Genomic DNA, 55,673 nt, shown 5'->3' with positions numbered 1-55,673 from the left:
GAACAAAGCTCTGGACGTTCAGCAACTTGTCGCTCTCTGGCGCAAGGCCCGCGAGTTCGTCGCCTTCGATGGTGATGTAGTCGCCGCTGTCGAGGCGGTATCCCTTGACCTGATCCTCACGCTCCACCGGTTTGCCGGTCTCGCTGTCGACGAATTGTCGTTCCACGCGATGACCGGTCTTGCGGTTGACGATGTTGAAGGAGATACGATCGGAAGAAGAGACGGCGGTGTAAAGTCCCACGGCGCAGGTGAGATCCGCGACCTTCAGATGGCCTTTCCAGATTGCCCGTGCTGCCATGGCATCCCTCCACCGTCGCCCCGATGACAGGAGCCAGCCGAATCAACTGATCAGATCGGAAAAAGTTCCGCGAGATCACCATCATGGCGCTGGTTTTGCGGCGAGATGCAAAAAGGCCAGGGCGATAGGCGGAAGCGAAAGATGTGAAGCTACATTCCCCCGGTGTCGCAATTCTGCGACAGTTCCCGGACGACAAGGAGATATCCGTCTGGCAGTACGCTGTTGCAACGAATTGCAATAGCCCGTCCTTTACGTCAGACTGACCTAATATTTGGTGGGAGGAACCAATGCACGAACACTCTGCTCATGCGGAGCATGTCTACACGTGCACACAGCGGGATTCGGCTGCCGCGAGTTCTTCGATCGTTGCATCGTGGCGCCGTTGCATTGCCATGCACCAGCTCGCGCCCGAAGACGCGCGCGAACCACTTCGCCTGACCGAAAGCGAATTCAGGACCGCCAGGGCGGAATCCGAACAACTGATCGTCAACGCCTCCGACGAACTCGACCGACTGTTCACCACCGTCGGCAAGACGGGCTGCTGCCTGCTGCTCACCGACCGCAACGGCATCGCGCTCGAACGGCGCGGCGCAGCAGGCGACGACAAGCACTTCCACGAACTCGGACTGTGGACCGGCTCGATCTGGACCGAAGCGAGCATCGGCACCAACGGCATCGGCACCGCGATCGCGGACGAACGCGCCCTCTCGATTTTCCGCGATCAGCATTTCTTCTCTTCGAACATCAGCCTGAGCTGCACGACGGCACCGATCCGCGACCATCGCGGCCAGCTGGCGGCGGCGCTCGACATCTCGACCTGCCGCGACGACGTCAACGAAATGACACTGGCGATGCTGACCCAGATGGTCAGGGATGCCGCCATGCGCATCGAGATCAATCTCTTCCGCAGCGCCTTTGCCGGAGCACGTTTCCTGATGGTGCCGCAGGGTGGCCCGAACCCTGCTGCGGCCCTTCTCGCTGTCGATCGGCACGATCTGGTCCTGGGTGCCACAAGGGCAGCGCGCCTGGCACTGAAGCTTGATGACCGGCGCATTGCCGCCGGAATTCCCGCAGCCGACGCACTGCACGAGACCCGCCTTTCCGACGACGAGGATCTGATCGACGCCGAGCGCGCGGCTTTGCTTCGCGCCCTTTCGCGCGCTGGCGGCAACGTCTCTCAGGCCGCGGCTGCGCTCGGCATGAGCCGCGCAACGCTTCATCGGAAGATGAAACGCCTCAACCTTCACTGACGCCCGGATGGACCGCTGCCTGTCGCAGCCATGCGACAGTGTGCAGTGCGGTATGGGGCAGCGGGCCTGTTTCTCCGGGCAATAGACGCGCAGATTTCCTCTCACGGGTTCACGTCCGAACCTGGCTCATCTCAAGGGAGGATGACATGCTGCATCAGAAAATCGTCGAGTCTCCGTTCAAGCTGAAATACGGAAACTTCATCGGTGGCGAATGGCGCGAGCCGATCGAAGGCAAGTACTTCGACAACATCACCCCGGTCACCGGCGGCAAGCTCTGCGAGATTCCCCGCTCCACCGAAAAGGACATCAACGCCGCGCTTGATGCCGCCCATGCCGCCAAGGACAAGTGGGGGCGGACATCCGCCGCCGAGCGCTCCAACATCCTGATGAAGATCGCCCAGCGGATGGAAGACAAGCTCGAACTGCTGGCTCAGGCCGAGACCTGGGACAATGGCAAGCCGATCCGCGAAACCATGGCTGCCGATATTCCGCTCGCGATCGATCACTTCCGCTACTTCGCGTCCTGCATCCGTGCTCAGGAAGGCTCGATCGGCGAGATCGATCACGACACGGTCGCCTATCACTTCCATGAGCCGCTCGGCGTCGTCGGCCAGATCATCCCGTGGAATTTCCCGATCCTGATGGCCGCCTGGAAGCTTGCACCGGCGCTCGCAGCCGGCAACTGCGTCGTCATCAAGCCGGCCGAGCAGACCCCTGCCTCGCTGCTTGTCTGGGCAGAGCTCATCGGCGACCTTTTGCCGCCCGGCGTGCTCAACATCGTCAACGGCTTTGGCCTCGAAGCCGGCAAGCCTCTCGCCACCAGTCCGCGGATCGCCAAGATTGCCTTTACCGGCGAAACGACAACAGGACGGCTGATCATGCAGTATGCCAGCCAGAACCTGATCCCGGTAACGTTGGAACTCGGTGGCAAGTCGCCGAACATCTTCTTCGCCGACGTCATGGCCGAAGACGATGATTTCCTCGACAAGGCACTCGAAGGCTTTGCGATGTTCGCGCTGAACCAGGGCGAAGTCTGCACATGCCCCAGCCGCGCGCTCGTTCAGGAATCGATCTACGAGCGCTTCATGGAAAAGGCCGTCAAACGCGTCGAAGCCATCAAGCAGGGCAATCCGCTGGACAGCGCGACGATGATCGGCGCCCAGGCTTCCAATGAACAGCTCGAAAAGATCCTCGCCTACCTCAACATCGGCAAGCAGGAAGGCGCCGAAGTGCTGGCCGGCGGTTCGCGCAACGATCTGGGCGGCGAGCTCGCGGGCGGCTACTACGTCAAGCCGACGATCTTCAAGGGTCACAACAAGATGCGCATCTTCCAGGAGGAAATCTTCGGGCCGGTGGTCTCGGTGACGACCTTCAAGGACGAGAAGGAAGCGCTCGAAATCGCCAACGATACGCTCTACGGCCTTGGCGCCGGCGTATGGAGCCGCGATGCCAACCGTTGCTATCGCTTCGGCCGCGAAATCCAGGCCGGACGCGTCTGGACCAATTGCTACCACGCCTACCCCGCGCATGCGGCCTTCGGCGGCTACAAGCAATCGGGCATCGGCCGCGAGACGCACAAGATGATGCTCGACCATTACCAGCAGACCAAGAACATGCTGGTGAGCTACAGCCCGAAGGCGCTCGGCTTTTTCTGAGAGCCAAGCATCTAGGTCTTAAAACCGTCCCGCTCTCTCATCGGGAGAGCGGGCTACGCCTGGGAGGAGCGAAACATGGAGCAACTGGTCAACGGTGAACCGCGCGTGCTGGCAACGAACGCTGCGATCGACCTGATCGACGAAATCCGGCGCGACCACCCCGACATTCTGTTCCACCAGTCAGGCGGCTGTTGCGACGGCTCGTCGCCCATGTGCTACCCCGCCGACGACTTCATGGTCGGCGACAATGACGTAAAGCTCGGCGAGATCGCCGGCGTTCCCGTTTATATCAGCGCCAGTCAGTTCGAAGCGTGGAAACATACCCAACTCATCATCGATGTGGTCCCCGGCCGCGGCGGCATGTTCTCGCTCGACAACGGCCGTGAGAAGCGCTTTCTCACGCGCTCGCGCATGTTCGGCGGCGATGAGGCCTGCCCCATCCCCGCAACGGTGCGCTCGACGACTTGAAGTCCGATCAGTGCTTGCGCACCTTCCCCGTTGGAATCGCTGACGAGGTCACCGACACCGGATCGCTGGCAGGAAAGGAGTCTTCCAGTCCCTGGTCCAGCTGCTCTTCCATTTCCTCGACATCGCCCGACATCCGAGCGCTCAACAGCGGCTCTGCCGGCTTGTCGGTTGCCTTCGTCTCATCGAACGAAGCGAGTTCGCCCATCAGCGTCTTTGCGCGCTCGATTGCGTTATGGGAGGTCAGCGTTCTGTCGGAATCGTTGCGCAACTGCACCGACACGACTTCACCGCCCTGACCGACGAATTCGACGGTGAAACCCCGCTTTCCACCTTGTTCCGGAATGACTTGCGTACCGACGACATGCATTGGAATTCTCCTTTGGAACATCAGTCTCAAAACGACCGCGCGCCAACAAAGTTCCTGTCGCGCTGTTCCTCTGCACGGACAAAAAAATAGCCACCGCTGTTGACGGTGGCTGAAGTCATGAAGGTCAAAACCTCCAGAGGGGAACAGTTGCATCATCGGCCGGGAGGACTAGCCGACTGCATGAGCAACTGTCTGTAATATGAAGGTCGCAGCCTCTTGCTTCAACCAACTGATGGCTGAATTGCCGACCACATCGAAATCTAATTTCCACGACCTGCCGGAAACGCGCGATATTCTACCGCCGTACGGCCATCGCCGAGCACCGGTCTCAAATCTGGGGCTGACGCACCGGTCCTGTCGATTCCCGCAGGATAAGCTCGACTGGCCACAGCTCGTGGATCTCCAGCGGCGATCGTCCCGAGATGAGCTGCAAGACCAGATCCGCACATCGCGTTCCGGCCGCACGCATCGATGACCGGGTGGCCGAAAGCGAAGGCACCATGTTGTCGGCGGTCAGATAGGGAAAAACGTCGTCATGCGCGATCAGGGAAACATCCCGCCCGACCTGCAGCCCGAGCGAACGCACGGCACGATAAACCCCGAGCGCCGTCATCATCGAGCCGGCAACGAAGGCGGTCGGCGGATTCGGTTGCTCGAGAAACGAGCGGGCAAAGCGAAAACCGAGCTCGTCGGTAAAGTTACCGTTGGCCATCAGCTGCGGATCCGGCTCGATGCCATGGCTCTGGAGAGCACGGCGATAGCCGTTGTCGCGATGCAGCGCATAGGTCGCGCCCTGTCGCCCGTTGATCATGGCGATCCTGCGATGGCCGAGGTCGATCAGATGCGAAGTCGCCCGTCGCACCGCCCCCTCATTGTCGATGTCGAGCCAGGCATGGGGAACGTCGATATCCGACCGGCCGTGCACGAGAAACGGCATTCCAAGCTTGTGCAGCAGCGCGATGCGCTCGTCGTTCGGTCGCGGCGAGTGCACGATGATAGCGTCGACCCGCTGGCTTTCCACCAGTCGCCGATAGAGCTGCATCTCGTCATTGTGGTCGGGATCGGCCATCGGAATGACCAGGATGTCGGTATCTTCGGTCACAAGCCGTTCGGCCATACCGGCCATGAATTCGGCAAAGTGAAACTCGCCGGCCCGCCCCATCACCACGCCGATGGCGCCTGCCCGCCCGGTTTTCAGCCGAACCGCGTTCACATTCGGGCGATAGCCGAGCCGCACGGCCTCTTCCGCAACGCGGGCACGAGTGACCTCGCTTACTTCAGGATAGCCGCTCAAGGCACGGCTGACCGTCGTCGGAGACAGTCCCAATTGCTTTGCGAACTCTTTAAGCTTCATGCTCCGACACGTTCTTTCATCACCAGCTTTTTCAAGCATCTATACATCGAAACCGCTGATTTCCTTATGTCTTAACTCACCGCGACTGGAAACAGCCAAATCGATTTCAATTGCAAATATTCCCGAAATGGAGCGCCCGATTGAATCTCCACAGACGGAAATCATTGCATCTATTTGTTTTCAATAAACAATGATCGATTTTACGCAGCGCAGCATTCTCGCTAAAACTCGCCGCTTGACACGATATCACCCTTCTGACAATTTTTCGCAACCAAACCGTTTTCAATTTTAGATCGTTTGGTTCTTTTTGGGAGGAAGATTATGAAGTTTCGTCTTACGGCGGCCGTCATCGCAGCCGCACTCATTGGCACGGCATTGCCCTCGCTCGCCGCCAATATCAGCATTTCGGCAAGCTCGACCGGCAAGAACCTCGATCTGCTGCGCAAGCAGCTCGACGAATTCGAGAAGGCAACGGGCAACAAGGTCAGCATCGTGACCATGCCGTCCTCGTCGACCGAACAGTTTTCGCAGTACCGCCTCTGGCTCGCCGCCGGCAACAAGGACGTCGACGTCTATCAGACGGACGTTATCTGGGCGCCGCAGCTCGCCGAGCAGTTCGTCGACCTGAAGGACGCCGCCAAGGATGTCGTCGGCGACTTTTTCCCGTCGATCATCGCATCGCAGACCGTCAACGGCCGCCTCGTCGCGTTGCCGCTCTATACCGACGCCCCGGCGCTGTTCTACCGCAAGGACCTGCTCGACAAGTACGGCAAGCAGCCGCCGAAGACCTGGGATGAAATGGCGGCAACCGCCAAGGAGATCCAGGACAAGGAGCGCGCAGCCGGCCAAAAGGACCTCTGGGGCTACGTCTTCCAGGGCAACGCCTACGAAGGCCTGACCTGCAACGCGCTCGAATGGGTCAAATCATCCGGCGGCGGCCAGATCATCGAGACGGATGGTTCGATCTCCATCAACAACGAAAAAGCCGCTGCAGCGCTTGATCGCGCCAAGAGCTGGGTCGGCAGCATCTCGCCGAGCGGTGTCCTGGCCTACCAGGAAGAAGAATCCCGCGGCGTCTGGCAGACGGGCAACGCCGTCTTCATGCGCAACTGGCCCTATGCATACGCGCTCGGCAACGGTGCCGACAGCGCCGTCAAGGGCAAGTTCGACGTGACGACGCTTCCGGTTGCCAAGGAAGGCGACACGCCCTCGTCCACGCTCGGCGGCTGGAACCTCGCCGTCTCCAAGTACTCGCAGAACCCCGATGCCGCGATCGCACTCGCCAAGTTCCTGACCTCCAAGGAGAGCCAGAAGCAGCGCGCGATCGAACTCTCCAACCTGCCAACATTGACGGCGCTCTACGACGACAAGGACGTTGCTGCCGCACAGCCGTTCATGCCGAACTGGAAGCCGATCTTCCAGAACGCCGTTCCGCGTCCGTCTGCTTCGGCCAAGGTCAAGTACAACGAGGTCTCCTCGAAGTTCTGGACCGCCGTTCACAACACGCTCTCCGGCAGCGGCACTGCCGCGGAAAACCTCGAGCTTCTCGAAGCCGACCTGACCTCGCTCAAGGGCGACAACTGGTAATCGATCGAACCGGTAGCGGCGGGCTTTCCGCCGCTACCGTCCCCGAACGAGCCATCGTCAATCGTCTCAAGAAGCGGGTCGCTAATTCATGAGTGAAGTTGCAGTTTCTCAAAACGTGAGGTCCGGCGCACGTGCCAAGAGCGCCTCGTCGGATTTGCGCTCCGAGCGCGTCCGCTCCGCCTGGATGTTTCTGGCACCGACCCTGTTCATCCTCGCCGTCGTTGCGGGATGGCCCCTGTTCAGGACCATCTATTTCAGCTTCACCAATGCATCCCTGACGAGCCTCGGCGACGCGCAGTTCGTCGGGTTCAGCAACTATCTCTCCTGGATCACGCTGAAGAGCGGCCGCACGGTCTACAAGGGACTTCTCGCCGACCCCGCCTGGTGGGGCGCCGTATGGAATACGATGAAATTCACCGTACTTTCCGTGCTGATCGAAACAGCCCTGGGCCTCATCGTCGCCCTGGTCCTTAACGCGCAGTTCGTCGGCCGCGGCATCGTGCGCGCCGCCATTCTCATTCCGTGGGCGATCCCCACGATCGTCTCTGCCAAGATGTGGGCATGGATGCTCAACGACCAGTTCGGCATCCTCAATGATATCCTGCTCGGCGCGGGCCTGATCACCCAGAAGATCGCCTGGACCGCAAATCCCGACACGGCGATGATCGCGGTGCTGATCGTCGACGTCTGGAAGACAACGCCCTTCATGGCGCTGCTTATTCTTGCCGGCCTGCAGATGGTCCCGGCCGATATCTATGAAGCCGCCAAGATCGACGGCATCAACCCGATCAAGGTCTTCTGGCGCCTGACCCTGCCACTGGTGCGCCCCGCAATCATGGTTGCCGTGATCTTCCGCATGCTCGACGCCATGCGCATCTTCGACCTGATCTACGTGCTCACGCCGAACAATGCGCAGACCAAGACCATGTCGGTCATGGCGCGCGAAAACCTCTTCGACTTTGACAAGTTCGCCTATGGAGCAACAGCCTCGACGGTGCTCTTCCTGATCATCGCGACGATTACCGTGCTCTACATGTGGCTCGGTCGGGTCAAGCTTGGCGGGAGTGAACGCTGATGCTGCTTACCGCCACGAAGAACACCCTCTTCTACCTGCTCGTCGCCGTCATCGTCATCATCGCGGTATTCCCATTCTACTATGCGATCCTGACGAGCTTCAAAGCCGGTACCGCCCTTTTCGAGGTCAACTATTGGCCGACCTCGATCTCGCTCACCAACTACACCAACGTCCTGACGACAGGCAGCTTCATCCGCAGCCTCGGCAACTCCCTGCTCGTCGCCCTCCTCGTGGTCGCCGCCTCGCTGCTACTCGCCGTCACCGCATCCTATGCGCTTGCCCGCGTCAATTTCCGCGGCCGCGCGCTGCTGATGCTGACTATCCTGTCGGTCTCGATGTTCCCGCAGATCGCCGTGCTCGCCGGCCTGTTCGAACTGATCCGCTGGATCGGTATCTTCAACACGCCCTTCGCGCTGATCTTCTCCTACATGATCTTTACCCTACCCTTCACGGTCTGGGTTCTGACCACCTTCATGCGCGATCTGCCTATCGAAATCGAGGAAGCGGCGATCGTTGACGGCGCCTCGCCGTGGGTCATCATCACCCAGGTTTTCATGCCGCTGATGTGGCCGGCACTGGTCACCACAGGCCTGCTTGCCTTCATTACGGCCTGGAACGAATTCCTCTTCGCCCTAACATTTACCTCATCTGACGCTCAGCGAACGGTGCCGGTTGCCATCGCCCTGCTTTCGGGCGGCAGCCAGTTCGAAATCCCGTGGGGCAACATCATGGCAGCATCCGTCATCGTTACGGTCCCTGTCGTTGTCCTGGTCCTGATATTCCAGCGGCGCATCATTTCCGGTCTGACCGCCGGCGGCGTCAAAGGTTGAAGAAAGCACGATATGGCACAGATTCGACTCGACAATATCCGTAAAAGCTTCGGTGCGCTTGAAGTCATCAAGGGCGTCTCGCTCGATATCCGCAAGGGCGAGTTCATGGTCTTCGTCGGCCCGTCCGGCTGCGGCAAGTCCACGCTGCTGCGGCTGATCTCCGGGCTGGAAGATATCAGCTCGGGCACGCTTTCCTTCGATGGCGAGGCCGTCAACCGCTACGCACCATCGAAGCGCGGCATTGCGATGGTGTTCCAATCCTATGCGCTCTACCCGCATATGACCGTGTTCGAAAACATGGCCTTCGGGATGAAACTGTCAGGACGCACCAAGGAAGAGTGCAAGGCCCGCGTCGAGCAGGCGGCCGGCATGCTGCAGCTTTCGCCCTATCTTGAACGCCTGCCGCGCCAGCTGTCGGGCGGCCAGCGCCAGCGCGTCGCGATCGGCCGCGCCATCGTCCGCGATCCCAAGGTGTTCCTGTTCGACGAGCCTCTGTCGAACCTTGACGCGGCGCTGCGCGTCGCAACGCGTCTGGAGATCGCCAAGCTTCATCGCAGCATGCACGGCACGACGATGATCTACGTCACCCATGACCAGGTCGAGGCGATGACGCTGGCCGACCGCATCTGCGTGCTGCGGGATGGCGTCGTGGAGCAGGTCGGCACGCCGCTCGAACTCTACGAGACACCGAATTCCGTCTTCGTCGCCGGCTTCATCGGCTCGCCGAAAATGAACTTCCTGAGCGGCGAATTCTCCGCACCCTACAATGCCCACACCATCGGCGTGCGCGCCGAACACATGGAGATCGTTCAACAGGACGCCGCCTGGAGCGGCACCGTCATTCATTCCGAAATTCTCGGCTCGGACAGTTTCGTCTATCTCGACATCGGCACATCGGAGCCGCTCGTCGTTCGCGAGACCGGCGTATCGAGCCATCAACCCGGCCAGAAACTGGGCGTTGCCCCGGTTCAGGGCTCGGTCCACCGTTTCGACCAATCCGGACGCGCGCTCGAAAGAGTACCCCTCAAGGGCGCGGCCTGACATCTATCCAAAACCACAGGATCCGCCTCGCCTCCCATCGAGGTCGATCCACCATCCGCATGAAGGAGCAATCACTTGGCTATTCGCACCATTGTCTGGGGTGAAAACATCCACGAAACCACCAATGCCATCGTTCGGGGCATCTATCCCGAAGGCATGCACACCACCATCGCCAACGCGCTGAACACCGATCCGGCGATCCAGGCGACGACGGCCACGCTGCAGGAGCCCGAGCATGGCCTGACCGAAGCCCGCCTCGCCGAAACCGATGTCCTCACCTGGTGGGGCCACAAGGACCACGGCGCGGTCTCCGACGTCGTTGTCGAGCGTGTCGCCAAGCGCGTCTGGGAAGGCATGGGCCTGCTGGTCCTGCACTCCGGCCACTTCTCGAAGATCTTCAAGCGCCTGATGGGCACCCCCTGCGCGCTGAAGTGGCGCGAAGCCGGCGAGCGCGAGCGTCTGTGGACGATCAACCCGCGCCATCCGATCGCCGCCGGTCTCGATGAAAACTTCGTTCTCGAAAACGAGGAAATGTACGGCGAGCAGTTCTCCGTGCCAGAGCCGCTGGAAACGGTCTTCATCTCCTGGTTCCAGGGTGGCGAAGTCTTCCGTTCGGGCCTCACCTGGCGCCGCGGCGCCGGCAACATCTTCTACTTCCGCCCTGGCCACGAAACCTATCCGACCTATCATGATGCCAACGTCCAGAAGGTACTCATCAACGGCGTGAAATGGGCCTATAACCCGCAGGGCGATCTGAAGAGCATCACCGATGCCCCGAATGTGCCGGTCGAAAAGGCTCTCGAGCCGATCGTCGAACGCGGCCCACGACTGCATCAGGCCGGCGAAGCCGGTTACCGCTGAGGAGCACACACATGCGACTACTCGTTCTTGGCACGGGCTCGATGGCCAGAAACCAGGTTGCCAACTTCCTCGCCATCGATGGCGTGGAAGTTGTCGGCGCCGTCGATACCGATCCGGCGCGCCTCGCCGAATTTGCCGATCACTTCCATATCCAGAATCGCTTCCTCTCCCTCGAAGAAGCGATCGCATGGGGTGAATTCGACGCGGCGACGAATGTCACGCCGGATCGCATCCACCACGCGACCAGCCTAGCGCTGATCGCCGCCGGCAAGCATGTCTTCTGCGAAAAGCCGCTGGCGGAGCATTACGACCACGCGCTGGAGATGACGGAAGCCGCTGAAGCTGCCGGCGTCATCAACATGGTCAACCTCACCTATCGCAACGTCGCGCCCCTGCAGCGCGCCCGCGAGATGGTGTTGGCCGGTGAGCTCGGCACCATCAGACACGTTGAGGCCTCCTACCTGCAAAGCTGGCTGGTCTCGCGTGCCTGGGGTGACTGGCGCACGGAATCGCGCTGGCTGTGGCGCCTGTCGACCGGTCACGGTTCCAACGGCGTGCTCGGCGACGTCGGCATCCACATCCTCGACTTCGCCGCCTATGGCGCGGCGACCGATATCGACCACGTCTTTGCCCGCCTGAAGACCTTCAACAAGGCTCCCGGCGGTCAGATCGGCGAATATCTGCTGGATGCCAACGACAGCTTCACGATGTCGGTCGATTTCACCAACGGTGCGCTCGGCGTCATCCATGCGACCCGCTGGGCAACCGGCCACCTCAATGAGCTGAAGCTTCGCATCTATGGCGAAAAGGGCAGCCTCGAGGTCATCCATCGCCCGGATGGTTCCGAACTGCGCGGTTGCTTCGGCGAAGACATCGAGACCGCCACCTGGCGCGACATCGAGGTCCCGGCTGTGCTGACGAACTATCAGCGCTTTGCAGAAGCCGTCAGAACCGGAAAGCAGGACGACCCGACCTTCCGCCACGCCGCAAACCTGCAGAAGGTCCTAGACCTTGCGATCGTGTCGGAGAAGGAGCGGCGTGAACTCAACCTGCTCGCCGCCGAGGAGCAGGAAAGCGCTCCGGACAAGCGCATCCCACCGCTGACAGTGGTCGTCTGATCGTCGCTATCCCAGAAACACCAAAGGCCCGCTCGCGCGGGCCTTTGTCTTCACTGCGGAATGTCAGGCGAGCCGATCGGCCAGCAAGCCGATGGAAGCCGCATCGGCATTTGCAAACGCGAGCCGGAGAAAGCGCTCCTGCCCTTCCCCGAAATAGCTCCCGGGCAGGCAGACCACACCGGCCTCCTTCGCCAGCCGCTCGGCAACAGCCGCCGAAGTCAGCCCTTCAAACGGATGCCGGATGAAAGCGAAGTAGGCGCCGAGCGCGCCGATTTCCCAGCCCGGCAGTTGTGCCATCACCGCTCGCAGGGCATCCGCACGCCGCGCGATCTCCAGGCGGTTGCCGGCGCGCCAGTCAGCAAGGATCGGCATTGCCGCGGCAACAGCGACCTGCGCCGCCCGTGGTGCGCAGATCTGCATGTTATCCATCACCTTGGTGATCTCGGCGATGACGCCGACGCCAGCTGTAATCGCGCCGAGCCGGTGACCGGGAATGCAGAACGACTTCGAGAAGCTGTAGAGCAGAACGAGCGAGTCTTCCCAGCCGGGGATCGTCAGCAACGGATGCGGCGCGCCATATCCCTCCGGTAGAAAGTCCCGATACGTTTCATCGACGATGAGCCATGCGCCATATTTGCGGCAGAGGGTAAACAGCTCGTGCAGCAATGCCGGCGGGTAGATCGCTCCCGTCGGGTTGTTCGGCGTCACGATCGCGAGCACTTTCGCACCGCCGGCCAAGGCGCTCTCGGCCGACGATACCTTCGGCAGGAAGCCGTTCTCAGGATCGCATTCGACCAGCACCCGCTTGATGCCCAGCATCGAAAGCGTTGTCTCCTGGTTGAAATAGAAGGGATTGGTCAGGGCCACCGTGTCGCCCGACCCGGCAAGCGCAATCGCAGCGGCCATGAAGGCCTGATTGCAGCCCGCCGTGATGTGAACATGCCCGGCAGAGACAGGAGCGCCGTAGACCACCGACATGTTTTGCGCATAGGCCTCGCGCAAAACACCCTCGCCCTCGATCGGTCCGTAGCCGGTCGTCGTGGGTGACGCCGCTGCCTCACCAAGCAGCCGAAGCATTTCCGGATGTGCGGGATAGCCGGGCACCGCCTGCGAGAGGTCGACCAGCGGCCCCCTGCCGCCCTTGTACTCACGCGCCCAGGCCAGAACCGAAGGGATCGGCGGCGGCGACAGTCGGGAAACAAGCGGATTGGCTTCGGCAGGATGCATGAATGCTCTCTTGTGGACGCTGGATAATGCAGCCAGCAGTCCTGCACAAAATCGCAGGCGACGGCAACACGCATTCGCGCCATGCCCCGGCGCGTTCGGTCAGGAACCGCAGCAGGCCTTGAGCTTGGAGAGCTTCGGCACTTCGATATGCCTGTTGGCGGCAATGGAGATCACGCCGTCGGCCTTGAGCTTCGACATTTGCCGCGACACCGTCTCGATCGTCAGGCCCAGAAAGTCCGCGATGTCGGCGCGCGACAGCGGAAGGTCGAACCGGCGGCTCTCTCCCTTGGCCTCAGGGTCGAGGTGCGTGGCGATCAGCAGCAGGAAGCTGGCAACCTTCTCGGCAGCCGTCTTGCGGCCGAGCGTCACCATCCAGTCCCGCGCCTCGTCCAGTTCGCGCAAGGTTTGCGCCATCAACCGGTCGGCGAGCGATGGATTGGTCTTGACCATGCGCTCAAGCGTCGCCTTCGGAATGCGACAGAGATTGACGTCGGACGCAGCCTCCACCGAAACCGCGTTCTCATCGGCATTCAGCCGTCCGAGAAAATCAGGCGCAAACTGCAGGCCCACGATCTGCTGGCGACCGTCCTCGAGGGTTTTCGTCAGCTTCACGACGCCGCGGATCACCGTGGCGTAGGACTCGGCCGGCATCTTCTCGCCAGCCAGCTCTTCACCGGCATCGTAGTTGGTCAACCGCGTATGCGCCGACAGCGACACCAGCTCGCTTTCGCTGAGCGCGCCGCACATGCCCTTATGGCGAACCTCACAACTGAGACAACGTACTGGTATGTTTGAATTATGTATGTCTTTGCGCATCAAATCAGCTCCGCGCAGAGCATAGACTGCGACCATGCCTTGAGAACAGCTTTTTCTTGATCGAGATCAAAGTAGATATGACGGCGCCCGGCTATTCCTTCCCCAAAAGGAATTGCCATGAACGCCGACATCATCGCCCGCTACGCCGCCCCCGTTCCCCGTTACACCAGCTATCCGACAGCGCCGCACTTCCACGAAGGCATCGGTGAGGCCACCTACCGTCAATGGCTCGGCGAGCCCGCGCCCGGTCCCTTGTCCCTCTATTTTCATATCCCGTTCTGCGATCGCCTCTGTTTCTATTGTGGCTGCCATACCAAGCAGGTTCGCCGCTATGAACCGATCGCGGCTTACATGGATGCCTTGAACAAGGAGGTCGCGCTCGTCGCGGCCTGCCTGCCCGACCGTAGAAAGGTGGCAGCCATCCACTTCGGCGGCGGCTCGCCGACGATCGTGAGCCCGGGCGATCTTCAACAGATGCGGGACACTCTGGACCAGTATTTCGATATCCTGCCGGACTGCGAGATCAGCGTCGAAATTGACCCAACACACGTCGATGCCGAACGACTGAATGCATGGAAGTCATTCGGCATGACCCGTGCAAGTGTCGGCGTTCAGGATTTTGCCCCAGTTGTCCAGACCGCGATCAATCGCCCGCAGAGCTACGAGCAGACCAAGGCCGTCGTCGACACGCTGCGCGAACTCGGTGTCGGTTCGATCAATCTCGACATCGTCTACGGACTACCGCACCAGAATTGTCAGATGCTGCTGCAAACCATCGATCTCGCTTTATCCATGTCTCCTGACCGATTGGCGATGTTCGGCTATGCGCATGTGCCCTGGGCAAAGAAGCACCAGCAGATGATCGACACGGCCACGCTTGCGTCGCCGGTCGAGCGCTTTGAAATGGCCAGCATAGGCGCACGAGCGATCCTTGATGCGGGCTACACGCCCGTCGGTATCGATCACTTCGCCAAGCCGGACGACAGCATGGCGCAGAAGCTTTCCAGCGGCGCCCTGAGGCGGAACTTTCAAGGCTACACGACCGATGACGCGCAAACCCTGATCGGCTTCGGGGCATCCTCGATCGGCCGGCTTCAACAGGGCTACGTTCAGAATATTGTCGCAACCGGACAATACTGCCGTGCCGTCTCCGAAGGCGAGCTTCCCGTTGCGCGCGGCATCGCCCTGTCGGCAAACGACCGGGCGGCAGGGGCGGCGATCGAGAGCCTGATGTGCAGCTACGACGTTTCTCTGGCGGAGCTACGCAGCCGCTACGGGCGGGCAGCGGACGATGTCTGCAGCGACGCTGTGCGCGCGCATCTCCTCGACGAAGACGGCTTCACCAGCTTCGACGGTGACACCTTTACGGTCACGCCGGAAGGACGCCCGTTCGTTCGCGTAATTGCCTCGAAATTCGATCGATATCTGACACTTGGGCGCGCCAAACATTCACTGGCCGTTTGATCCAAATCAAGTAACGCGTCCTAAAATCTCCCTATCACTCATCGCGACACCAAATTGCCGCAGCGTCCCCTTTGCCGTTGCCGCGACCACCCACGCAGTTATAGTGATTTCAGAAATTTCTGAAATCACAGACATAACGGAAACCGAACATGAATCTTCCGCCGCTCGTTCAATCCTTTGTTCTGCACTTCGGGGAAATGGGGTCGCGGTGGGGCATCAACCGCACCGTCGGCCAGATATATGCACTGCTCTACGTATCGCCCTCGCCGCTTTGCGCCGAGGAGATTGCGGATGCCCTGGGCATCTCGCGGTCGAATGTCTCGATGAGCCTGAGGGAACTGCAGACGTGGAACCTCGTGCTGCTCAAGCACAAGCCGGACGACCGGCGCGATTTCTTCACCACGCCTGATGACGTGTGGCTGATCCTGCGTACGCTCGCCGAAGAGCGCAAGAAGCGCGAAGTCGATCCAACGCTGTCCGTACTCCGTGAAATCCTGATGCAAAGACCAGCCAGTGACGCCGAGCGACACGCACAGGAGCGCATGGGCGAAATGCACGCCCTCATCGAGCAACTAACGCATTGGTATGAAGACGTAAAACAACTTGAAACAGAGCGGCTTGCAACGTTACTCTCCCTGGGTGCGAAAGTGACGAAGCTGTTGGAGGCCAAGGACCGAGTCGTTTCGCTCGGCCGCAGCCGCCGGCCCAATCCTGCGAATAAGAGTTAGCGCCATGGGGAGTGCTTACTTCAACGCAAGTGAAAAGCAGGCTTCGGGCGGGCCGGGAAAATCCGTGCCGAGGCATCCGGGCCTCAAGAAGGCCGCCGTGATCCAGACGGTTGCGGCACTGTTGTGGATTCCGCAGGCGGCAGCCCTTTCCACCGCCATAGGCCATATTGCAAACGGCGCAGGCGTCCATGACGCTCTCTGGCCAGCCGCCATCATTGCCGTTCTCGGCATCTTGAAAAGCTGTCTCGACGCGGCTGGCGGCCGCCTCGCCTTCCGCGCCGCACGTGCCGAGTTGACGGCGCGGCGTGAGCGCGCGGTTGCCGCGCTCGCACGGCGCTCGCCGATCGACGGTACACGGCAGAGCTCCGGCGAAGCCGCAAGCATCATAGGTGAACAGGCCGAGCTGATCGTCCCTTACCTCTCGCGCTATCTGCCTGCTCGCTTCAAGGCAAGCGCAGTGCCCCTGGTCATACTCGCCTTCGTTTTCCCTCAGTCGTGGATCGCCGCCCTCGTGCTGTTGGTCGCCATGCCGCTTATCCCGGTCTTCATGGCGCTGATCGGCTGGCGCGCGCAGGCAGCGAGCGAGAAACAGCTCGCAGCAACCGGCGGCCTCAACGGCTTTCTGCTCGACCGGCTGCGCGGCCTGGCCACCATCCGTTCGTTGAATGCCGTCGACGTGACCGCGCTGAAGCTGCGAGCGGACGCCGAGTCCTTGAAAGACCGGACCATAGCCGTTCTGAAGATCGCATTCCTGTCGTCGGCGGTTCTCGAACTGTTTGCGGCACTCGGCGTGGCGATGGTCGCAGTCTATGTCGGCTTCTCCTTGCTCGGGCAAATCGGTTTTGGCGCATGGACACATGGCCTCGACCTCACCTCGGGCCTTTTCGTATTGCTGCTTGCACCCGCCTTTTTCGAACCAATGCGCGAGCTTTCGGCCGTGTGGCACGATCGCGCCTCGGGCGAAGCGGCAATCCGGGCACTGGAAAGCCTGGACGGCGACGGCCTGACCTTGGCGGAAACGCCCGACGTCTCGGCCCCATTCGAGACGCGCACCGGCGATATCCGACTGGAAACCGTGAGCTTTCGCTACGGCCCCGATGCTGAGAGGAGCATCGACGACATCGACCTGCACATCAGGGCCGGCGAGCATGTTGCTCTCCTCGGCGCCAGCGGTTCGGGCAAGTCGACCCTGCTCAGCCTGATCGCCGGTCTGGCGCCTTGTGAGGCTGGCCGAGTCCTCATCGACGGCCAGGATACCGGTCCCACCGCCCAGGAGACCATCGCCTGGATAGGCCAGAAGCCGCATATATTTGCCGGCACCATCACGCAGAACGTCTCGCTCGGAAGGCCAGGCGTGTCGCCCCGGCAGGCTGCCGAAGCGCTCGATTTTGCCAAGCTCGGCAAGCTCGCTGCCGCTTATCGGCGTCGGCAGCTGGGCGATGGCGGTGGCGGCCTCTCCGGCGGAGAGGCGTTGCGGCTTGCCATCGCGCGGGCTGCGAGCAAGCCCGATGCGCGCATCCTGCTGGCCGATGAACCGACCGCTCACCTGGACACCGAAACCGCCAACGATGTCATCGAAAGCCTGCTGGCGCTCGCCAAGGGCCGAACGCTCGTCGTCGCAACCCATGACCCGCGCCTGGCCGCGCGCATGGGCCGCACGATCATCATCGATGCCGAGCCTGCGCGGGAGGCCGCCGAATGAACGCCTCGCTTTCCAATCTCAAGCCCATCCTCGCACTGTTCTTCGCAGAGCGGCGGCGCAGCCTGCTTGTGGGTGCGGCCCTTTCCGCCACGACGGTGACCGCCGGCATCGCACTGCTGGGACTATCGGGCTGGTTCATCACAGCGACGGCGATCGCCGGGCTTTCGACCACAACCGCCGTCGTCTTCGATGTCTTCGCCCCATCGGCCGGGATCCGGCTGCTCGCGATCGGGCGTACGGCATCGCGCTACGGCGAGCGCCTGACCACGCACGACGCGACGCTCGGCGTACTGGCAGCACTTCGCGAACGACTGTTCCGTGGCTGGTCCGAGGCCCGCGCAGCGCAGGATCTGGTGCGTCGTCCGGCCCGCCTGCTCTTCCGGCTCACCGGCGACATCGACGCTTTGGATTCGCTTTACCTGCGCGTGCTGGTCCCCGCGGGTGTCGCGATCATCGCAGGCGTGGTGGCCAGTATCGCGCTCGGGCTGATGCATCCGCTTTTCGGATTGCTGGCAGGTCTGCTGCTGCTCACCGCCGGTCTCGGCCTTCCGCTTGCCGCCGGACGTCGGGCCGCGCGCCATGCGCGCCGCCGCGCCTACGGCATCGAGGCGATGCGTGTTCGCACGATCGATCTTGTCGCCGGCCAGACCGATCTGCTCATGGCCGGACGGCTTGATGCGCAGTGCGCCGCCGTTGCCGAGGCTGACCGATATGCCGCCAACGCCGACGAACGGCTCAACCGTATCGATGCCGGCGTCGTCTTCGGCTTCGGCCTGACCTCGACGATACTCCTGAGCGGCTCCCTTCTGGCCGTGGCGGCTCTAGCCGGCGCTGGTTCGATCACCGCCCCGACTGCGGCACTCGGCGTGCTGATCGCCTTTGCCGCCGTCGAGCCGTTTGGAGCGCTTCGCCGCGGCGCGATGGAGCTAGGCCGCACACTCCTTGCCGCCCGTCGCATTGCTCCCCGCCTTTCGACAACCGAGGCAACGCAGCGAAACAACCCGCCTGCCGGAGGACTGGCGTTCAGCATCTCCGCTGCCAGTGCAGGCTATGATACCGAAGCAACCGCGCTCGATACCGTCACGCTGGATTTGAAAGCTGGCGAAAAGCTCGCGCTGATCGGGACAAGTGGAGCTGGAAAATCGACGCTGCTTGCGCTTCTCGCAGCGGAAATGCAGGCCGATCGCGGAACCGTAGCAAGCCTCGAGGCAACGCTCCTGACGCAGCGAACCGAGCTTTTCCGCGACACCCTGCGTGGCAATCTCCAACTCGCCAAGCCCGATGCCGGGGATGACGAACTTCGCGAGGTACTCACCGCGGCCGGCCTGCTTGCCGATGTTTCGGCCCTTCCGCAAGGGTTGGACACACCACTCGGAGAAGGCGGAATCGGGCTTTCTGGCGGCCAATCACGCCGTCTGGCGCTTGCACGTCTGTTCCTGCGCGACACGCCCCTCTGGCTGCTGGACGAACCGACGGAGGGGCTGGATGGCCCGACCGCCCGCGACGTCATGCGTCGACTGGTGGAACGGGTTGGCGACCGCTCGCTGGTCATCGCAACTCACATCCGCCGCGAGGCCGAGATCGCCGACGCGATCGCCCTCGTCGATCATGGGCGCATCACAGAAGTTTCACGCCGTGGAGAGGCGGCGTTCGAAAAGGCTTTGAACCGGCTGAGGCCGGACTGAGCCAAACCGCATGACCGCCTGGCAATCCGGCCCGGCGGAAACTCTTCGTACCCTGTGGGGTCGTGGGAGAAAGATAATGGAACTAGACATAGTCGCGCTATCGCGCTTCCAATTTGCGCTCACTGCGCTCTATCACTTTTTGTTCGTGCCATTGACGCTTGGGCTATCCGTGCTGCTGGCGATCATGGAAACGGTCTACGTCATGACCGGTCGCCAGATCTGGCGACAGATGACGAAGTTCTGGGGCGTATTGTTCGGCATCAACTTTGCCATCGGCGTTGCCACCGGCATCGTCATGGAATTCCAGTTCGGCATGAACTGGAGCTACTACAGCTACTATGTCGGCGACATCTTCGGCGCGCCGCTGGCGATCGAGGGGCTGATGGCCTTCTTCCTCGAGGCGACGTTCGTGGGGCTGTTCTTCTTCGGATGGGACAAGCTCTCGAAGGTCGGTCACCTGGTGGCGACATGGTGCGTAGCACTGGGCTCCAACTTCTCGGCACTCTGGATCCTCATCGCCAACGGCTGGATGCAGAACCCCGTGGGCTCGGCGCTGAACCCACAGACGATGCGCATGGAGGTCACAAGCTTCTTCGACGTGGTCTTTAATCCTGTTGCCCAGGCGAAGTTCGTCCATACCGTTTCGGCCGGCTACGTCTGTGCCTCGATCTTCGTGCTCGGCGTTTCGGCCTGGTACCTCCTGAAGGGACGCCACATCGAGCTCGCCAAGCGGTCGATGACGGTTGCGGCGTCGTTCGGCCTTGCCTCGGCGCTTTCGGTCGTCGTCCTCGGTGACGAGAGCGGCTATCTCGCGACCGAAAACCAGAAGATGAAGCTCGCCGCCATCGAGGCCATGTGGAAGACGGAACCGGCGCCCGCAGCCTTCACCGCCTTCGGCTTCCCGGATCAGGAAGCGCGCGAAACCCACTTTGCCGTCCATATCCCGTGGGTCATGGGTCTGATCGGCACGCGCTCGCTGACGACGGAGATCCCCGGCATCGATAAGCTCGAACAGCAGGCCGAAGCCCGTATCCGCGACGGTATCAAGGCCTACGATGCGCTGATGCAGATCCGCGCAGCCGCAACGCCGGACGCGATCGCGCCTCAGCTCCGCAGCTCCTTCGAGGAACTGGGACACGAGCTTGGCTATGCCCTTCTCCTGAAGCGCTACGTCGATGATCCGCGCCAGGCGACCGACGCACAGATCACGCAGGCCGCGCGCGACACCATCCCGCACGTGCCAACGCTGTTCTGGTCGTTCCGCATCATGGTCGGGCTTGGCATGTTCTTCATCGTCCTGACGGCCACGTTCTTCTGGCTCTCGGCACGCCGGCACCTCGATAAATACCCGCTGCTGCTGACGATTGCCGTCTTCGCCATCCCGCTTCCCTGGATTGCCATCGAAGCAGGCTGGATCGTGGCAGAAATCGGCCGCCAGCCATGGGTGATCGAAGGTGTCCTGCCGACGGCAATGGCGGTGTCGAGCCTCGGTGCAAGCACCGTCCTGCTGACCATCATCGGCTTTGCTGCCCTCTACACGGCGCTGATCGTTGTCGAGATGACCTTGATGATCCGCGCCATTCAGAAGGGACCGGAACCGGACGACGAGCCGGAAGCCGAGCTCATTTCCGAAACCCTCGTTCCCGCTGCGGAGTGATCCACCATGATCCTGCACGAACTCATAGACTACGACATCCTGCGCATGATCTGGTGGCTGCTTCTCGGCGTCCTCCTGATCGCCTTTGCCGCCAGTGATGGCTTCGACCTTGGCGTCGGTACGCTGCTGCCTTTCGTCGCCAAGACGGATACCGAGCGGCGCATCGCCATCAATACGATCGGCCCGGTCTGGGAAGGAAACCAAGTCTGGCTGATCCTCGGCGGCGGCGCCATCTTCGCCGCATGGCCACCCCTCTACGCTGTGTCGTTCTCGGGCTTCTATCTGGCGATGTTCGCGATCCTGCTCGCCCTCATCTTGCGTCCGGTCGGCTTCAAGTACCGCTCCAAGCGCGAGAGCCCACGCTGGCGCAACAACTGGGACTGGGCCTTGTTCATCGGTGGTTTCGTACCGTCGCTGATCTTCGGCGTGGCAGTCGGCAACGTGCTGCAGGGCGTGCCGTTCCGGTTTGATCCGGCCGATATGCGCATCTTCTACGAAGGATCGTTCTTTGCCCTGCTGAACCCCTACGCCCTGCTCTGCGGGCTGTTGTCGGTGGCCATGCTCACCTTGCACGGCGCCGCCTGGCTGATCCTCAAGGCAACGGGTCCGGTTGCCGAACGGGCGAGAAGCTATGGCAGCCTGGCTGCGCTGGTCGTGCTTGCCCTCTTCGCGCTTGGCGGGGTCTTCCTGGCGATTGGGGTGCATGGGTACAGCATCACCAGCGAGATCAACCCGATCGGCCCGTCGAACCCGCTTCTGAAGACGGCCACCCACGACGGCTCGTGGCTCGCCAACTACAGTGCGCACCCGTGGACGCTGATTGCGCCAATCCTCGGCTTCGCCGGCGCGGCGGCAGCCTTCATAGCTCTGCGGGCGAGATGGGAAGTCGTGGCCCTGCTTTTCAGCAAGGTGTCGATCTTCGGCATCATTTCCACCGTCGGCCTCTCGATGTTCCCGTTCATCCTGCCGTCGTCGCTCGATCCGAAGTCGAGCCTGACGGTATGGGATGCATCATCGAGCCACTCGACCCTGTTCACCATGCTCGTGGTCGCGGTGATCTTCCTACCGATCATCTTCGCCTATACCGCCTGGGTCTACAAAGTGCTCTGGGGCAAGGTCGACGAACGAACTGTCAACGACAAGAGCGGCCACGCTTACTGAAGGAGAAAGACGATGTGGTATTTCGCATGGATCCTTGGCTTGCCGCTCGCGGCCGCCTTCGCCGTCCTCAACGCCATGTGGTACGAACTGATGGACGATGAGGCCAAGAAGAAGAAGCAGTAGCACTGCGTTCTTTCCGTCGAGACATCGGATGCGCCCACACAGGGCGCATCCTTTTTTCTGCGTCCGACGAGAATATTCGCCTGTAGTATTCCCTTAGTACCCGCGCATTCTCCGGCTTTGCTACTCTTCCCGCGTTGGTTTCGGGAGGAAACAAATGCCAACTTCTAAAATTCTGATGATCACCGGTGATTTCACCGAGGACTATGAAACGATGGTGCCGTTCCAGACGCTGCTCGCCTGCGGCTATACGGTGCACGCCGTGTGCCCGGGCAAGAATGCCGGGGAAACCGTCGCAACGGCCATTCACGATTTCGAAGGCGACCAGACATACTCCGAAAAGCGCGGTCATAACTTCGCGTTGAATGCCACCTTCTCCAGCATTCGCGCTGAAGACTACGACGCTCTGGTCATCCCAGGCGGTCGCGCCCCGGAATACCTGCGTCTCAATCCTGAAGTCATCAAGGCCGTGCAGCACTTCTTCGAGGCAGGAAAGCCGGTGGCTGCAATCTGCCATGGCGCGCAGTTGCTCGCGGCGGCGGGCGTTCTCAAGGGACGCACCTGCTCGGCCTATCCTGCCTGCCGGCCCGAAGTCGAACTCGCGGGTGGCACCTACGCCGACATCGCGATCAGCGATGCCGTATCCGACGGCAACCTCGTCACGGCACCGGCCTGGCCGGCGCACCCCTCGTGGCTGCGACAGTTCATGGCTGTGCTAGACGCTGCAGCCCTGCTACAAACGAATGCCGCCTGAGGAGCGTGGCGACAGGAGGACGGGATGTGCGAACTGTTCATCAAGGCGGACGCCAGGCTCTGGGAGAGCACGACGCGTTCGCTTCGCATCGATGGCATGGTGACGAGCGTTCGCCTAGAGAATTTCTTCTGGTCAAAGCTTGAGGAAATTGCCCGGCGCGACCGCATGAATGTCACGCAGCTGATCACGCGCCTGCACCACGAGTCGATCGATGCAGGCCACGATCTCGGAAACTTCACTTCGTTTCTCAGAGTATGCTGCGCACGCTATCTCGATCTGCAGCTGACGGGGGATATCCCGACCGACGCCACCCAACCGATCGCCGGCCTCAACGCCCCGGCGATCCTCGGTCGCGAACGGCAGAAATATCATTGAACGGGATGGCGCCTAGTAGCTGGCCTGGACGAAAATCCTGGCCAGCACTTCCACGCCCGCCTGATCATCCGTATCGAAGCGCGAGGCGGTCGGGCTATCGAGATCGATGACCCCGAGGATCTTGCCCTCGTGATGGAGTGGCACAACCAACTCCGACCGCGAGGCCGCGTCGCAGGCGATGTGGCCGGGAAATTCGTGAACGTCTTCCACCAGGATCGAAACGCCCTTTTCGACGGCGGTTCCGCAGACACCGCGCCCGACGGCAATGCGCACGCACGCGGTTCGGCCCTGGAATGGTCCGAGTACCAGTTCATCCGGCGATTTCAGAAAATAGAAGCCGGCCCAGTTCAGATCCGGCATCGCCTCGAACATCAAGGCCGAGGTGTTCGCCGCATTGGCGATCACGTCACTTTCCCCCTGCAAAAGGCCCTGAAGCTGTTGGCTCAGTTCCCGATAGAACGCAATTTTGTCGCTGTGATCGATCTTTGCCGCCTGGAACATATCTGTCATCGCTCGTCTTGTTTCGGGATGGCTTCCATATAGTGGTCCAAGCATCCCTTGCCAATCGGAAGAGCCGCATTCTGGCACCGCTTCACTTGCGCTAAATTCACCGTGATTACGACCGCAACGACCTTGCCGGACGGCAATCCCACCATATCTATTTCTGGCGCGGTCACGAATTCCGAGGGCCGCTGCAAGCGGCCATGGAGCCTATAACTCCGGCTTGGCCTGGTAGGGCTGGCGACGGCAAAGGAAGTGCCCCTTCGGCGACGCCTGAGTGATTTTAAATGACGCGTCAAAGCACCGAACCGACAGGAGCGGCAACCATTGTTGCACCGCAGGGAGCAGCGACCGTCAAATATGACCATTCATTTTCAGATCGAGGCAAGGACAATGACACCGGAAGACAGACAGGCGGTTTTCAGCCACCGCCAGATCGCGGCCATCATCAAAGGGATCACACTCGAGGATGGTACGGATGCACCGATCACGGGAAAATCGCTCGGTGAGGCGATCCTCTTCGTCTCGGAGGAGGCCGCAACCAATGCGTCGAGCGCTCATGTGATCTATGGCGCCAACGAGTCGCTGAGCTATACCGACTGCCTGAGCGTCTATCGTGACTACGGAGCAGCACTGCGCCGCGGCACCAACTGACCGAGCGACCGAGGACACAGTGACAAAGCGAAGTGCCGGTTTGCTGATCTGCCGCCAGCACGAGGATCGCCGCGAGGTATTGCTCGTTCACCCCGGCGGCCCCTACTGGGCGAAGAAGGACGAGGGATGCTGGTCCATTCCCAAGGGCCTCGTGAACGAGGGTGAGGACGATCTTGCGGCTGCAAGACGTGAGACCAAAGAGGAGATCGGCGTCGATATCGATGGCTCGTTCACCGATCTCGGCTGTTTCAAACAACCGGGCGGCAAGATCGTGATCGCCTGGGCGGTTAGGGCGGACCTCGACGCGTCCTCAATCAGGAGCAACACCTTCTCCATCGAATGGCCGCCTCGCTCGGGAGCCATGCGAGAGTTTCCGGAGGTCGACCGGGCGGCATGGTTTACTCTGCCGGAAGCGGACGTGAAGCTTCTACCCGGCCAGCGCCCTATCCTGCTCGCATTCGCAGAGCGTTTCCCGGCATCATCGGCGGGCGGCTGACGGCTCAATTTCCCGCCTGAGCCACTGCCTGGCTTGCGATTGTGCATGGCAGCTATTCCCATTCAGCGCTCGCTTTGCGGAACAGACCGCGCCACGGTGATTCTGGCTCCCCTCAAAATGATTCTGGCCTCATGACAGCTATATCTTCGCCGGTGCGCGGTGTTCTCATTGCGTTTGCCGCCTACGCCGTGTTTGCGTTCAGCGACGCGTCGATCAAGATCCTGCACGGCAGCGTGCCCGCCTACGAGATCGCCTTCATCGGCGCCGTGTTCGGCATCGCGGCTCTCCCCTTCATCAAGGCCAGGGGTGATTCCTGGTTCGATGTCGTGAGAACGACGAACCGCCCGCTCTGGCTGCTGCGCTTTGTCTGTGGTGCTGTCGGCGCCATTGCCTCGATCATCACCTTTACCAAGCTGCCGATGGCTGAAGCCTTCTGCCTGCTGTTCCTGCTCCCCTCCTTCGTCACCATCCTGTCGGTCATCTTCCTGAAGGAAGATGTTCGCTGGCAGCGCTGGGCGGCGGTCGCCGTCGGTTTCGCCGGCGTTCTGGTGGTGTTGCGTCCCGGCTTTCGCGAACTGTCGATCGGCCATCTCGCGGCCGCCATCGGTGGGCTGGCTGCGGCCATCTCGATCGTCGTTCTGCGCAAGATGGGTCCGGCCGAAAAACGCCTCTCGCTCTATGGCGCAGCGCTCCTGGGCACGCTGATTGTCAGCGGCGTGCTGATGATCCCACAATTTGCGATGCCCACCCCGTACCAATGGCTGTTTATCGCCAGCTACGGTCTGCTTGGCGCCGCGGGCAACGTCCTGCTGATGACCGCCGCGCGCATCGCGCCCGCAAATCTTGTCGCGCCACCGCAATACAGCCAGATGCTCTGGGCGATCGCCTTCGGCTACCTGATCTTCGACGACGCGATCGATCTGCCGATGGCGGGCGGCATCCTGCTGATCATCTGCTCGGGACTGCTGACGCTGGCTCGCGAGCGCAAGCGTGGGACACCGCTGCCGAGGGCCGTTGTGTCCTCTGACAGCCAGGCCCCCCTTGCCACATCGATCGACGCTGACGAAGCACAGAGAAAAACGGCCTGATCGCATCTCGCTTGCTATCTTGCCTGAAACGAAAACACCCTGCCGCGCGGTAGCGCAGGCAGGGTGTTTCATTTCAAGCGATCTGAGATCGAAACTGGCGACTATCGGCGCCAGACCGGGCAGCCGCGAACATTGCCGAAGCTGATCTCGTCAGCACCGCGACGCGTCCAACCCTGGACGATCACGCGGCGGGGCGTGACATCGACGACGCGGGCACGGCGAAAGCCATAGTCGCGAGCGATATCTTCAGCCATGCGCGGATCACACCCACGCGGGCGACCGTAGCCGTAGCCTGGTGGCGGCGGTGGCGGTGGTGGACGATAGTAGCCGCGAGGCGGTGGCGGGCGACCGTCACCAATATAGACATCCACCTGAGCGGAGGCCGGTGCCACTGCCCCGGCAAATGTGCCGGCGGCGAGCACCAAGGCAAAGCCCGCCTTGGTCAGAAATTGCATCATCGAAGTCTCCATGTTCGCGCGACCTGGGCCGCAACGCATTCGATTCATTCTTATTGGTCGGAAGCAGTCTTCCGGATGTGCATGTTCATATGCGATTCGCACAAAGCAGCCCGAAAATGGCGTCGCTAAGGCGAAGCATGGGGACGACCGATCAGCGGCGAAGCAACGGGCACCCGCGAACGTTGGCGAAGGACATCTGCTCCCAAGCGCGATAGCTGCGACCGGACACGACGACCCGGCGAGGCGTGATGTTGGTTACCCGCGCATTGCGCAAGCCGGCCCAGCGTGCCTTCTGTACGGCCTGCACCGGAGAGCAGCCATGAACCGGGCGATACTGAATACCGATGACCGACGCGCGCTCCGGAGAGGCAGCGGCTGCCGTCGAAGCCGTGGAGGGAATGGAGGCAAGCGCGACAAGAGCCGCAAAGGTAACCCTGGCAAACAAATAACGCATGGTGGCACTTTCAAATCGGTTTCATCAATCTCCCTTGCGGGATTGTGTTGACCATAACCATCTGAAAATGAACGATCTTCGAACCGGCCATTCACCCCACGTTCAGCCGCTGAAATGCAGCACCACTTCGCGCCGATGTGGCTGATCCCGATGTTCGAACAGATAAATTCCCTGCCAGGTGCCAAGCACCATGCGCCCTGCGGAAACAGGAATACCGATCGAAACCTGGGTCAGCGCTGCCTTGATATGCGCCGGCATATCGTCGGGCCCCTCCATCGTATGGACGATCCAACGCATTGACGGGTCAGAGGACGGTGGCACAAGATGACGGAAAAATGCGTTGAGGTCTGTGCGAACATCAGGATCGGCATTTTCCTGGATCAGCAGCGAGCAGGAAGTGTGCCGAACAAAAACGGTCAGCAATCCTTCATCCGCGTCGAGCGAGCGAACGAATGAAGCCGCCGCGTCGGTGAACTCGTAAAGCCCCTGCCCGCGCGTCGATAGAGCGATCATTTTCTGCGGCATGACAAATACTCCGGCGGACCTTGCGTCCGACCGAAATGGCGCCCGAGGGCGCCTCGTGTCAATGCCGGCACGTCGCCTTCAGAGGCGCAGGAAGGGCGCGAAGCCACCGAAGATCATCCGCTTGCCATCGAAGATCGCCTTCCATTCATCCCCCTGCAGCCGCGGATCGGCCATAACCTTCGACATGATCTCGTCCCGTGCCGCGCGCGATTCGTAAACGATCCACGAGAAGACAACGATCTCGTCGTCCTTGGCCTGCACGGCGCGCGGAAAGGAGGTCACTTCGCCATAGGGAACATCGTCGGCAAGGCATTCGACATATTCCTTGGCGCCATAACCTTTCCAGATCGCCCCTGTTGTCGCCGAGAACGCCTTGTAGGCTTCGATATTCTGCTTTGGCACTGCGACGACGAAACCATCGACATACGACATGCTCTCACTCCCTTGTTTGTTGCATCCACGATCAAGGACGAACGACGTTGGGCGGATCCGACACCTCCCTTAAGAATAGGCGCCTCGCGAGAGGAGCAAGGTCGCGTGATCTTTCCGATTGGAAAAAGCGAGGATCAGCGTCGTTCCACCTCCCCTTCGTTCGTCCCAGACACAGATAGTGCGCAGGAGGACAAGCCAATGCAGAAAATCACCCCATGCCTCTGGTTCGACAGCCAGCTCGATGAAGCGATTGCCTTTTACACGGGAATATTCAGAAACGCCGGCGAGGCTCAGGTGAAGCGGGGCCGGACGGGCGGGCATTTGCTGCGACCTTCGAACTTGAGGGGCAGCGCTTCATGGGATTGAACGGCGGCCCGCAATTCAAGTTCACCGAAGCAATCTCTTTCTTCGTGCGCTGCGGTGATCAGGCCGAGGTCGATTATTACTGGGAACACCTGCTCGATGGCGGCAAGCCGCAGCAGTGCGGCTGGCTCAAGGATCGCTTCGGCGTATCATGGCAGATCATTCCCGACGCGCTCATGCGCTATCTGAATGATTCCGATGGCGAGAAGGCCATGCGGGTGCAGGCTGCCATGATGCAGATGGTCAAGATCGACATTTCAGCACTGGACAAAGCCTATGCGCGCTGAGATTCGCCGCAGCTAGGCATCCGCAGTCTGCATCGTCACCCGGAACGTCCGGAACTCATCGACGAGGAAATCGACAAGGGCCCGAACGGCCGTGGGCAGACCACGCGATGCGGTAAACACGAGATAGATGGTAGCCTGGGACATCTGGTAGTCCGGCAGCAGGTGCACGAGGCTTCCATCGCGAATGCCGTCAGCACAAATGTGATCCGGAAGCAGCCCCACCCCGACCCCCGATTCGATCGCGGCAAGAACCGCATGGACACTCCGGCAGCTCATGCGCGGTCTGTGCTCATGCCTGTGGAGCCCGCCATCGGGGCCCTTGAACTCCCAGATGTCGGCATCCCTCCACTCCGCCATCGCGCCGGTAAAGGAGACCGTCGGCACATCGGCCAGACACTCGATGCCGCCATTCAGCGGCAGTGTCTTCGCGAGTTCCTTGTTCGCCACCAGAATCAGATCCACTTTGCTCAGCACCCGCATCGTCAGCTCTGAATCGGTTTCATCGATCAGCTGCGCACGAATGGCGAGATCCATTCGCTCGTTGATGATATCGACCCGCTGGTCGGTTGCGATCACCTGTAGCTGGATCTTCGGATACATCAAAAGGAACCGCGGCAGCATAGTTCCGAAGGAACCTTCGAGCAGGCCCGTCGGCACACCGATACGGACAACGCCTTGCGGCTCGCCGTTTGCGTCGTTCATGGTCTTGGCGGCGCGCTCGGCCTCGCGAAGCATGTTTTCGCAATGGCGATAAAGCGAATGGCCGATATCCGTCACACGAAACCGATGCACCGTTCGTTCGATCAACCGGACGCCAAGCCGCTCTTCCAATGACGAGATATGCCGGCTGAGCTTGGATTTCGGCAGACCCAGAACGCGCCCCGCGGCAGAAAAACCGCCGTGGCGGACGACCGCTGCGAAATAGACGAAATCGTTCATGTCGGGGAAAATCTGTTCTGCGGCAGACACAGTACGTCTCTTTCAATAATGCAATTCAGGCTCCCGTCGCCCGAATACGCTTCTTGGCCAATAATGCCAAGAACCAAAGCGTCGTTCCAAATTTGGAACATTGCGTTCCAATCGACGCACTTCAATTTGCTGCGGTGCGGTACTATCTCGCGCCTGTAACCACGTCGGCATCGCTCCCCGCGATGTCGTTCAACCGCTCATGAGAGCATTCGCTACAGCTTCAGGATTTCGACGCGCCGCCAACAGCGACGCTCCCGTTGACGCGCGCCTAAGTCATTGAAATTGTTGCCTAAAAACCACAATTTAATTGAAATAAACTGTTTAAAGTTCGATTTCGTTCACTGCTCAATTGATAGATTTACTTTGGGATGAAATGAAAAGTCAGCGGTTCGCTGATCCGCGCGCCGAAAGGCAATTACCGGAACGGCCGCCATCATTTTTGTTTTATCGGCGGCAGTCCCTTCGAAAAGGAAATGGATTTCAAATGAACATACGGATGGTTATGTTGACCTCGGCCGCAGCTCTCGCGGCTCTGTCCTCCCCGGTCTTCGCTGCTGACGCAATCGTAGCAGCCGAGCCGGAACCGGTAGAATACGTCCGCGTCTGCGACGCGTACGGCACGGGCTATTTCTACATCCCCGGCACCGAAACCTGCCTCAAGATCGGCGGTTACCTGCGTTTCGAAGTCTATGGCGGCCCGGATCAGAAGGGTACCTCCGACTGGAACGCTCGTACTCGCGCCCAGGTACAGTTCACCGCCAAGAGCGATACGGAATACGGCCCGCTCACCGGCGTCATCGTTCTGCGTAACAACGGCGACAACACCTCGACCGAAACCACGCTGGATTCGGCTTACATCGACGTCGCCGGCATCCGCGCTGGTCTGTTCTACAGCTGGTGGGATGACGATCTGAGCGGCGAAACCGACGTTCTGTCCAGCCACCAGACGCTGCACAACTCGATCCGTTATCAGTACGAAAGCGGCGACTTCTACGCTGGCGTCAGCGTTGATGAGCTGGAAGACGGCTACTACAAGCCCGGCGAAAACGCGAACAACGTTGGCGTTGCTGTTGGTCTCGGCGGCAAGGCTGGCATCTTCTCCTACCAGTTGATCGGTTCCTACGACACCGACAACGAAGAAGGCGCCGTTCGTGGTATCGGCTACGTTGAAGTTGGTCCGGGCACCATCGGCCTCGCAGCTGCTTGGGCAAGCGGTCGCAACAGCTACTACGATCAGTCCGAATGGACCGTCGCTGCTGAATACGCCCTCAAGGCAACTGACAAGGTGACGATCACCCCGGCTGCTCAGTACTTCGGCAACTACGTAACCGACACAGACTCGGCTACCCCGACGTCCTTCAAGGGCCTGGGCGACGCTTGGGCAGTTGGCGTAACGGTCGACTACCAGATCGTTGACAACCTCTACGCAAAGGCAACCGTGAACTACACGGATCCGGATGACGCCAACGAAGTAACGTCGGGCTTCTTCCGTCTGCAGCGCGCGTTCTAATCTGAACTTCCGGTGCCCCGGCTTTGCCCGGGGCTCCTCCAGTATTGCGTTTTCTGATCCGATTGACCTCCGATCAGTTACGGGGAATGGTCCGGTTTCCCTGCCGGACCTTCCTTACCGCGCTCTCTAGGCCGGCAACTCTTCGATCGAATCCACGCGCTCCGGATAGAACGCGAAATGCGATTTGATCTCGCTGACGGCAGCGTAGGGATTTTCATAGGTCCAGATTGCATTCTCGGCGCGCGCTCCGCCCAAGGGGATGCTGTAGTACGATGCTTCGCCCTTGTAGGGGCAGTAGGTGTGATCGTGCGTTCTCTCGACGAGGCTGAGGTCCACATCCGAGCGCGGTATGTAGATGACCGGCGCGTATGTGGATTCCCTGAGCGTCAGCGTGTTGTGGCTATCTGCAATCACCTGTCCGCCGAGCTTGACGATCACGCGCGACGAATTGCGCGTGATCGTAATCGGATGATCAGGGCCGGGTATTTTCATCGACTGGACTGACATCGGCTACTCCTCTTTTCCCTCAGGAAGGATATAGGGGCAGCTCGAAGAAATTGCAGGAGCTGTCGGCGCTCCCGCAAAGGATCAGTCACCAGCGGTCGAGGCCGAGCAGCTTTCGTCCCAGCGGCGACAACTCAGCTGTCGTCGCGTTGTGTCTCTCCCATTCGCGCGGGTCGCCCGGGAAAGCGTCGCGCTTGGGATGATCGAGTTCACGCCACAGGCGAATACGTTCTTCCCGTTCCGCGACGTTGTCATATTCGGCCGGATGCATCGAGATGTACTGCGCCATGCGCACGCGATCGTCCGAATGGTTCGGACGCACCCCGTGTGCCAGCAGCGAGTTGAAGATCATCAGATCGCCGGGTTCCATGTCGATATTGACGACCGACAAGCCTGTCGTATCAGGATGCATCGGATCGCGATCGTCCGGCTGCGTCTTCACCCACTCCTCGAAATGCTCGAACAGCTCGGGCACGCACTGGAAGCCGCCAACATCGCCATCTTGCTTCTTCAGGCTGAGCACGCCCTGAACACCGATCGGCAAGGGGCGGATCGATGTATCGACGTCCCAATGGATAAAGCCGTTCGGATTGCCCTTGAGCTTTTTCGGAGGGTTGAGGTTTGCGCGGTCGATCGTGACCCAAAGATCCTCACGATCCCAGATGTCGACGAAGGCGCCGTAGACCCGCGGCTGCATGCGATTGTCCCACAAGGCCTGGTGATTATAGATCTCCAGCATCCCGGTGTTGTTCAGCTCCTTCATCTTGTGTTCGCGCCGCTGCGGCGCGTACCATGTAGACTGGTCGCTGGGCTCCTTCTCGTCAAAGCGCCAGAGCACCTCGGCAAGTCGCTCGACATTCTCCGCAGGCACCGCCTGCCGCACGATCACATAGCCCTTGGTAATCCAATGCTGCCAATCCGCTTCCGACAGCACTCGAAGCGGCATCGCCTTCTGGATGTCCTTCAGCTGCGTCGTGGTCGATGACGTCGGGTGAGCGTCGCGCTTCAATGCCTGTTGCATGTAGTCCCTCCATTTCCGCAATCCCTGTCTGATCAGGCGATGGATGAAGCGTAGCCGTCCGCGAGGAAGAATGTTGTGGCCATATGGCCGCGTCTGATACTATTCTGGCTTCCTGTAGGATTGAGATGCTGGATGAGACCCTATCTCGAAAAACTGACGCTCGAGCCGGACAGCTCGCTTAGCCGCCTGAACCGGAGGCTGGACGATGCGATCCCCTTCCAGTGGCATCATCATCCCGAATTCGAACTGACCTTGACGCTCAACTCTCGCGGCCAGCGCTTCATTGGCGACCATGTCGGCGAATATCACGACGGCGATCTCGTGCTGGTTGGCCCCAACCTGCCACACACCTGGTTTTCGCGTGAAAAGATCGAGGCCGGCGAACCGCACATCGCGCTCGTCATATGGTTTCATCCCGATTGGGCGCAGCAGATAGTGCACGATTTCATCGAGTTCCGTCCGCTTTCAACCATGCTTGCGCGCGCCAGTCGCGGACTGCAATTCACGCCGACGGCGGCCGCGGCGGTCCGCAGCATGTTCGAAAGTCTCTTTTCGTGCTCACCGGCTGAACGACTGCTGACACTGCTGACAGTTCTCAACCGTCTTTCGACCGATGCGTCACAGCCACTCGCAAGCACGCCTGCCCTGCAGGATGCTCCCGGCGAAAACCGGGACCGCATCGACCGCGTCCTGACGCATATTCACACGAATTACACGCGGTCGATCAAATTGCCTGAACTGGCCGACATCGCGGCCCTCAGCGTTTCCGGGCTGCACCGGTTATTCCTCAGGCATACAGGAAAGACAATCTCGGACTACGTCACGCATATCAGGATCGGCGATGCCTGCGCCCGTCTGTCGGGCACAGCGCAGCCAATCAGCTACATCGCCGATGTCATCGGATATGCTTCGCTGGCAAACTTTAACAGGCAGTTTCGCAGCCTCAAGGGCATGGCTCCGCGTGAATACCGCAACCTTTTCCGCACGCAATGACAACATCGGAACGGCACTGCCTAGTGGCTAGAAGATCAGTCTGAGGGAAGCCGCTGCCTAGTGCAGGGTTTCAGGCCGCACATCGCCTGCGAGGATCGCGGCCACATCTTCCAGAGCGGCAACCAGAACGTCCGTGAGTTCGTCGCCTTTGCTCTCGATCAGGGCCACCTTGGTCGCCTCATCCTGCAACTCGAAAAAACGCTCGATCTCGTACGACATTTCATTGTCCTCTTGTGCCGCTAACATCCGGCGATGGGACAAAGCTAAGCGGTCATGCTTGTGTCGAACTGGATCGGCGCGCCGCGGGCGTTTCCGTATCAGATCGACACAGCCAACCTAGCGCATTTAACGAAAGCTTCCAGAGCGTTAAGCAAAACTTCTGTGATTTCCATAACTTCAGTGGGATGACGTCACCTTTCAACGCTCGGATTGCCCGATCAATTCCGTAAGCCACGTGGCGAAAGCCGTCATGGCGGGCGTGACCGGGCGCGAGTGCAGGCGCGTCAGCCAGTAGCTGCCCATCGACACGCTGGTTTCAAACGGTTGTGCGATCGCACCCATCGCAAGATAGCGCTCGAACATCTTCGGCGGCGCGAGACCAACGCCCGCCCCCTGCTGAATGGCCTCCATCATTGCCAGCGATGTGTCGAAAACGATGCTGTTCTGCATCGGCCCGGGATTGGATACTCCGGCTGCCTCGAACCACTGCTTCCATTCGTCCGGCCGGTACGAGCGAAGCAGCACCTTCTCGAGCAGATCTGCCGGCTCCCTCAGATCACGGGCGATCTCGGGCGTGCACAGCACCGATAGCGGCGCCTCGAAAAGCCGCGTTGCCTCCGTCGCATGCCACGCACCGCTGCCGAATCGAATGGCAAGGTCGAGCCCTTCGGCCGCCAGATCGACGCGATTGTTGTTGGTGGAAAGCCGGAGGTCGACATAGGGGTAACGGTCCCGAAAAGCGGCCAGTCGAGGCAGGAGCCAACCGACGGCGAAGGTTCCGACCGCGCCCACCGCAAGCACCTCGCGAACATGGCCGTCGCGCAACCGTTCGACGGCGCCGGCCATCCGGTCGAAACTGTCGCGCAGCACCGGCAGAAGGCTATCACCCTCGGTCGTGATCATCAGCCCGCGCGGCAATCGCCGAAACAGCGTAACGCCCAACTGCGCCTCGAGACCGTTCACCTGATGGCTGACCGCCGCCTGCGTGACGTTGAGCTCGATCGCAGCCTTGGTGAAGCTGAGATGCCTGGCCGAGGCCTCGAAAGCCCGAAATGCGTTCAAGGGAAGATATGGCCGAACCATGGCGACGCCCCAGTTTTTCTAATGGCTAATCCCAATATTGATCCTTTGTCTATGGGTCAAACCGCTGGTAGCTCTTTCGTAGAAACGATAGATACAAAGGATATATTATGAAATTCGGCGCCGCCATCCTTGCTTTCGCAGCCACCGGACTTCTTGCGTCCGTGGCTCAGGCCAAAACAATTTGTACGGTCGTGGCGGATGCCAAGACAGGCAAAACGATCGTCCAGGAAGGCGACTGCACCGGTCGGGTGACACCGGCCTCCACCTTCAAGGTCGCGCTCAGCGTCATCGGTTATGACGCCGGCTTTCTCAAGGACGAGCACAACCCGACGCTTCCCTTCCGCAAGGGCGATGTCGATTGGGGCGGCGACAACTGGAAGCAGCCGACAGATGCAGTCCGCTGGCTCAAATACTCCGTCGTCTGGTTCTCGCAGCGCATAACGCACGCGCTCGGCGAAAAGACACTGCACGACTACGCGACCAAGCTGAACTACGGCAACGCCGACTTCTCCGGCGACGCCGGCAAGAACAACGGCCTCGACCGTGCGTGGATCGCCTCGTCGCTGAAGATATCGCCGCTGGAACAGATCGCGTTTCTGAGAAAGCTGGTGAACCGCGACCTTCCGGTCAGCGCCCACGCAATGGACATGACGCTGAAGGTGGTCGAGACCATGCCCGATCAAGGCGGCTGGACCGTTCAAGGCAAGACCGGAATGGCCTACCCGCGAAACCCGGACTACACCTTCGACGAACAGCATCCCTGGGGCTGGTATGTCGGCTGGGCGAAGAAGGGCGATCGCGCTGTCGTCTTCGCTCGCCTGATACAGGATGACAGAAAGCTCCAAGGCACGGCAGGCGTTCGCGCCCGCGATGCGCTTCTCTCCGAGCTGCCGTCCATGCTCTCAGGCGCAGGGAAATAACAGGTGGGCGTCGCCGGAGGCCACGACAGGCTTCCGGCGCGTCGCGATCAGAAATCGGGGAATCCTCGGCTCCGCCACTGCGACTTCGGGATCGCAGAGCCGACGTCATAGGCAAACGACACAACCTTCGTGCCTTCGGCATCGACCTCGCAGCGAAAGCTCACGTCATACCAGCGTGCACTGGCGCGGAAGGCACCGCGCTTGATTTCCAGCACCGTTCCCTGCGACAGCCGAGAGGAGGACGGAAGTAGCTCCGGCCGGTATCCCTGCGGCGAATGCTTGAGTTGCTCGCCCAGTTCAGTGCTGCAAAGCTGAGCGACGCGCGTGCCACGCGGCAGGCCATCGATCGCCGTCCTGGCCACCGCGCCGCCCGTGTCGTTCTGCGAGTAGAGCTTCTTCGCCTTGGTCAGCGGGTCGGCAGCCGGCTTGGCCGTGGCTGTGGGATCCGGTCTCGCGGCATCAGTGGGCTTGGCCTGCGTGATCTCGGTCGTCACCACCCCTGTCGCTTCGGCAGGCGGTCCGTTGTTCTCCTGGTGCGCATCGGCGACATCGACCTGCGGTAGGTTGATGTCGTCAGGCATGGGCTTGGCTGGCGGCGTGTCTCCGGCATCCGGCTTGCCCGCCGATACTGGATCGTCTGCAGGCTTTTCAGCGTCGGGTGCCGCAGCAGGCTTGCCGGTCTCGGTCGAGGCGTCGCCATCTTCAGCCTTTCTCTCCCCGCTCGCCTTGTCTCCGAATTCAAAGACGGGCCGCAACGGCTGGATCGGCTGCGGCTTGCCTTCCTGGCCCTTAGGCTGCTCGTCGGCCTTCGCCTGTTCGGCGGGATCGGGCTTTGGTGGCTCTTCCGCCTTCTTCTCCTCCGGCTTTGCTTCCGGCGGCTTTTCAGGTGGCTTCTGCTCTGGCGGTTTCTCTTCTGGCGGCTTGGGCGGTTCCGGCGGCTTCTCCTCGAGCGGCTTCGGTGGCGGCTCGGCCTTGGCCTCTTCCTTTGGTGGCTCCGGCGGTTTCTCCTCGGCCTTCTTTTCTTCCGGCTTCTGCTCGTCGGCGGGCTTTTGAGCCGCCGGCGGCTGCTCGGGCTTCTTCTCCTCGGGCTTCGGCTCGTCCGGCACCTTCAGCGCCGCCTGTTCTTCGGGCTTTTTCTCCTCCGGCTTCTTCTCCTCGGGGGGCGGCACGAGGTCGACGCTGACGGTTTCCTCTTCCGGCTTCGGAGTTGGGCGAGGTAGTTCCAGGAAGAAAATAGCGCCGACGAAAAGGTGCAACAACACGGAGGCGAAAACGCCCCAGCCGAACACTCCCCAGCGTCTGTCCAGAATCTTCGGCATGCCCACGTACGTTGATCAAAAACCAGCAGTCGATGTGGCCTTTTAAAAAGGCAGCATCAAGCCTTAAAAGCAGAAAAATGGCATGCCGGGCAAATTGCGGCGCCGGCCGGTTTGTTCGGCTATCCGAGCGAGCCTATGATTTCCCGATAGGCCGCTTCAGGAAACGCCTTCAGCGTCCGGGTACGGACATTGCCGGCCATGCCGAGCGAAAGACCGAAACGGGCGATGACCGCATCATCCGGTGCCTCGCAGATGGCAACGAGATCATGGTCGCCTAGCGTCAAGAAGAAATGTTGGAAGGAACCGCCCATGTCCCCGAGCAGCTTCTTGGCCGCGTCGAGGCGTTTGGCGGAATCGCGAACATTGCGAATGCCCTGATCGGTCCAATTGATGAGAACGATATATGTGGTCATTGCACACCTCCCGACGGAGGGTCTTGGTCCACGCAGGCTAATTGGCGACCTTCGCTCAAGCGCTGCGGTCGGTCCCTTCCCCCGTGGCCGGCATTGTACTCCTCTCGCCAAAGGGAGACAACGAAAGCAGCCGCGCACCAGTCGCCCGAACCAAAGAAAAAGCCGGGCACGAAGCCCGGCTTTTTCTAGTGATACGGTGTCGATCCTAGCTGTCCAGGAACGAGCGCAGCTTGCGACTGCGGCTCGGGTGCTTCAGCTTGCGCAGCGCCTTCGCCTCGATCTGACGGATACGTTCGCGGGTAACCGAGAACTGCTGGCCGACTTCCTCAAGCGTGTGGTCGGTGTTCATGCCGATGCCGAAGCGCATGCGCAGCACGCGCTCCTCGCGCGGCGTGAGCGATGCCAGAACACGCGTCGTCGTTTCGCGCAAGTTCGCCTGGATGGCGGCGTCGATCGGCAGAAGCGCATTCTTGTCCTCGATGAAATCGCCGAGATGCGAATCTTCTTCGTCACCAACGGGCGTTTCCAGCGAGATCGGCTCCTTGGCGATCTTCAGGACCTTGCGGACCTTTTCGAGCGGCATGGCGAGCTTTTCAGCCAGTTCTTCCGGCGTCGGCTCGCGGCCAATTTCGTGCAGCATCTGGCGCGAGGTACGAACGATCTTGTTGATCGTTTCGATCATGTGCACCGGAATACGGATCGTGCGCGCCTGGTCGGCGATCGAACGGGTGATCGCCTGACGGATCCACCACGTCGCATAGGTCGAGAACTTGTAACCACGACGGTATTCGAACTTGTCGACCGCCTTCATCAGGCCGATGTTGCCTTCCTGAATGAGGTCGAGGAACTGCAGACCGCGGTTCGTGTACTTCTTGGCGATGGAAATCACGAGGCGAAGGTTCGCTTCAACCATTTCCTTCTTGGCGATACGCGCCTCGCGCTCGCCCTTCTGCACCATCGACACGATACGACGGAATTCGGCGATCGAGATGCCGGTTTCCGTTGCGAGGTTCTGGATCTCCTGGCGGATGTCGCGGATCGTCGTGTTTTCGCTCTTGGCGAATTCCTTCCAGCCACGCGCAGCCAGATTGCCGATCGACTTCATCCAGTTCGGATCGAGCTCGGCGCCCTGATACTGCTCGAGGAAGCTGTCGCGCTTGACGCCATAGGATTCCGCCAGGCGCAGCAGGCGGCCTTCGTTCTGCATCAGTCGCTTGGAAATGTCGTAGAGCTGCTCGACGAGGGCGTCGACGCGGTTCTGGTTCAGCGACAGAGACTTGACGGCCTTGATGAGCTCATCCTTGAGTTCCTTGTAGCGGCGCTCCTGGGCGGATGACAGCGTGCCGGTGGCAGCGAGGCGCTGCTCGACCTGCTGGTCCTGCAGCTTGCGCAGCTTCTTGTAGGTCTCGGCGATGATGTCGAGCGTTTCCATGACCTGCGGACGCAGTTCCGCTTCCATGGCGGCCAGCGACAGGTTGGATTCGTCCTCGTCCTCTTCTTCCTCTTCCGGAGGCAGGCCCTCGCCGCCGACATTGGTGATGTCGTCGTCGCCGGAACGGGTGCGGCGCGTCTTTTCCTTTTCTTCGGCAGCCTTGCGGTCAGCCTCGATCTTCTCGGGGCTCTGGAACTGCGGGGCAGCCTTGGCTTCCGGACCGGAGTAGGTCGTTTCGAGATCGATGATCTCGCGCAGCAGCGTCGTGCCTTCGTTGAGTTCGTCGCGCCAGATGATGATCGCCTGGAACGTCAGCGGGCTCTCGCAGAGACCACCGATCATGGTCTCACGGCCAGCCTCGATGCGCTTCGCAATCGCGATTTCGCCTTCGCGCGACAGAAGTTCGACCGAGCCCATTTCGCGCAGGTACATGCGAACCGGGTCGTCGGTACGGTCAGTCGGCTCTTTTTTCTTGGCGGTCGCAAGTGCGGTACCGCCGGAAGGAGCAAGCTCACCGCCTTCGTTGTCGTCGTCGGAGCCGGAATCGTCGTCATCGCCGCCGCCGGCGTTGGCTTCTTCGGCTTCCTCGTCCTCGATGACATTGATGCCCATGTCGGACAGCATCGCCATCGTGTCTTCGATCTGCTCGGACGTCACTTCCTCGGACGGCAGGACGGCGTTGAGCTCGTCCATCGTCACATAGCCGCGCTTCTTCGCGGCCTTGATCATTTTCTTGACCGCGTCATCGGAAAGATCGAGAAGAGGGCCGTCGGTGCCGCCGTCGCGTTCGACTTCCGCTTCTTCGTTCTCTTTGACCTTCGTTGCCATTTATGTCGTCGCCTTCCTGACGCTATTCAAATCCGCCGCGGTGAACGGCCGTATTAGGAGCCAGCCCCGCAAGCGGCCGTCTCGAATCACATGCTCTCACCTAACGGGATGAGATTTAATGCCTGATTAACCACGATTGCCGGCGCCGGACGACAGAGCTTTGTTGTTACCAAATGTCCGGCCATGGTTGTGCGATCCGCCCTTGACCCAGTTCACCGCTTTGCAAGTCGAACGGTGATTCCCATAATTTTTGTTCTCGTCAAGCTTTTCCAGAAAAAAAGCCTCAGAAAACTCGGAAAATGCCTTATCCACAGGCTCCGCACCGCTCACGCGATTGCCATCCATAGATAGGATGTCACCAGGAGAAGACAAGAGCATCCGGGATTCTTGCAGGCAACGGCAAAAAGGCTCTTCGTCTCGACTTGACCAAAGTCAAGTCGTGCCAAGGCCCGACTACTGCAAACCTATCGCGACTGCCCATCATAGGGCGCGATCTCCAATGTCCCAAGATCAATCGCCGGAATGCAGCGCACATTGATCGACGCCATGGCATCACCATTCGGGAGAACACCTTCGCCGAACGGGGCAATACCGCAATTCCCACAGAACCGATGCTTGATGACATGGCTGTTGAATGTATAGGTCGACAGGTTTTCCTCAGGCGTTGTGAGCTTGAACTTGTCGCGCGCGACGAATGCCAGCAGGCCGCCGCGCCGGCGACAGAGCGAGCAGTTGCAGTCGATCACCTGCTTGAAATCCCCCTCGACCTCGAATGCGACATTGCCGCAATGGCAGCTTCCCTCATAGATCATTCTTGTCCCCTCCTCACGACCAATCCATCACGACCTTGCCGGAATTTCCCGACCGCATCGCCTCGAACCCTTCCCGGAAATCATCGATCCCGATGCGATGGGTAATGACAGGCGCCAGGTCCAGCCCACCCTGGACGAAGGCGATCATCTTGTACCAGGTCTCGAACATCTCGCGGCCATAGATGCCCTTCAGGTTGAGCATCTTGAAGATCACCTTGTTCCAGTCGATCTCGAAGCCGGCCGGCGCAATGCCGAGAATGGCGATCTTGCCGCCATTGTTCATCTTGTCGATCATGTCGCGGAAGGCGGGCGCGGCACCGGACATTTCAAGCCCGACATCAAAGCCCTCGGTCATGCCGATCGATTTCATCACGTCGGCAAGATTTTCCTTGGAGGCATCGACGACATGATCGATGCCGAGCTTGCGCGCGAGATCCAGCCGATGCGGATTGATATCGGTGATCACGACCTTGCGCGCACCAGACCGCTTGGCAACCATGGCGCCCATGATGCCGATCGGACCCGCACCGGTCACCAGCACATCCTCACCGACCAGATCGAAGGAAAGCGCCGTATGGACGGCGTTGCCGAACGGGTCGAAGATGGCGGCGACCTCATCGGGAATATCATCAGGGATCGGCACGACATTGGCTTCCGGAATGCAGACGAATTCACCGAAAGAACCCGGCCGATTGACGCCGACGCCCAGCGTATTGCGGCAGAGATGTCCGCGCCCGGCACGACAGTTGCGGCATTTGCCGCAGACGATGTGCCCCTCGCCGGACACACGCTCGCCGACATGATACTTGGTGACCGCAGAGCCGATTTCGGCGATGACACCGCAGAACTCATGGCCAACGACCATCGGCACCGGAATTGTCTTCTGCGCCCACTGGTCCCAATTCCAGATATGGACATCGGTGCCGCAGATCGCGGACTTCTTCACCTTGATCAGCACGTCGTTCGGGCCAACCTCCGGCACCGGCACCTGCTCCATCCAAAGCCCGACCTCCGGCTTTGCCTTGACCAGCGCCTTCATCATGTTCGACATGATCCTACTCTCCCAAACCCTTTAAATGACTCCGAGTTCGCGGCCAGCCTCCGCAAAGGCCGCGATTGCGCGCTCGACATCCGCGCGCGAATGCGCCGCCGACATCTGCGTGCGGATACGCGCCTGCCCCTTGGGCACGACAGGAAAGGAGAAGCCGATGACGTAAACGCCCTTCTTCAGCATCAGCGCCGCCATGTCCTGCGCCAGCTTGGCATCGCCAAGCATGACAGGAATGATCGGATGCCCCTCGCCCGCCAGTGTGAAGCCAAGCTTCGTCATCTCCGAGCGGAAAAGCTCGGCATTGGCCGACAGCCGAGCGCGCAGCGCATCGCCACCCTCGATGAGATCGAAGACCTTCAGCGATGCGGCCGCAATCACCGGCGCCAGCGTGTTTGAAAACAGATACGGGCGCGACCGCTGCCGCAGCCAGTCGACGACTTCCGCCTTGGCGGACGTATAGCCGCCGGAAGCACCGCCCAGCGCCTTGCCGAGCGTGCCGGTTATGATGTCGATCCGACCTTCGACGCCGCAGTGTTCGGCCGACCCGCGCCCATGCTTGCCGACGAAGCCGACCGCGTGGCTATCGTCCACCATGACCATGGCGCCATATTTCTCGGCGAGGTCGCAAACGCCCTGGAGATTGGCGATGATCCCGTCCATCGAAAACACGCCATCGGTGGCGATGAGCTTGAAGCGGCTGCCCTCGGCCTTCTTCAACCCCTCCTCGAGCGCCGCCATATCATTGTTGGCATAGCGGAAGCGCTTGGCCTTGGAGAGGCGCACGCCATCGATGATCGAGGCATGGTTCAATGCATCGGAGATGATCGCATCCTCCTCGCCGAGCAGCGTTTCGAACAGCCCGCCATTGGCATCGAAGCAGGAGGAATAGAGAATCGTGTCTTCCATGCCGAGAAAGGCTGAAATGCGGGCCTCAAGCTGCTTGTGCTCCTCCTGCGTGCCACAGATGAAGCGTACCGAGGCCATACCGTAGCCATAGCGGTCGAGCGCCTGCTTGCCGGCCTCCGCAAGCTCCTCGTTGTTGGCAAGGCCGAGATAGTTGTTGGCGCAGAAATTCAGCACCCGCTCGCCGGAAACGACGGCAATTTCACCGGCCTGTTTCGAGGTGATGACGCGCTCGGACTTGTAAAGTCCGGCGTCCTTCAGCCCGGCAAGTTCCGTACGGAGATGAGAGAGGAATTGTGAGGTCATTGGATGGCCCTTCTCTGTTGTTCCCTATCTCGCCGGACTAGCACATCGGTACGCGATTGTCTTGCGCGCCCCGCGCGAGCGGAACACCTAAAGTCCATCGAATATTCGGCAAATCTCTCGTACGTTCAGCCTTCGATCAGGCCGAATTGTTCCTGGATCGCAAGAATCTTTTCCGGCGTATCGGCACCGCTGCGTTCGAGCTCATCGAAGAAGCGCTCGAAGCCGCCGGGCGTGACGATGCCCATCATGCGTCCCGGCAAATCGCCGATGTTTTTCCAGCGATGCGGGACATGCGGCGGCAGCACGATGGTCGAGCCTTCAGGAGCATCGATCACTTCGTCCCCGCACCAGAAGCGATAGGTACCGACGATCACCCTGAACATTTCGGTCTCGCGGGTGTGCGTGTGCGAGGTTGGCCCGGTGCCCGGTGCTGAAAAAGTCTCCCAGGCGCCGAACGCGCCCGCTGTTTCCTCTGCTGTAGCATGAATGAAAACGCGTCCACCATGCGGGTGGCGAGCAATCCTTTCCTGCCCCGGCAGGGACGCGACCGGCTTCTTGAAAATCGTCATGACATATCCCCCAACGATGAGGCAAAATATCAGAACAAATGAATATACGGTACATGGAGGCGGAGGAGAGCTTCTCCAGCCACGACGGCGATCGCGAAGCCTAGTCGTCGTGGTTCAGGATGACCTCGAGAAACGCGTCGCCATAACGCTCCAGCTTCGACTGACCGACCCCTGAAATGCCGAGCAATTCCTTGTGCGTCCGCGGCCGCTCCGTTGCAAAGGCGATCAGTGTCGTGTCGGGGAAGACGACATAAGGCGGAACCCCCAGCGATCTTGCAATCGATGTGCGCTCGGCTCGCAATGCTTCGAACAGAACGCCGTCGGCGCCCGACAGCACCGACCGCCGTTCGGCCTGGGCCGTCTTCTTGGTCCGGCGTTCGGATGCAGGGCGATCCTTTCGGAAAAACACCTCACGTTCGCGCTTGAATACCGTACGCGCCTCGGGTTCCAGCTTCAGCGCACCGAAAGCATCGTGATCAACGCGGACCAACCCCATGGCCAGAAGCTGACGGAAGACCGATTGCCAGGTTCGCGACGCGATGTCCTTCCCGGCGCCGAAGACCGGCATGGTCGTGTGGCCGAACCGCTCCGTCTTCTCGTTGACGTTGCCGAGCAGTACATCAACCACGTGCCCGGTCCCGAAACGCTCGCCCGTACGGTATATGGCGGCGAGTGCCATGATCGCGGCATCCGTCCCGTCCCAGGTCTCGACCGGCTTCAGGCAGGTGTCGCAGCCGCCGCAATTACCGCCATGTGCCTCGCCGAAGTGCGCGAGAATTGCCTGGCGCCGGCACGATGCCGTTTCGCAGATGGCGAGCAGCGCATTGAGTTTGGCGCGCTCCACACGCTTGATCTCGTCGGCGGCACCGCCCTCATCGATCATCCGCCGCCGCTGGATGACGTCGGCCATGCCGTAGGCCATCCAGACTTCAGACGGTAACCCGTCGCGGCCGGCGCGTCCCGTTTCCTGGTAATAGGCCTCGACAGAGCCCGGCAGATCGAGGTGCGCGACATAGCGCACGTTGGGCTTGTCGATCCCCATGCCGAAGGCGACGGTTGCGACGAGGCAGAGTTCGTCCTCTTTGAGAAACGCATCCTGATTGGCATCGCGAAGCGCGCGATCCATGCCAGCATGATAGGGAAGCGCACGAATGCCCTGCCCGTTCAGCCACTCCGCCGTATCCTCGACCTTGGCGCGCGACAGGCAATAGACGATGCCGCTATTGCCCTTGTGACTGGAAAGAAACCGCAGCAACTGCTGGCGCGGCTGGTCACGCTCGACGATTTCATAGGAGATGTTCGGTCGATCGAAGCTGGTGGTAAAGACCTTCGCATTCGTCAGGCCAAGCCGTTCCGCTATGTCGTCGCGAGTGTGCGGATCGGCGGTCGCCGTCAGCGCAATGCGCGGCACATCAGGATAGTGCTCCGCCAGCCTGCCGAGTTCGCGGTACTCCGGTCGGAAGTCATGCCCCCATTGGGACACACAGTGAGCCTCGTCGATGGCAAACAGCGCGATCTTCGAATTGCCGATCGTATCGCGAAAGCCATCCATCAGAATGCGCTCAGGCGTCACATAGAGAAGATCGAGCGCACCGGCGGAAAGCGCCCGGCGAATCTCGATAAACTCCTCGCGCGACAGGGAGGAGTTCAACGCCGCCGCGCGAATGCCGAGTTGCTTCATCGCCTCCACCTGATCGCGCATCAGCGCGATCAAAGGTGATACGACGATACCGACGCCATCCCGGCAAAGGGCTGGAATTTGAAAACAGAGCGACTTGCCGGCGCCTGTCGGAAAAAGCACGACCGCGTCACCGCCGGCAACGACGTGTTCCACGACCTGTTGCTGCTTACCGCGAAAGGCCGGATAGCCATAGACGCGGTTGAGAATTCCAAGAGGAGAACGCTCGGCACCAAACAGCGCATCTCCCGCGGAAAATGCGGTCTCTCCCCTGTCCATCAATGGCTCGCCGCCGCTTTCTTGACCCGACCAGACAGAACGCCGAAGCCGTCGACGATCGCCTCCTGGTTTTCAAGGCGAAGCCCTTCGAAGTGAACCTCCTGCAGCGCACGCATCAGCTGGTCGATGATCTCGCCGTTGCCGGTCTCCGTCGCCTCGGCGATCTCGCGTTCAAGCTCGATCTTCTGCCAGCGGAGCGCCTTCGCGCGCTTGTGGAAGGCGAGCGCCTGGCGATATCCCTCGCGCGCATCCTCCATCGCGGCCTCTTCGGTGGCGATCCAGAGGCGCGCATTGCGAATCTGCTGCTCCAGCCCCTGCATCAAGGATGCGAAGCCCTGCTCCTCAAGCCGTTCGACCAGGTACTCCCGGGTCAGATGCGGGCCGGCGACCGCCGCAGCGGCGCCCAGCATCCCGGACCAGAGCCGCTGGAGGTCCCGGCTGTCGTAGTCGATGGATGCAATCTCATCATATTCATCCTGCATCAGGGCCGGATGGTTGATGACCGTCAGCGCCAGCACGCTCTCGCGCAACGCCGGCACTTCCTGATGCCCGCGCACAAGCCCGGAACGCGCGAGCCGCTCGGAAATGCCGCCTGAGACGCGGGCACCGCGCGGGCCTTCGTTGCCGCGGCCCTTGGACTGACCGCCGCGCTCGAAGCTGCGCCGTTCGTTGCCGCGGTTCTGGTACTGCGGTTGGAAGAAGCTGTTCAGCCTATCGCGAATGTCCTGCTGGTAATGGCGGCGCACGTTCTCATCGGCAATCACCGCCACCAGCTGCTTCAGCCGAGCCTCGAGCTCCGCCTTGGCTTCCGGCGTATCGAAATTTCCGGTGCTGATCTCTCGGCTCCAGATCATTTCGGCCAGGGGCTTGGCTTGGCTCATCACTTTGTCGAAGGGCGCCCGGCCCTCGTTGCGCACGAGATCGTCGGGATCCTTGCCGTCGGGCAGCAGGGCGAAGCGCACGGTTCGACCGGGCTTGATCTGCGGCAACGCCAGATCCGCGGCACGGTTGGCCGCGCGGATACCGGCACCGTCACCGTCAAAGCAGAGCACCGGCTGCGGCGTCATTTTCCAGAGCAGTTCAAGCTGATTTTCGGTCAGTGCCGTGCCAAGCGGCGCAACCGCGTTCTCGACGCCTGCCTGGTGCAGCGCGATGACATCCATATAGCCTTCGACCGCAATGATCGTGCCCTCGCCGTTCGCTCCCTGCGTCGCGCGCCGGGCACGGGCGAAATTGTAGAGCACGTTGCCCTTGTGGAAGAGTTCGGTCTCGTTCGAGTTCAGATATTTGGCTGGAGCGTCGGGCGACATCGCGCGACCACCAAAGGCGATGACCTTCTCGCGCGAGGACAGGATCGGGAACATGATGCGATCACGGAACCGGTCATAGGATACCGGTATCTCTGGACCGTGGACGACCAGGCCACAGGCCTCGATCTGCTCCTTCTGCACACCCTTGCCGGCCAGGAATTCCTTGAGTGCGTTCCGGCTGTCCGGCGCAAAACCGAGCCGGAAGGTTTCGATCGTCCGCCCCGTCAGCCCGCGATCGCGCAGGTAGGCACGCGCCCTCGCGCCATTGGCCGTCTGCAGCTGATCCTGGAAGAACTGTGTGGCAAGCTCCATGACGTCGAGAAGAGAGGTTCTCTCCTTCTCGCGCTTCTCCATCATCGGATCGGCAATCGGCATGGCGACCCCGGCCATGTCAGCAATCTGCTGCACGGCCTCGGGAAAGCTCAGGCCCTCGAGTTCCGAGAGAAACCGGAAATGGTCCCCCGTCACCCCGCAACCGAAGCAGTGATATCGGCCCTTGCGATCCTCGCAATGGAAGCTCGGCGACTTCTCGCCGTGGAACGGGCAGCATGCCCAATAGTCGCCACGCGGCACATTGGTCTTGCGCTTGTCCCAACTCACACGTCGACCGATCACGTCCGAAATCGGCACGCGGTCGCGTATCTCGTCGAGAAAGGAATTTGAAAAGCGCATCTAAACCTCTTGGCTATCCTCCATATAAGCAAGTTCACCCCCGCATGCCACGAACTTTGCCGCCAGAAAGGCGCGCTATTCACAGGCTGGGCGCCTCATCACTTCTTCAGGGCCGATTTTTGTCCCATCAACAATGCGTTACCGGCCCCTGCGACAGGGGGTGCGACATCGTCTTCAGTGGCACCGGCTCGCCATCCTAACCGCCTTGTCACCGCTCGACAAAGGAACTTAGGAATCAATCATAAATCTTTCTAGAACAATGACTTAAAGACGAAACGTAGAATGCCGCCGCCGCCGGAAGGGAGAGCCCTGCCACACTTAAGGCAGCCATTTGGGCCAATTATTATTTTTTTGTAATTTGAAACACTTTCCGCACCGCAATAACTTCCAACTCAACAACGCGATCCCCGAGCGAGGCACCATCCCTACCCCCGGCGCCGCCTCGCAAGGGTGCCTTTGCAACTATCCCGCTGGTGAGGGCTTCGCCCTGAGTCGCTGGCCGGAAGCAAAGAGCAAGAAGGCAGGAGCTCCCCCAGCTCCTGCCTTCTTTAATTTTCAGCAAGTCGCAGATTCCCGACGTTTTTGACCTTAGGAAATATTGACAGCTACCTTTGGCCTGTCCAATGAGGATGGACCACTGGAATACCACATGGCCCACATAGTTGACGAATTTTTAGCGAGCGACGCCTTCTTCTCGGCAGTCTTGCGCTGCGCGCATGAAATGCTGACGATTTACAGGGAAAGCCCTCGGATCGCCTCGATATTTGCTTCGCAACAGCGTTGGTTGCTTGCGCATGCCGGCTTTGCACTTCATTACGGCTATCCGGACGAGCCAAGCAGCGCGCTTTATTCCGGCCGCTTCATTACATTTGCCGTCAAGCATGACATTGCGAGCCGCAACACCGCGGCCGCGTTCATCCAGGAGATGCTCGCCTATCGCTTTCTGCGCCCGATAGAAGGCGCGACCGACAAGCGCACGCGGCTGCTGGAACCGACGGAGACGGCGTCAGAACACTTTTTCAAGTGGATCGCCACGCATCTTTATATTCTCGACAATCTGGACGGCGGCGACCGGCTCGGCCAGGTAACGGCCAATCCCGCGACTGTCGCCCGCATCCAGCCGCTCATTGCAAAGGCCATCATCGAGACCGAGGCCGTGCGCGATCCCGGACCGACCTACAACCTGTTCAACTGGGCCACATCGGGCGGACTGGTCATGGACTACCTGATGAGCCTCGTGCCGTCCTTTGATCGCTCGCAGAAGAGGATCGAGATCGGGCCTGTTTCGCTCAAGCTGATCCGCGACGAATTCAGGATATCGAACACGCACCTGAAGCGGCTGCTGGCGCAGGCCGCTGAAATGGGAAGCATGGGCTGGAGCGGACCGTCATACAAGGGAGATGTCTGGCTCTCCGGCGGCTTCGTCCTAGAGTACTGGCGCTATCAGGCGGCAAAGTTCACCGTGATCGATGCAGCCACCGAAGCCGTACTGGGGCCCGCCATCGCATTGACGACGGGCGCAAGACGCATCAGTTAAGCAGTTCCTTGACGGCGCCCGAGGCCTTCGAAAAGTCCATCTGGCCGGCATAGCGCTCCTTCAGAACCGCCATGACCTTGCCCATGTCCTTCGGACCGGCAGCACCCGTCTCTGCTATGATCGCCGCGATGTTTGCGCGCACGTCCGAATCGGAGAGCTGCTTCGGCATGAAATCCTGCACCACCTTGATTTCGGCGCGTTCCTTGGCGGCGAGCTCCGGGCGGGAATTCTCGTCGTAGATCTTCGCCGATTCGTCGCGCTGCTTCACCATCTTGGCGAGGATCTGCAGGATTTCGTCGTCGCTGGCCTCTTCCTTGCCGGCGCCGCGATTGGCGATATCCCGGTCCTTGATCGCCGCCTGTATCAGGCGAACGGTCGAAAGACGCTCGGCATTCTTGGACTTCATCGCATCCTTGAGGGCGGCGGCGAGTTGATCGCGCAACATCATAATCACTCCTGTTTGAATGCCGCTTCATAAACCAGACGAATGCTTGCGATCAAATAAATTGCGAGAAACCCCGCAGAAAGCGAAAGAAAAGCGCCTTTATGTCGGGTACAAAGATTGACCTCAGGAAATAGCGTGGCTATTTACCGCCACCTGCACCAAAATTCGTGATCAGGCCTGAGAGCGTGCGCCTTGCCGCGCGCATATGCTTGCGAACCAAATGGCCGGCCAGCGTAGCCCAAGGACGCGTGGCTGCCGGAAACGGGATGAAGATGACCGCGACAGCACCCTGGACAACCGAAAAGCCCACCGCCCTGCTCGTTCTGGCAGACGGCACAGTGATCGAAGGCAAGGGCATCGGCGCGACCGGCAAGGTCCAGGCCGAAGTCGTCTTCAACACCGCGCTGACCGGCTACGAAGAGATCATGACCGATCCCTCCTACCTCGGCCAGATCGTCACCTTCACCTTCCCGCACATCGGCAACATCGGCACCAACGACGAAGACATCGAAGACCTGACGCCGGCAGCACGCCACGGCGCGGTCGGCGTCATCTTCAAGGCCGACATGACCGACCCGTCCAACTACCGCGCCGTCAAGCATCTCGACGCCTGGCTGAAGGCGCGCGGCGTCATCGGCCTCTGCGGCATCGATACCCGTGCGCTCACCGCCTGGATCCGTGAGAACGGCGCACCGAACGCGGTTATAGCCCATGACCCGAACGGCGTCTTCGACATCGAAACGCTGAAGGCCGAAGCTAAGGCCTGGAGCGGCCTCGAAGGTCTAGACCTCGCCAAGATCGCCTCCTCCGGCCAGTCCTCGCAGTGGTCGCAGACCCCTTGGGTCTGGAACGAAGGCTACGGCGAACTGAAGGCCGAGGACGCGAAGTATCACGTCGTCTGCCTCGACTACGGCGTCAAGCGCAACATCCTGCGCCTGTTTGCCGGTCTCGACTGCAAGGTAACGGTCATGCCTGCAACGACGAGCGCCGAGGAAGTGCTCGCCATGCAGCCCGACGGCATCTTCCTGTCGAACGGCCCGGGCGACCCGGCCGCAACAGGTGAATACGCCGTTCCGGTCATCCAGTCGCTGATCAAGACGGATATCCCGCTCTTCGGCATCTGCCTCGGCCACCAGATGCTGGGCCTGGCGCTCGGCGCCAAGACCGAAAAGATGCACCAGGGCCACCACGGCGCCAACCATCCGGTCAAGGACCACACGACAGGTAAGGTCGAGATCGTCTCGATGAACCACGGCTTCGCGGTCGACACGAAGTCGCTGCCGCAAGGCGTTGAGGAGACTCACGTTTCGCTCTTCGACGGCACCAACTGCGGCCTGCGCGTGTCAGGCAGGCAGATCTTCTCCGTCCAGCACCACCCGGAAGCCTCCCCCGGCCCGCAGGACAGCCACTATCTGTTCCGCCGCTTCATCAACATGGTGCGCGAGAAGAAGGGCGAAGCGGCACTGGCCGAACGCTAGGCCTGATAACGCTGAGAAATAGAGGAACCGCTTGCAGCAGACCGTTGCAGGCGGTTTTCTTTTGCGGTGTGGAACGCGCGCCATGCCGCAGCGTTCCTAGAGAGACGCCGGATAGAAGGGAAAGCGGATGTCGCAACCCGTCAAACTCCACAAGGGAGGCTGCCTCTGCGGAGAGGTCCGTTACAGCGTAGCCGAAGCGCCGCTGCATAGCGGCATCTGCCACTGCAGAACCTGCCGGAGAATTGCCTCGGCGATGACGCTTCCCTAGTGGTCTTTCCCGCCCGCACCTTCGTCTTCGAGAGCGGTACGCCCAGGCGGTTTGCGTCGTCGGCCAATGTGATCAGGACATTTTGCGGATCGTGCGGATCGCCGCTGACCTACCAGAACACGACGGAACCCGACACCATCGACATCATGACGATAAGCCTCGATGACCCTGAGGCTTACCGCCCCCTGGCCCATGTCTGGGTGTCGGAAAAAGTTGGTTGGGATGTCATCGGCGATGACCTGCCGCAATATCAGAAGGGGCGTCCGGTCGACGATCAGACGCCACCGTCCTCTTAGGCGTGGCGGCGCATGAGAAGATAAAAGCGGCCGCAAAGCATAACGGCTGCGGTGAACAGCCCGATCAGGAAGCCGAACCAGATGCCAATTCCGCCGAAGCCAAGCGGAAAAGCAAAGGCCCAGGCAAGGAAGAAGCCGATCGGCCAGTAGGCAACCAGAGCCATGATCATCGGCACGCTGGCGTCCTTGAGACCGCGCAGCAGACCGTTGGCGATCACCTGCAGGCCATCGACCAGCTGGAACAATCCGGCAATGACGATCAGCGGTCCGGCATAGGCGAGCACCTGAGGCGCCTGCGCCGAGTGCGTATCCAGAAACCAGCTGGCAAAGAACGTCGGCATGATCGCAAACAACAGGCCGCCGATGGCCGAGATGGTGCAGGCGATTGCGGTCACCGACACCGCGGCCCTGACAAGGGCAATGTGATCCCCCTGCCCGTGCGCGACGCCGACACGAACGGTCGCCGCCTGCGAAAGGCCAAGCGGTATCATGAAGGCGATCGATGCCCACTGCAGCGCAATCCCGTGCGCCGCCAGTTCGATCGTGCCGATCCGCCCCATCAGCAACGATGCCATGGTGAACAGGCTGACCTCGGCAAGAACGGTGACGCTGATCGGCACTCCGAGACGCACGACCTCCAAGAAGGCCTTCCAGTCCGGCCGCCAGAAGCGCACGAAAAGCTCATAGCGGCGCGTTTCCGGCCGGCTCTGCACATAGGCGAGGATGAAGAAGAAGCCCGCCGTCTGTACGACGACGGAAACGATGGCCGCCCCCCTCAACCCCATCGCCGGCAGGCCGAAATGGCCGAGCACCAGCATGTAGGCAAAGATGGCATTCAGCACCAGCATCGCGATCGTCACGTTCAGGATCACGGCCGCCTTGCCGATCGCGCTCACCAGCGCCCGCACGACGTTGTAGAGAAGCGCCGGCAGCACCGCAAACTGGCCAATGACGATATAGCTGTGCGCCAACGCCGCGACCTCGGGCTTTTGGCCGGCGGCGAGCAGGATGCGTTCGGAATTGAAAAAAGCAGGCAGCATCAGCAGCCAGAAGGCAAGAACCACCCAGAACCCCATGCGCAAGGAGCGGCGCACGCTGACGACGTCGCCGCGACCATAGGCCTGCGCCACCATCGGGATGACGGCAATCGAAAAGCCGGAGCCGAAGACCAGGATGGTGAAGAGGAACTGGCCGGCAAGCACCATCGCGCCCAGATGCTCCGGGCCGAGGCGGCCGACGATCATCACGTCGGTCGTGTTGATGCCGAGCTGAGCAAGTTGCGCACCGATCAGCGGGATCCCGAGCGCCAGCGTGGCGCGGATATGCGCGGACCAACGGTTATCGGTTGTCGGCGCGAGCTTTCGCGCGTCGATCGGGGTATCCATGACCTGTTCCTGTGATTCAATCGCCCACGGCTGCAACAGGCAGCAAGGGCCAACGGTGGTCTAGCTGAAAGAAAAGGAAAGAAACACCAGAAAACATGCAAATGATGAAAAATTCATCATCGCATCAGCAATTCTGATGGTTCATTCCGCGGGTTGTTCCACCATCGATCCCGGCTTGGCGACCCGCACCCTGAGCAGAAAGACCAGCGCCGCAACCAGAATGAAGATGGCAGCCATCAGGTATGGCGCGCCGGCGAAGGTGATCGGCGCGTCCGCCTTGGTGAAATAGCCGAACATCTGCGTGAAGATCAGCGGCCCGACAATCGTCGTGATGCTGCTGAGGCTCGTCAACGCCCCCTGCAGCTCACCCTGCGCCGTTGGCGGCACCTTGCCAGCTGCAATGCTGCGAAGCGGCGGATCAGCGACATTCTCCATGACGGTGAAGACGATGACGGCATAGACCATCCAGCCTTCCCACGCGAAGGCATAGCCGGTCAGGCCCACCACGGAGAAACAGAGGCCGACGACCGCCGTCTTCCATTCTCCGAGGATTGGTACGATCTTCGGCAGCACGACGCCCATGACGAACGCCGCGCCGATGCCGTAAATCCCAAGCGAAAGCCCGATCTGCCCTTCGCTCCAGCCATACCGGTAGGTCGATACGAACGACCAGACGGCCGGATAGACCGCATGCGCCAGCCAGAACAGGAACATGACGACGCAGATCCAGCCGATCCCGGCATAGTTGCGCATCTGCCTCAGGGCGCCGAGCGGGTTGGCACGCTTCCACTCGAACGCGCGCCGGTTCTTGTCATCCAGCGTTTCCGGCAACAGGAAACAGGCGGCCACGAAATTGGCGAAGGACAAGGCAGCAGCGCCGTAGAACGGCACACGCGGGCCGAACTCACCCAGGACCCCGCCGATCACGGGACCGATCGTAAAGCCGACACCGAATGCAATACCGATGAGGCCGAAATTCTTGGCACGGTTTTCTTCCGTGCTGATGTCGGCGATATAGGCGGAACAGGTGGCAAAACTGCCGCCGCTCAAGCCGGCCAGCATGCGGCCGATGAACAGCATCCAGAAGCTGGTGGCGACAGCGCAGATGAGATTGTCGATCGCGAAGGTCAGCACTGACAGCAGCAGGATCGGCCGCCGTCCGAAGCGGTCGCTGAGATTGCCGAGAAACGGCGCGAACAGAAACTGCATTCCCGCATAGACGACCAGCAGCCAGCCGCCGTCGAGCGCGGCGTCACTGACGGAGCCGCCTGTCAGCTGCTCCAGATAGACCGGCAGGACGGGCATGATGATCGCGATCCCGATCACATCCAGAAACAGGATCATGAAGACGAGAAACAATCCACGGCGTACAAATTTCGGATCGAGCATGAGACATCTCTACAGCGTTGTTTCTGGAAAGACGATCTCGTCGCCGGAGATGTTACATATCGCAGGCTCAGAAACGAAACAATACGTGAACATTTCAAATGTTTTGATAGGCTCACCAGTTCTGTTGATGGAGAAGCGGAACAAAAGGCGCACCTAGCCTGCCTTGCGCTGTTCCGCCTTCACGAAGTCGACAAAGGCGCGCAGCGTCGAGGGCATGTGCCGGCGGCTGGCATAATAGAGGAATGGGCCGGAAAATTCAGTGACCCAATCCTCAAGAATCGGCACCAGCGCACCAGCCTTGATCGCCGGTGTCAGCAACTCTTCGAAGGTGCGGATGACGCCGAGACCCGCTGTCGCCGCACCAACCTCCATTTCGATCACATTCGAGACCACCGGGCCGCTCGGCGTGACAAGAAGCGTTTCACCGTCCCGCTCGAATTCCCATGGCAAGGGCGCACCGCTCAGGAAGCGATGCCGAATGCAGTCGTGATCGATCAGCTCGGCGGGGTGCTGCGGCGTTCCTCGTCGAGCCAGATAGTCAGGCGCCGCCGCCGTGATGTAGCGCTGCCGGCGCGGTCCGATCGGCACTGCGATCATGTCCCGCTCCAGCCGCTCGTCATAGCGAATGCCGGCGTCGTAGCCTGCGGCCAGAACATCGATGAACGTATCCTCGCCCACGATCTCCAGCGTAATCCCGGGATAGAGGTTCAGAAACCGGTTGGCCATTTCGGGGAGAAACAAGCGAGCGGCGATCGTCGGCACATTCAGCCGCAGCGTCCCAGATGGGCTGTCCCTGAAACTGTCGAGCTGGCCGAGGGCCGAGGCCACCTCCCCCAGCGCTGGCGCCAGACGTTCCAGGAGCCTCTGCCCTGCCTCTGTCGGCGTAACGCTCCGTGTCGTGCGGTTGAGGAGACGTACACCCAGGCGCTCTTCGAGGCGGCGAAGCGACTCGCTCAGGGATGAGGCGGAAACACCGCGTTTGCGAGCCGCCGCGCGAAAGCTGCGCTCCCTTGCAATAGCGGCAAAGGCATCCAGATCACCAAGAGGCAGATCATCCATTGTTCGTTTTTCCGTACAGCCCGTGCAAATTTACTCGAGTTATCGCACAAGACTGCAGGCGATAAAACACCTGCCAGCAACGGTTCGGCCAAGAAGGAGAATGACATGCAGACTTACCGCCTGGGAAACACCGGCCCCGAAGTATCCGTCCTCGGGCTCGGCTGCATGGGCATG

58 protein-coding genes and 1 pseudogene (2 of these 59 cut by a window edge) are annotated in these 55,673 nt (G+C 60.7%); 30 read left to right on the top strand and 29 right to left on the bottom strand.

Annotated features, from left to right (window positions below; translation table 11 throughout):
- Positions 1-298, bottom strand: the beginning of a protein-coding gene (gene ku, locus QTL94_RS15900; protein WP_289802526.1) for a non-homologous end joining protein Ku. Its footprint begins 539 nt before the window's first position; only the first 298 of its 837 coding nucleotides appear in the window; the start codon lies at positions 296-298; its stop codon lies beyond the left edge, outside the window.
- 287 nt (positions 299-585) lie between these two features.
- On the opposite strand from ku, the gene QTL94_RS15895 reads away from it, so the two are divergent.
- The 3 genes from QTL94_RS15895 (at position 586) to QTL94_RS15885 (ending at position 3,671) form a co-directional block, all read left to right on the top strand.
- Positions 586-1,548, top strand: coding sequence for a helix-turn-helix domain-containing protein (locus QTL94_RS15895; RefSeq protein WP_289802525.1), 963 nt, complete (start codon positions 586-588; stop codon positions 1,546-1,548).
- A 146-nt stretch (positions 1,549-1,694) separates the two neighbouring features.
- Entirely contained in the window at positions 1,695-3,203 is a 1,509-nt protein-coding gene (gene adh / locus QTL94_RS15890; protein WP_289802524.1) for an aldehyde dehydrogenase, read from the top strand.
- 75 nt (positions 3,204-3,278) lie between these two features.
- Positions 3,279-3,671 (top strand): DUF779 domain-containing protein, encoded by a 393-nt coding sequence (locus QTL94_RS15885; protein WP_065693505.1) that lies wholly within the window; start codon positions 3,279-3,281, stop codon positions 3,669-3,671.
- 7 nt (positions 3,672-3,678) lie between these two features.
- On the opposite strand, the gene QTL94_RS15880 is transcribed toward QTL94_RS15885, so the two are convergent.
- Together QTL94_RS15880 and QTL94_RS15875 are read right to left on the bottom strand one after the other, a co-directional pair.
- Positions 3,679-4,038, bottom strand: coding sequence for a hypothetical protein (locus QTL94_RS15880; RefSeq protein ID WP_065693504.1), 360 nt, complete (start codon positions 4,036-4,038; stop codon positions 3,679-3,681).
- 328 nt (positions 4,039-4,366) lie between these two features.
- Positions 4,367-5,392: a substrate-binding domain-containing protein gene (locus tag QTL94_RS15875; protein WP_065693503.1), complete on the bottom strand. Its 1,026-nt coding sequence runs from the start codon at positions 5,390-5,392 to the stop codon at positions 4,367-4,369.
- 321 nt (positions 5,393-5,713) lie between these two features.
- Between QTL94_RS15875 and QTL94_RS15870 the strand changes: the two genes are divergently transcribed.
- The 6 genes from QTL94_RS15870 (at position 5,714) to QTL94_RS15845 (ending at position 11,904) form a co-directional block, all read left to right on the top strand.
- Positions 5,714-6,979 (top strand): ABC transporter substrate-binding protein, encoded by a 1,266-nt coding sequence (locus tag QTL94_RS15870; protein ID WP_289802523.1) that lies wholly within the window; start codon positions 5,714-5,716, stop codon positions 6,977-6,979.
- 88 nt (positions 6,980-7,067) lie between these two features.
- Positions 7,068-8,054: a carbohydrate ABC transporter permease gene (locus QTL94_RS15865; RefSeq protein ID WP_113522393.1), complete on the top strand. Its 987-nt coding sequence runs from the start codon at positions 7,068-7,070 to the stop codon at positions 8,052-8,054.
- Complete coding sequence (locus tag QTL94_RS15860) at positions 8,054-8,884, top strand: carbohydrate ABC transporter permease (RefSeq protein WP_065693500.1); 831 nt, start codon at positions 8,054-8,056, stop codon at positions 8,882-8,884. The genes QTL94_RS15865 and QTL94_RS15860 overlap by 1 nt, the downstream gene beginning before the upstream one ends.
- Positions 8,885-8,896: 12 nt before the next feature.
- Positions 8,897-9,925, top strand: a complete 1,029-nt coding sequence (locus QTL94_RS15855) for an ABC transporter ATP-binding protein (protein WP_289802522.1) — start codon at positions 8,897-8,899, stop codon at positions 9,923-9,925.
- A gap of 75 nt (positions 9,926-10,000) precedes the next feature.
- Positions 10,001-10,786, top strand: a complete 786-nt coding sequence (locus QTL94_RS15850) for a ThuA domain-containing protein (protein WP_016554600.1) — start codon at positions 10,001-10,003, stop codon at positions 10,784-10,786.
- 11 nt (positions 10,787-10,797) lie between these two features.
- Entirely contained in the window at positions 10,798-11,904 is a 1,107-nt protein-coding gene (locus QTL94_RS15845; protein ID WP_289802521.1) for a Gfo/Idh/MocA family protein, read from the top strand.
- Positions 11,905-11,967: 63 nt separating this feature from the next.
- On the opposite strand, the gene QTL94_RS15840 is transcribed toward QTL94_RS15845, so the two are convergent.
- Both QTL94_RS15840 and QTL94_RS15835 read right to left on the bottom strand, forming a co-directional pair.
- Complete coding sequence (locus QTL94_RS15840; protein ID WP_289802520.1) at positions 11,968-13,131, bottom strand: aminotransferase; 1,164 nt, start codon at positions 13,129-13,131, stop codon at positions 11,968-11,970.
- Between the two features lie 99 nt (positions 13,132-13,230).
- On the bottom strand, positions 13,231-13,878 hold the full coding sequence (locus tag QTL94_RS15835) for a Crp/Fnr family transcriptional regulator (protein WP_113522397.1): 648 nt from the start codon (positions 13,876-13,878) through the stop codon (positions 13,231-13,233).
- A 186-nt stretch (positions 13,879-14,064) separates the two neighbouring features.
- Here QTL94_RS15835 and hemN point away from each other — a divergent pair, with 186 nt between their 5' ends.
- The 9 genes from hemN to QTL94_RS15790 all read left to right on the top strand — a co-directional run bounded on the left by hemN (position 14,065) and on the right by QTL94_RS15790 (position 23,593).
- Complete coding sequence (gene hemN / locus QTL94_RS15830; protein WP_065693496.1) at positions 14,065-15,411, top strand: oxygen-independent coproporphyrinogen III oxidase; 1,347 nt, start codon at positions 14,065-14,067, stop codon at positions 15,409-15,411.
- A 149-nt stretch (positions 15,412-15,560) separates the two neighbouring features.
- On the top strand, positions 15,561-16,139 hold the full coding sequence (locus QTL94_RS15825; RefSeq protein WP_065693495.1) for a GbsR/MarR family transcriptional regulator: 579 nt from the start codon (positions 15,561-15,563) through the stop codon (positions 16,137-16,139).
- Positions 16,140-16,143: 4 nt separating this feature from the next.
- A complete protein-coding gene (gene cydD / locus QTL94_RS15820) occupies positions 16,144-17,841 on the top strand; it encodes a thiol reductant ABC exporter subunit CydD (RefSeq protein ID WP_289802519.1) in 1,698 nt (565 codons plus the stop codon).
- Positions 17,838-19,526, top strand: a complete 1,689-nt coding sequence (locus QTL94_RS15815; RefSeq protein WP_289802518.1) for an amino acid ABC transporter ATP-binding/permease protein — start codon at positions 17,838-17,840, stop codon at positions 19,524-19,526. The genes cydD and QTL94_RS15815 overlap by 4 nt, the downstream gene beginning before the upstream one ends.
- Before the next feature lie 76 nt (positions 19,527-19,602).
- Positions 19,603-21,183 (top strand): cytochrome ubiquinol oxidase subunit I, encoded by a 1,581-nt coding sequence (locus QTL94_RS15810; RefSeq protein ID WP_065693492.1) that lies wholly within the window; start codon positions 19,603-19,605, stop codon positions 21,181-21,183.
- A gap of 6 nt (positions 21,184-21,189) precedes the next feature.
- Positions 21,190-22,344, top strand: a complete 1,155-nt coding sequence (cydB, locus tag QTL94_RS15805; RefSeq protein ID WP_289802517.1) for a cytochrome d ubiquinol oxidase subunit II — start codon at positions 21,190-21,192, stop codon at positions 22,342-22,344.
- A gap of 12 nt (positions 22,345-22,356) precedes the next feature.
- A complete protein-coding gene (cydX, locus tag QTL94_RS15800) occupies positions 22,357-22,467 on the top strand; it encodes a cytochrome bd-I oxidase subunit CydX (RefSeq protein WP_018857158.1) in 111 nt (36 codons plus the stop codon).
- Positions 22,468-22,621: 154 nt separating this feature from the next.
- Complete coding sequence (locus tag QTL94_RS15795; protein WP_065693490.1) at positions 22,622-23,218, top strand: DJ-1/PfpI family protein; 597 nt, start codon at positions 22,622-22,624, stop codon at positions 23,216-23,218.
- A 24-nt stretch (positions 23,219-23,242) separates the two neighbouring features.
- Positions 23,243-23,593 carry a ribbon-helix-helix domain-containing protein gene (locus QTL94_RS15790; protein ID WP_065693489.1) on the top strand — a complete coding sequence of 117 codons (351 nt, stop codon included), beginning with the start codon at positions 23,243-23,245 and terminating at the stop codon, positions 23,591-23,593.
- Between the two features lie 12 nt (positions 23,594-23,605).
- Here the strand turns inward: QTL94_RS15790 and msrC are convergent, their stop codons facing one another.
- On the bottom strand, positions 23,606-24,094 hold the full coding sequence (msrC, locus tag QTL94_RS15785) for a free L-methionine (R)-S-oxide reductase MsrC (protein WP_289802546.1): 489 nt from the start codon (positions 24,092-24,094) through the stop codon (positions 23,606-23,608).
- A gap of 360 nt (positions 24,095-24,454) precedes the next feature.
- Here msrC and QTL94_RS15780 point away from each other — a divergent pair, with 360 nt between their 5' ends.
- From QTL94_RS15780 to QTL94_RS15770, 3 genes are all read left to right on the top strand, one after another.
- Complete coding sequence (locus tag QTL94_RS15780) at positions 24,455-24,748, top strand: hypothetical protein (protein ID WP_244499557.1); 294 nt, start codon at positions 24,455-24,457, stop codon at positions 24,746-24,748.
- 19 nt (positions 24,749-24,767) lie between these two features.
- On the top strand, positions 24,768-25,244 hold the full coding sequence (locus tag QTL94_RS15775; RefSeq protein ID WP_289802516.1) for an NUDIX hydrolase: 477 nt from the start codon (positions 24,768-24,770) through the stop codon (positions 25,242-25,244).
- A gap of 131 nt (positions 25,245-25,375) precedes the next feature.
- Positions 25,376-26,332, top strand: coding sequence for a DMT family transporter (locus QTL94_RS15770; protein ID WP_289802515.1), 957 nt, complete (start codon positions 25,376-25,378; stop codon positions 26,330-26,332).
- Between the two features lie 101 nt (positions 26,333-26,433).
- On the opposite strand, the gene QTL94_RS15765 is transcribed toward QTL94_RS15770, so the two are convergent.
- From QTL94_RS15765 to QTL94_RS15750, 4 genes are all read right to left on the bottom strand, one after another.
- Positions 26,434-26,790 (bottom strand): hypothetical protein, encoded by a 357-nt coding sequence (locus QTL94_RS15765; protein ID WP_113522405.1) that lies wholly within the window; start codon positions 26,788-26,790, stop codon positions 26,434-26,436.
- A gap of 151 nt (positions 26,791-26,941) precedes the next feature.
- A complete protein-coding gene (locus QTL94_RS15760; RefSeq protein ID WP_289802514.1) occupies positions 26,942-27,244 on the bottom strand; it encodes a hypothetical protein in 303 nt (100 codons plus the stop codon).
- A 102-nt stretch (positions 27,245-27,346) separates the two neighbouring features.
- Positions 27,347-27,769 carry a secondary thiamine-phosphate synthase enzyme YjbQ gene (locus QTL94_RS15755; protein WP_289802513.1) on the bottom strand — a complete coding sequence of 141 codons (423 nt, stop codon included), beginning with the start codon at positions 27,767-27,769 and terminating at the stop codon, positions 27,347-27,349.
- Between the two features lie 78 nt (positions 27,770-27,847).
- Positions 27,848-28,201 carry a DUF1428 domain-containing protein gene (locus QTL94_RS15750; protein WP_289802512.1) on the bottom strand — a complete coding sequence of 118 codons (354 nt, stop codon included), beginning with the start codon at positions 28,199-28,201 and terminating at the stop codon, positions 27,848-27,850.
- A gap of 198 nt (positions 28,202-28,399) precedes the next feature.
- Here QTL94_RS15750 and QTL94_RS15745 point away from each other — a divergent pair.
- Positions 28,400-28,851: pseudogene (locus QTL94_RS15745) on the top strand (VOC family protein).
- A gap of 12 nt (positions 28,852-28,863) precedes the next feature.
- Here QTL94_RS15745 and QTL94_RS15740 read toward each other — a convergent pair.
- Complete coding sequence (locus QTL94_RS15740; protein ID WP_289802511.1) at positions 28,864-29,820, bottom strand: LysR substrate-binding domain-containing protein; 957 nt, start codon at positions 29,818-29,820, stop codon at positions 28,864-28,866.
- Positions 29,821-30,304: 484 nt separating this feature from the next.
- Between QTL94_RS15740 and QTL94_RS15735 the strand changes: the two genes are divergently transcribed.
- The gene (locus tag QTL94_RS15735; protein WP_289802510.1) at positions 30,305-31,330 is read left to right on the top strand and encodes a porin; all 1,026 of its coding nucleotides are present in this window, start codon (positions 30,305-30,307) and stop codon (positions 31,328-31,330) included.
- 126 nt (positions 31,331-31,456) lie between these two features.
- On the opposite strand, the gene QTL94_RS15730 is transcribed toward QTL94_RS15735, so the two are convergent.
- Entirely contained in the window at positions 31,457-31,837 is a 381-nt protein-coding gene (locus QTL94_RS15730; protein WP_289802509.1) for a DUF427 domain-containing protein, read from the bottom strand.
- Positions 31,838-31,922: 85 nt separating this feature from the next.
- Positions 31,923-32,855: a phytanoyl-CoA dioxygenase family protein gene (locus QTL94_RS15725; RefSeq protein ID WP_289802508.1), complete on the bottom strand. Its 933-nt coding sequence runs from the start codon at positions 32,853-32,855 to the stop codon at positions 31,923-31,925.
- Between the two features lie 132 nt (positions 32,856-32,987).
- Between QTL94_RS15725 and QTL94_RS15720 the strand changes: the two genes are divergently transcribed.
- Positions 32,988-33,848, top strand: a complete 861-nt coding sequence (locus tag QTL94_RS15720) for a helix-turn-helix domain-containing protein (protein ID WP_289802507.1) — start codon at positions 32,988-32,990, stop codon at positions 33,846-33,848.
- A gap of 57 nt (positions 33,849-33,905) precedes the next feature.
- Here QTL94_RS15720 and QTL94_RS15715 read toward each other — a convergent pair whose 3' ends face one another.
- Complete coding sequence (locus QTL94_RS15715) at positions 33,906-34,067, bottom strand: hypothetical protein (protein WP_198928745.1); 162 nt, start codon at positions 34,065-34,067, stop codon at positions 33,906-33,908.
- A gap of 198 nt (positions 34,068-34,265) precedes the next feature.
- Positions 34,266-35,150, bottom strand: a complete 885-nt coding sequence (locus QTL94_RS15710) for a LysR family transcriptional regulator (protein ID WP_289802506.1) — start codon at positions 35,148-35,150, stop codon at positions 34,266-34,268.
- 107 nt (positions 35,151-35,257) lie between these two features.
- On the opposite strand from QTL94_RS15710, the gene blaOXA reads away from it, so the two are divergent.
- Positions 35,258-36,070 (top strand): class D beta-lactamase, encoded by an 813-nt coding sequence (gene blaOXA, locus QTL94_RS15705; protein WP_289802505.1) that lies wholly within the window; start codon positions 35,258-35,260, stop codon positions 36,068-36,070.
- A gap of 47 nt (positions 36,071-36,117) precedes the next feature.
- Here the strand turns inward: blaOXA and QTL94_RS15700 are convergent, their stop codons facing one another.
- From QTL94_RS15700 to dnaG, 10 genes are all read right to left on the bottom strand, one after another.
- Complete coding sequence (locus QTL94_RS15700) at positions 36,118-37,389, bottom strand: DUF930 domain-containing protein (protein WP_289802504.1); 1,272 nt, start codon at positions 37,387-37,389, stop codon at positions 36,118-36,120.
- A gap of 119 nt (positions 37,390-37,508) precedes the next feature.
- On the bottom strand, positions 37,509-37,802 hold the full coding sequence (locus QTL94_RS15695) for a GYD domain-containing protein (RefSeq protein WP_289802503.1): 294 nt from the start codon (positions 37,800-37,802) through the stop codon (positions 37,509-37,511).
- A 205-nt stretch (positions 37,803-38,007) separates the two neighbouring features.
- On the bottom strand, positions 38,008-40,062 hold the full coding sequence (rpoD, locus tag QTL94_RS15690) for an RNA polymerase sigma factor RpoD (protein ID WP_113520706.1): 2,055 nt from the start codon (positions 40,060-40,062) through the stop codon (positions 38,008-38,010).
- 126 nt (positions 40,063-40,188) lie between these two features.
- Complete coding sequence (locus QTL94_RS15685; protein ID WP_141684029.1) at positions 40,189-40,440, bottom strand: hypothetical protein; 252 nt, start codon at positions 40,438-40,440, stop codon at positions 40,189-40,191.
- A gap of 86 nt (positions 40,441-40,526) precedes the next feature.
- Positions 40,527-40,874, bottom strand: coding sequence for a GFA family protein (locus QTL94_RS15680; protein WP_065693472.1), 348 nt, complete (start codon positions 40,872-40,874; stop codon positions 40,527-40,529).
- Positions 40,875-40,887: 13 nt separating this feature from the next.
- On the bottom strand, positions 40,888-41,925 hold the full coding sequence (gene tdh / locus QTL94_RS15675) for an L-threonine 3-dehydrogenase (protein WP_289802502.1): 1,038 nt from the start codon (positions 41,923-41,925) through the stop codon (positions 40,888-40,890).
- 21 nt (positions 41,926-41,946) lie between these two features.
- The gene (locus tag QTL94_RS15670) at positions 41,947-43,134 is read right to left on the bottom strand and encodes a glycine C-acetyltransferase (RefSeq protein WP_289802501.1); all 1,188 of its coding nucleotides are present in this window, start codon (positions 43,132-43,134) and stop codon (positions 41,947-41,949) included.
- 125 nt (positions 43,135-43,259) lie between these two features.
- Positions 43,260-43,703: a cupin domain-containing protein gene (locus QTL94_RS15665; RefSeq protein ID WP_065693469.1), complete on the bottom strand. Its 444-nt coding sequence runs from the start codon at positions 43,701-43,703 to the stop codon at positions 43,260-43,262.
- A gap of 100 nt (positions 43,704-43,803) precedes the next feature.
- Positions 43,804-45,660, bottom strand: coding sequence for a DNA helicase RecQ (gene recQ / locus QTL94_RS15660; protein WP_289802500.1), 1,857 nt, complete (start codon positions 45,658-45,660; stop codon positions 43,804-43,806).
- Complete coding sequence (gene dnaG, locus QTL94_RS15655) at positions 45,660-47,642, bottom strand: DNA primase (RefSeq protein ID WP_289802499.1); 1,983 nt, start codon at positions 47,640-47,642, stop codon at positions 45,660-45,662. The genes recQ and dnaG overlap by 1 nt, the downstream gene beginning before the upstream one ends.
- 649 nt (positions 47,643-48,291) lie before the next feature.
- Between dnaG and QTL94_RS15650 the strand changes: the two genes are divergently transcribed.
- Complete coding sequence (locus QTL94_RS15650) at positions 48,292-49,179, top strand: hypothetical protein (RefSeq protein WP_289802498.1); 888 nt, start codon at positions 48,292-48,294, stop codon at positions 49,177-49,179.
- Here the strand turns inward: QTL94_RS15650 and QTL94_RS15645 are convergent.
- Positions 49,172-49,624 carry a GatB/YqeY domain-containing protein gene (locus QTL94_RS15645; protein WP_065693774.1) on the bottom strand — a complete coding sequence of 151 codons (453 nt, stop codon included), beginning with the start codon at positions 49,622-49,624 and terminating at the stop codon, positions 49,172-49,174. The two genes, QTL94_RS15650 and QTL94_RS15645, sit on opposite strands and share 8 nt — an antisense overlap.
- 272 nt (positions 49,625-49,896) lie before the next feature.
- On the opposite strand from QTL94_RS15645, the gene carA reads away from it, so the two are divergent.
- From carA to QTL94_RS15635, 3 genes are all read left to right on the top strand, one after another.
- The gene (gene carA, locus QTL94_RS15640; RefSeq protein ID WP_289802497.1) at positions 49,897-51,102 is read left to right on the top strand and encodes a glutamine-hydrolyzing carbamoyl-phosphate synthase small subunit; all 1,206 of its coding nucleotides are present in this window, start codon (positions 49,897-49,899) and stop codon (positions 51,100-51,102) included.
- Positions 51,103-51,229: 127 nt separating this feature from the next.
- Complete coding sequence (locus tag QTL94_RS28455; protein ID WP_502944141.1) at positions 51,230-51,370, top strand: GFA family protein; 141 nt, start codon at positions 51,230-51,232, stop codon at positions 51,368-51,370.
- Positions 51,370-51,666, top strand: coding sequence for a GFA family protein (locus QTL94_RS15635; protein ID WP_289802496.1), 297 nt, complete (start codon positions 51,370-51,372; stop codon positions 51,664-51,666). The genes QTL94_RS28455 and QTL94_RS15635 overlap by 1 nt, the downstream gene beginning before the upstream one ends.
- Here the strand turns inward: QTL94_RS15635 and QTL94_RS15630 are convergent.
- The 3 genes from QTL94_RS15630 to QTL94_RS15620 all read right to left on the bottom strand — a co-directional run bounded on the left by QTL94_RS15630 (position 51,663) and on the right by QTL94_RS15620 (position 55,499).
- Complete coding sequence (locus QTL94_RS15630; RefSeq protein ID WP_289802495.1) at positions 51,663-53,051, bottom strand: MATE family efflux transporter; 1,389 nt, start codon at positions 53,049-53,051, stop codon at positions 51,663-51,665. The genes QTL94_RS15635 and QTL94_RS15630 overlap by 4 nt on opposite strands.
- A gap of 141 nt (positions 53,052-53,192) precedes the next feature.
- Positions 53,193-54,440 carry a TCR/Tet family MFS transporter gene (locus QTL94_RS15625; RefSeq protein WP_289802494.1) on the bottom strand — a complete coding sequence of 416 codons (1,248 nt, stop codon included), beginning with the start codon at positions 54,438-54,440 and terminating at the stop codon, positions 53,193-53,195.
- A gap of 153 nt (positions 54,441-54,593) precedes the next feature.
- Positions 54,594-55,499 carry a LysR family transcriptional regulator gene (locus QTL94_RS15620; protein ID WP_289802493.1) on the bottom strand — a complete coding sequence of 302 codons (906 nt, stop codon included), beginning with the start codon at positions 55,497-55,499 and terminating at the stop codon, positions 54,594-54,596.
- Positions 55,500-55,604: 105 nt separating this feature from the next.
- Here QTL94_RS15620 and QTL94_RS15615 point away from each other — a divergent pair, with 105 nt between their 5' ends.
- On the top strand, positions 55,605-55,673 hold the beginning of the coding sequence (locus tag QTL94_RS15615) for an aldo/keto reductase (protein WP_289802492.1). Its footprint extends 927 nt past the window's final position; the window shows 69 of its 996 coding nt (coding positions 1-69); it begins with the start codon at positions 55,605-55,607; its stop codon lies beyond the right edge, outside the window.

It is taken from the genome of Rhizobium sp. S96 (assembly GCF_030382195.1).
GTDB lineage: Bacteria > Pseudomonadota > Alphaproteobacteria > Rhizobiales > Rhizobiaceae > Rhizobium.
This window is presented reverse-complemented; position numbering and strand designations above follow the sequence as displayed.

Bases quoted from the DNA above. Each gene is read 5' to 3' on its own strand.
- QTL94_RS15685 (WP_141684029.1), bottom strand. From the start codon at position 40,440: ATGCTCTTGTCTTCTCCTGGTGACATCCTATCTATGGATGGCAATCGC.
- QTL94_RS15815 (WP_289802518.1), top strand. From the start codon at position 17,838: ATGAACGCCTCGCTTTCCAATCTCAAGCCCATCCTCGCACTGTTCTTC.
- cydX (WP_018857158.1), top strand. From the start codon at position 22,357: ATGTGGTATTTCGCATGGATCCTTGGCTTGCCGCTCGCGGCCGCCTTC.
- QTL94_RS15645 (WP_065693774.1), bottom strand. From the start codon at position 49,624: ATGTTGCGCGATCAACTCGCCGCCGCCCTCAAGGATGCGATGAAGTCC.
- QTL94_RS28455 (WP_502944141.1), top strand. From the start codon at position 51,230: ATGTCGCAACCCGTCAAACTCCACAAGGGAGGCTGCCTCTGCGGAGAG.
- blaOXA (WP_289802505.1), top strand. From the start codon at position 35,258: ATGAAATTCGGCGCCGCCATCCTTGCTTTCGCAGCCACCGGACTTCTT.
- QTL94_RS15760 (WP_289802514.1), bottom strand. From the start codon at position 27,244: ATGCGTTATTTGTTTGCCAGGGTTACCTTTGCGGCTCTTGTCGCGCTT.
- QTL94_RS15840 (WP_289802520.1), bottom strand. From the start codon at position 13,131: ATGCATCCTGCCGAAGCCAATCCGCTTGTTTCCCGACTGTCGCCGCCG.
- QTL94_RS15865 (WP_113522393.1), top strand. From the start codon at position 7,068: ATGAGTGAAGTTGCAGTTTCTCAAAACGTGAGGTCCGGCGCACGTGCC.
- QTL94_RS15895 (WP_289802525.1), top strand. From the start codon at position 586: ATGCACGAACACTCTGCTCATGCGGAGCATGTCTACACGTGCACACAG.
- cydB (WP_289802517.1), top strand. From the start codon at position 21,190: ATGATCCTGCACGAACTCATAGACTACGACATCCTGCGCATGATCTGG.
- QTL94_RS15835 (WP_113522397.1), bottom strand. From the start codon at position 13,878: ATGTGCGGCGCGCTCAGCGAAAGCGAGCTGGTGTCGCTGTCGGCGCAT.
- tdh (WP_289802502.1), bottom strand. From the start codon at position 41,925: ATGTCGAACATGATGAAGGCGCTGGTCAAGGCAAAGCCGGAGGTCGGG.
- QTL94_RS15790 (WP_065693489.1), top strand. From the start codon at position 23,243: ATGTGCGAACTGTTCATCAAGGCGGACGCCAGGCTCTGGGAGAGCACG.
- carA (WP_289802497.1), top strand. From the start codon at position 49,897: ATGACCGCGACAGCACCCTGGACAACCGAAAAGCCCACCGCCCTGCTC.
- QTL94_RS15725 (WP_289802508.1), bottom strand. From the start codon at position 32,855: ATGCAACAGGCATTGAAGCGCGACGCTCACCCGACGTCATCGACCACG.
- QTL94_RS15665 (WP_065693469.1), bottom strand. From the start codon at position 43,703: ATGACGATTTTCAAGAAGCCGGTCGCGTCCCTGCCGGGGCAGGAAAGG.
- QTL94_RS15650 (WP_289802498.1), top strand. From the start codon at position 48,292: ATGGCCCACATAGTTGACGAATTTTTAGCGAGCGACGCCTTCTTCTCG.
- QTL94_RS15825 (WP_065693495.1), top strand. From the start codon at position 15,561: ATGAATCTTCCGCCGCTCGTTCAATCCTTTGTTCTGCACTTCGGGGAA.
- QTL94_RS15630 (WP_289802495.1), bottom strand. From the start codon at position 53,051: ATGGATACCCCGATCGACGCGCGAAAGCTCGCGCCGACAACCGATAAC.
- QTL94_RS15860 (WP_065693500.1), top strand. From the start codon at position 8,054: ATGCTGCTTACCGCCACGAAGAACACCCTCTTCTACCTGCTCGTCGCC.
- QTL94_RS15680 (WP_065693472.1), bottom strand. From the start codon at position 40,874: ATGATCTATGAGGGAAGCTGCCATTGCGGCAATGTCGCATTCGAGGTC.
- QTL94_RS15870 (WP_289802523.1), top strand. From the start codon at position 5,714: ATGAAGTTTCGTCTTACGGCGGCCGTCATCGCAGCCGCACTCATTGGC.
- QTL94_RS15730 (WP_289802509.1), bottom strand. From the start codon at position 31,837: ATGTCAGTCCAGTCGATGAAAATACCCGGCCCTGATCATCCGATTACG.
- QTL94_RS15735 (WP_289802510.1), top strand. From the start codon at position 30,305: ATGAACATACGGATGGTTATGTTGACCTCGGCCGCAGCTCTCGCGGCT.
- QTL94_RS15885 (WP_065693505.1), top strand. From the start codon at position 3,279: ATGGAGCAACTGGTCAACGGTGAACCGCGCGTGCTGGCAACGAACGCT.
- recQ (WP_289802500.1), bottom strand. From the start codon at position 45,660: ATGGACAGGGGAGAGACCGCATTTTCCGCGGGAGATGCGCTGTTTGGT.
- QTL94_RS15670 (WP_289802501.1), bottom strand. From the start codon at position 43,134: ATGACCTCACAATTCCTCTCTCATCTCCGTACGGAACTTGCCGGGCTG.
- QTL94_RS15620 (WP_289802493.1), bottom strand. From the start codon at position 55,499: ATGGATGATCTGCCTCTTGGTGATCTGGATGCCTTTGCCGCTATTGCA.
- QTL94_RS15710 (WP_289802506.1), bottom strand. From the start codon at position 35,150: ATGGTTCGGCCATATCTTCCCTTGAACGCATTTCGGGCTTTCGAGGCC.
- dnaG (WP_289802499.1), bottom strand. From the start codon at position 47,642: ATGCGCTTTTCAAATTCCTTTCTCGACGAGATACGCGACCGCGTGCCG.
- QTL94_RS15720 (WP_289802507.1), top strand. From the start codon at position 32,988: ATGAGACCCTATCTCGAAAAACTGACGCTCGAGCCGGACAGCTCGCTT.
- QTL94_RS15625 (WP_289802494.1), bottom strand. From the start codon at position 54,440: ATGCTCGATCCGAAATTTGTACGCCGTGGATTGTTTCTCGTCTTCATG.
- rpoD (WP_113520706.1), bottom strand. From the start codon at position 40,062: ATGGCAACGAAGGTCAAAGAGAACGAAGAAGCGGAAGTCGAACGCGAC.
- cydD (WP_289802519.1), top strand. From the start codon at position 16,144: ATGGGGAGTGCTTACTTCAACGCAAGTGAAAAGCAGGCTTCGGGCGGG.
- adh (WP_289802524.1), top strand. From the start codon at position 1,695: ATGCTGCATCAGAAAATCGTCGAGTCTCCGTTCAAGCTGAAATACGGA.
- QTL94_RS15765 (WP_113522405.1), bottom strand. From the start codon at position 26,790: ATGATGCAATTTCTGACCAAGGCGGGCTTTGCCTTGGTGCTCGCCGCC.
- QTL94_RS15770 (WP_289802515.1), top strand. From the start codon at position 25,376: ATGACAGCTATATCTTCGCCGGTGCGCGGTGTTCTCATTGCGTTTGCC.
- QTL94_RS15795 (WP_065693490.1), top strand. From the start codon at position 22,622: ATGCCAACTTCTAAAATTCTGATGATCACCGGTGATTTCACCGAGGAC.
- QTL94_RS15875 (WP_065693503.1), bottom strand. From the start codon at position 5,392: ATGAAGCTTAAAGAGTTCGCAAAGCAATTGGGACTGTCTCCGACGACG.
- hemN (WP_065693496.1), top strand. From the start codon at position 14,065: ATGAACGCCGACATCATCGCCCGCTACGCCGCCCCCGTTCCCCGTTAC.
- QTL94_RS15780 (WP_244499557.1), top strand. From the start codon at position 24,455: ATGACCATTCATTTTCAGATCGAGGCAAGGACAATGACACCGGAAGAC.
- QTL94_RS15700 (WP_289802504.1), bottom strand. From the start codon at position 37,389: ATGCCGAAGATTCTGGACAGACGCTGGGGAGTGTTCGGCTGGGGCGTT.
- QTL94_RS15695 (WP_289802503.1), bottom strand. From the start codon at position 37,802: ATGACCACATATATCGTTCTCATCAATTGGACCGATCAGGGCATTCGC.
- QTL94_RS15715 (WP_198928745.1), bottom strand. From the start codon at position 34,067: ATGTCGTACGAGATCGAGCGTTTTTTCGAGTTGCAGGATGAGGCGACC.
- QTL94_RS15755 (WP_289802513.1), bottom strand. From the start codon at position 27,769: ATGCCGCAGAAAATGATCGCTCTATCGACGCGCGGGCAGGGGCTTTAC.
- QTL94_RS15750 (WP_289802512.1), bottom strand. From the start codon at position 28,201: ATGTCGTATGTCGATGGTTTCGTCGTCGCAGTGCCAAAGCAGAATATC.
- QTL94_RS15880 (WP_065693504.1), bottom strand. From the start codon at position 4,038: ATGCATGTCGTCGGTACGCAAGTCATTCCGGAACAAGGTGGAAAGCGG.
- QTL94_RS15810 (WP_065693492.1), top strand. From the start codon at position 19,603: ATGGAACTAGACATAGTCGCGCTATCGCGCTTCCAATTTGCGCTCACT.
- msrC (WP_289802546.1), bottom strand. From the start codon at position 24,094: ATGTTCCAGGCGGCAAAGATCGATCACAGCGACAAAATTGCGTTCTAT.
- QTL94_RS15845 (WP_289802521.1), top strand. From the start codon at position 10,798: ATGCGACTACTCGTTCTTGGCACGGGCTCGATGGCCAGAAACCAGGTT.
- QTL94_RS15855 (WP_289802522.1), top strand. From the start codon at position 8,897: ATGGCACAGATTCGACTCGACAATATCCGTAAAAGCTTCGGTGCGCTT.